Annotated in this window: 48 protein-coding genes (2 of these 48 running past the window's edge); 21 read left to right on the top strand and 27 right to left on the bottom strand. The window is 67.4% G+C overall.

The window, feature by feature from the left end; translation table 11 throughout:
• The 15 genes from KGD87_RS22440 to KGD87_RS22370 form a co-directional block, all read right to left on the bottom strand.
• On the bottom strand, nucleotides 1-544 hold the 5' portion of the coding sequence (locus tag KGD87_RS22440; protein WP_284662447.1) for a VOC family protein. It extends 245 nt beyond the left edge of the window; 544 of the gene's 789 nt are visible here — the first part of the coding sequence; the start codon lies at nucleotides 542-544; the stop codon falls past the left edge of the window.
• 111 nt (nucleotides 545-655) lie between these two features.
• Complete coding sequence (locus tag KGD87_RS22435; protein WP_284662446.1) at nucleotides 656-2044, bottom strand: ATP-binding protein; 1389 nt, start codon at nucleotides 2042-2044, stop codon at nucleotides 656-658.
• A 58-nt stretch (nucleotides 2045-2102) separates the two neighbouring features.
• Nucleotides 2103-3845, bottom strand: coding sequence for a DUF6311 domain-containing protein (locus KGD87_RS22430; RefSeq protein WP_284662444.1), 1743 nt, complete (start codon nucleotides 3843-3845; stop codon nucleotides 2103-2105).
• 84 nt (nucleotides 3846-3929) lie between these two features.
• A complete protein-coding gene (locus KGD87_RS22425; RefSeq protein WP_284662442.1) occupies nucleotides 3930-5801 on the bottom strand; it encodes a DUF7151 family protein in 1872 nt (623 codons plus the stop codon).
• A 37-nt stretch (nucleotides 5802-5838) separates the two neighbouring features.
• Nucleotides 5839-7254, bottom strand: coding sequence for a DUF7151 family protein (locus KGD87_RS22420; protein WP_284662441.1), 1416 nt, complete (start codon nucleotides 7252-7254; stop codon nucleotides 5839-5841).
• 46 nt (nucleotides 7255-7300) lie between these two features.
• Entirely contained in the window at nucleotides 7301-9163 is a 1863-nt protein-coding gene (locus KGD87_RS22415; RefSeq protein ID WP_284662439.1) for a DUF7151 family protein, read from the bottom strand.
• 11 nt (nucleotides 9164-9174) lie between these two features.
• A complete protein-coding gene (locus KGD87_RS22410; protein WP_284662438.1) occupies nucleotides 9175-10908 on the bottom strand; it encodes a caspase family protein in 1734 nt (577 codons plus the stop codon).
• The gene (locus KGD87_RS22405) at nucleotides 10905-11663 is read right to left on the bottom strand and encodes a hypothetical protein (protein ID WP_284662436.1); all 759 of its coding nucleotides are present in this window, start codon (nucleotides 11661-11663) and stop codon (nucleotides 10905-10907) included. The genes KGD87_RS22410 and KGD87_RS22405 overlap by 4 nt, the downstream gene beginning before the upstream one ends.
• Nucleotides 11660-12352: an RNA polymerase sigma factor gene (locus KGD87_RS22400; protein WP_284662435.1), complete on the bottom strand. Its 693-nt coding sequence runs from the start codon at nucleotides 12350-12352 to the stop codon at nucleotides 11660-11662. Before KGD87_RS22400 ends, KGD87_RS22405 begins: the two co-directional genes overlap by 4 nt.
• 654 nt (nucleotides 12353-13006) lie before the next feature.
• On the bottom strand, nucleotides 13007-14254 hold the full coding sequence (locus KGD87_RS22395) for an ISAs1 family transposase (RefSeq protein WP_284662434.1): 1248 nt from the start codon (nucleotides 14252-14254) through the stop codon (nucleotides 13007-13009).
• Nucleotides 14255-14572: 318 nt separating this feature from the next.
• Nucleotides 14573-16363, bottom strand: a complete 1791-nt coding sequence (locus KGD87_RS22390) for an AIPR family protein (RefSeq protein ID WP_284662433.1) — start codon at nucleotides 16361-16363, stop codon at nucleotides 14573-14575.
• The gene (locus tag KGD87_RS22385; RefSeq protein WP_284662432.1) at nucleotides 16364-17383 is read right to left on the bottom strand and encodes a PD-(D/E)XK motif protein; all 1020 of its coding nucleotides are present in this window, start codon (nucleotides 17381-17383) and stop codon (nucleotides 16364-16366) included. It abuts the gene before it with no gap.
• The gene (locus KGD87_RS22380; protein ID WP_284662431.1) at nucleotides 17367-20228 is read right to left on the bottom strand and encodes a Z1 domain-containing protein; all 2862 of its coding nucleotides are present in this window, start codon (nucleotides 20226-20228) and stop codon (nucleotides 17367-17369) included. The genes KGD87_RS22385 and KGD87_RS22380 overlap by 17 nt, the downstream gene beginning before the upstream one ends.
• Complete coding sequence (locus KGD87_RS22375; RefSeq protein WP_502887955.1) at nucleotides 20225-21754, bottom strand: ATP-binding protein; 1530 nt, start codon at nucleotides 21752-21754, stop codon at nucleotides 20225-20227. The genes KGD87_RS22380 and KGD87_RS22375 overlap by 4 nt, the downstream gene beginning before the upstream one ends.
• Complete coding sequence (locus KGD87_RS22370) at nucleotides 21754-23934, bottom strand: sigma-70 family RNA polymerase sigma factor (RefSeq protein WP_284662428.1); 2181 nt, start codon at nucleotides 23932-23934, stop codon at nucleotides 21754-21756. Before KGD87_RS22370 ends, KGD87_RS22375 begins: the two co-directional genes overlap by 1 nt.
• A 338-nt stretch (nucleotides 23935-24272) precedes the next feature.
• Between KGD87_RS22370 and KGD87_RS22365 the strand changes: the two genes are divergently transcribed.
• On the top strand, nucleotides 24273-25325 hold the full coding sequence (locus tag KGD87_RS22365) for a DNA cytosine methyltransferase (protein WP_350099509.1): 1053 nt from the start codon (nucleotides 24273-24275) through the stop codon (nucleotides 25323-25325).
• A 51-nt stretch (nucleotides 25326-25376) separates the two neighbouring features.
• Here the strand turns inward: KGD87_RS22365 and KGD87_RS22360 are convergent, their stop codons facing one another.
• From KGD87_RS22360 to KGD87_RS22350, 3 genes are all read right to left on the bottom strand, one after another.
• On the bottom strand, nucleotides 25377-26804 hold the full coding sequence (locus tag KGD87_RS22360) for an ISKra4 family transposase (RefSeq protein WP_284662426.1): 1428 nt from the start codon (nucleotides 26802-26804) through the stop codon (nucleotides 25377-25379).
• Nucleotides 26805-26891: 87 nt separating this feature from the next.
• Entirely contained in the window at nucleotides 26892-27467 is a 576-nt protein-coding gene (locus KGD87_RS22355) for a very short patch repair endonuclease (RefSeq protein WP_284668680.1), read from the bottom strand.
• A gap of 176 nt (nucleotides 27468-27643) precedes the next feature.
• Nucleotides 27644-29665, bottom strand: a complete 2022-nt coding sequence (locus KGD87_RS22350) for a lamin tail domain-containing protein (RefSeq protein WP_284662425.1) — start codon at nucleotides 29663-29665, stop codon at nucleotides 27644-27646.
• 218 nt (nucleotides 29666-29883) lie between these two features.
• Here KGD87_RS22350 and KGD87_RS22345 point away from each other — a divergent pair, with 218 nt between their 5' ends.
• The 5 genes from KGD87_RS22345 (at nucleotide 29884) to KGD87_RS22325 (ending at nucleotide 35120) form a co-directional block, all read left to right on the top strand.
• Complete coding sequence (locus tag KGD87_RS22345) at nucleotides 29884-30384, top strand: transcriptional regulator (protein WP_284662424.1); 501 nt, start codon at nucleotides 29884-29886, stop codon at nucleotides 30382-30384.
• Between the two features lie 101 nt (nucleotides 30385-30485).
• Nucleotides 30486-31358: a nucleotide exchange factor GrpE gene (grpE, locus tag KGD87_RS22340; RefSeq protein WP_284662423.1), complete on the top strand. Its 873-nt coding sequence runs from the start codon at nucleotides 30486-30488 to the stop codon at nucleotides 31356-31358.
• Nucleotides 31359-31363: 5 nt separating this feature from the next.
• Nucleotides 31364-33187, top strand: a complete 1824-nt coding sequence (gene dnaK, locus KGD87_RS22335) for a molecular chaperone DnaK (RefSeq protein WP_284662422.1) — start codon at nucleotides 31364-31366, stop codon at nucleotides 33185-33187.
• A gap of 70 nt (nucleotides 33188-33257) precedes the next feature.
• Nucleotides 33258-33554 (top strand): hypothetical protein, encoded by a 297-nt coding sequence (locus KGD87_RS22330; protein ID WP_284662421.1) that lies wholly within the window; start codon nucleotides 33258-33260, stop codon nucleotides 33552-33554.
• 120 nt (nucleotides 33555-33674) lie between these two features.
• On the top strand, nucleotides 33675-35120 hold the full coding sequence (locus KGD87_RS22325; RefSeq protein ID WP_284662419.1) for a serine/threonine-protein kinase: 1446 nt from the start codon (nucleotides 33675-33677) through the stop codon (nucleotides 35118-35120).
• A 57-nt stretch (nucleotides 35121-35177) separates the two neighbouring features.
• On the opposite strand, the gene KGD87_RS22320 is transcribed toward KGD87_RS22325, so the two are convergent.
• Nucleotides 35178-36011 carry a YsnF/AvaK domain-containing protein gene (locus KGD87_RS22320; protein WP_284662418.1) on the bottom strand — a complete coding sequence of 278 codons (834 nt, stop codon included), beginning with the start codon at nucleotides 36009-36011 and terminating at the stop codon, nucleotides 35178-35180.
• Nucleotides 36012-36349: 338 nt separating this feature from the next.
• Between KGD87_RS22320 and KGD87_RS22315 the strand changes: the two genes are divergently transcribed.
• The 9 genes from KGD87_RS22315 to KGD87_RS22275 all read left to right on the top strand — a co-directional run bounded on the left by KGD87_RS22315 (nucleotide 36350) and on the right by KGD87_RS22275 (nucleotide 44194).
• Entirely contained in the window at nucleotides 36350-36721 is a 372-nt protein-coding gene (locus tag KGD87_RS22315) for a hypothetical protein (protein WP_284662417.1), read from the top strand.
• A gap of 35 nt (nucleotides 36722-36756) precedes the next feature.
• Nucleotides 36757-37476 (top strand): YsnF/AvaK domain-containing protein, encoded by a 720-nt coding sequence (locus KGD87_RS22310; protein WP_284662415.1) that lies wholly within the window; start codon nucleotides 36757-36759, stop codon nucleotides 37474-37476.
• Between the two features lie 123 nt (nucleotides 37477-37599).
• Nucleotides 37600-38805 carry an ABC transporter substrate-binding protein gene (locus KGD87_RS22305; protein ID WP_284662413.1) on the top strand — a complete coding sequence of 402 codons (1206 nt, stop codon included), beginning with the start codon at nucleotides 37600-37602 and terminating at the stop codon, nucleotides 38803-38805.
• On the top strand, nucleotides 38805-39725 hold the full coding sequence (locus tag KGD87_RS22300; protein WP_284662412.1) for a branched-chain amino acid ABC transporter permease: 921 nt from the start codon (nucleotides 38805-38807) through the stop codon (nucleotides 39723-39725). Before KGD87_RS22305 ends, KGD87_RS22300 begins: the two co-directional genes overlap by 1 nt.
• Complete coding sequence (locus tag KGD87_RS22295) at nucleotides 39725-40789, top strand: branched-chain amino acid ABC transporter permease (RefSeq protein ID WP_284662411.1); 1065 nt, start codon at nucleotides 39725-39727, stop codon at nucleotides 40787-40789. The genes KGD87_RS22300 and KGD87_RS22295 overlap by 1 nt, the downstream gene beginning before the upstream one ends.
• Entirely contained in the window at nucleotides 40786-41670 is an 885-nt protein-coding gene (locus tag KGD87_RS22290) for an ABC transporter ATP-binding protein (RefSeq protein ID WP_284662409.1), read from the top strand. The genes KGD87_RS22295 and KGD87_RS22290 overlap by 4 nt, the downstream gene beginning before the upstream one ends.
• The gene (locus KGD87_RS22285; protein WP_176415681.1) at nucleotides 41667-42422 is read left to right on the top strand and encodes an ABC transporter ATP-binding protein; all 756 of its coding nucleotides are present in this window, start codon (nucleotides 41667-41669) and stop codon (nucleotides 42420-42422) included. The genes KGD87_RS22290 and KGD87_RS22285 overlap by 4 nt, the downstream gene beginning before the upstream one ends.
• Before the next feature lie 151 nt (nucleotides 42423-42573).
• Nucleotides 42574-43326 carry a hypothetical protein gene (locus tag KGD87_RS22280; protein ID WP_284662407.1) on the top strand — a complete coding sequence of 251 codons (753 nt, stop codon included), beginning with the start codon at nucleotides 42574-42576 and terminating at the stop codon, nucleotides 43324-43326.
• 100 nt (nucleotides 43327-43426) lie between these two features.
• Nucleotides 43427-44194 (top strand): methyltransferase domain-containing protein, encoded by a 768-nt coding sequence (locus KGD87_RS22275; protein ID WP_284662405.1) that lies wholly within the window; start codon nucleotides 43427-43429, stop codon nucleotides 44192-44194.
• Between the two features lie 6 nt (nucleotides 44195-44200).
• On the opposite strand, the gene KGD87_RS22270 is transcribed toward KGD87_RS22275, so the two are convergent.
• The 3 genes from KGD87_RS22270 to thpR form a co-directional block, all read right to left on the bottom strand.
• Nucleotides 44201-46264: a putative metal-binding motif-containing protein gene (locus KGD87_RS22270; protein ID WP_284662404.1), complete on the bottom strand. Its 2064-nt coding sequence runs from the start codon at nucleotides 46262-46264 to the stop codon at nucleotides 44201-44203.
• 53 nt (nucleotides 46265-46317) lie between these two features.
• A complete protein-coding gene (locus tag KGD87_RS22265) occupies nucleotides 46318-46935 on the bottom strand; it encodes a YiiX family permuted papain-like enzyme (protein ID WP_284662402.1) in 618 nt (205 codons plus the stop codon).
• A gap of 76 nt (nucleotides 46936-47011) precedes the next feature.
• Entirely contained in the window at nucleotides 47012-47569 is a 558-nt protein-coding gene (gene thpR / locus KGD87_RS22260) for an RNA 2',3'-cyclic phosphodiesterase (protein WP_284662400.1), read from the bottom strand.
• 121 nt (nucleotides 47570-47690) lie between these two features.
• Here thpR and KGD87_RS22255 point away from each other — a divergent pair, with 121 nt between their 5' ends.
• On the top strand, nucleotides 47691-48923 hold the full coding sequence (locus tag KGD87_RS22255; protein WP_284662398.1) for an adenylate/guanylate cyclase domain-containing protein: 1233 nt from the start codon (nucleotides 47691-47693) through the stop codon (nucleotides 48921-48923).
• Nucleotides 48924-48926: 3 nt separating this feature from the next.
• On the opposite strand, the gene proS is transcribed toward KGD87_RS22255, so the two are convergent.
• Nucleotides 48927-50378, bottom strand: a complete 1452-nt coding sequence (gene proS, locus KGD87_RS22250; RefSeq protein ID WP_284662397.1) for a proline--tRNA ligase — start codon at nucleotides 50376-50378, stop codon at nucleotides 48927-48929.
• 155 nt (nucleotides 50379-50533) lie between these two features.
• Between proS and KGD87_RS22245 the strand changes: the two genes are divergently transcribed.
• The 3 genes from KGD87_RS22245 (at nucleotide 50534) to KGD87_RS22235 (ending at nucleotide 52618) form a co-directional block, all read left to right on the top strand.
• Nucleotides 50534-51208 carry a DUF4336 domain-containing protein gene (locus KGD87_RS22245; RefSeq protein ID WP_284662395.1) on the top strand — a complete coding sequence of 225 codons (675 nt, stop codon included), beginning with the start codon at nucleotides 50534-50536 and terminating at the stop codon, nucleotides 51206-51208.
• Nucleotides 51189-51923: a TetR/AcrR family transcriptional regulator gene (locus KGD87_RS22240; RefSeq protein WP_284662394.1), complete on the top strand. Its 735-nt coding sequence runs from the start codon at nucleotides 51189-51191 to the stop codon at nucleotides 51921-51923. The genes KGD87_RS22245 and KGD87_RS22240 overlap by 20 nt, the downstream gene beginning before the upstream one ends.
• Before the next feature lie 71 nt (nucleotides 51924-51994).
• Nucleotides 51995-52618, top strand: a complete 624-nt coding sequence (locus KGD87_RS22235; RefSeq protein WP_350099496.1) for an MXAN_6652 family MXYO-CTERM-anchored protein — start codon at nucleotides 51995-51997, stop codon at nucleotides 52616-52618.
• Nucleotides 52619-52656: 38 nt separating this feature from the next.
• Here the strand turns inward: KGD87_RS22235 and KGD87_RS22230 are convergent, their stop codons facing one another.
• Nucleotides 52657-52938, bottom strand: coding sequence for a hypothetical protein (locus KGD87_RS22230; RefSeq protein ID WP_284662392.1), 282 nt, complete (start codon nucleotides 52936-52938; stop codon nucleotides 52657-52659).
• Between the two features lie 215 nt (nucleotides 52939-53153).
• On the opposite strand from KGD87_RS22230, the gene KGD87_RS22225 reads away from it, so the two are divergent.
• On the top strand, nucleotides 53154-54008 hold the full coding sequence (locus tag KGD87_RS22225) for an endonuclease/exonuclease/phosphatase family protein (RefSeq protein ID WP_284662390.1): 855 nt from the start codon (nucleotides 53154-53156) through the stop codon (nucleotides 54006-54008).
• A gap of 24 nt (nucleotides 54009-54032) precedes the next feature.
• On the opposite strand, the gene KGD87_RS22220 is transcribed toward KGD87_RS22225, so the two are convergent.
• On the bottom strand, nucleotides 54033-54584 hold the full coding sequence (locus tag KGD87_RS22220) for a hypothetical protein (RefSeq protein WP_284662389.1): 552 nt from the start codon (nucleotides 54582-54584) through the stop codon (nucleotides 54033-54035).
• 117 nt (nucleotides 54585-54701) lie between these two features.
• On the bottom strand, nucleotides 54702-55088 hold the full coding sequence (locus KGD87_RS22215; protein ID WP_284668679.1) for a hypothetical protein: 387 nt from the start codon (nucleotides 55086-55088) through the stop codon (nucleotides 54702-54704).
• A gap of 107 nt (nucleotides 55089-55195) precedes the next feature.
• Between KGD87_RS22215 and KGD87_RS22210 the strand changes: the two genes are divergently transcribed.
• Nucleotides 55196-55837, top strand: a complete 642-nt coding sequence (locus KGD87_RS22210) for a YdcF family protein (RefSeq protein ID WP_284662388.1) — start codon at nucleotides 55196-55198, stop codon at nucleotides 55835-55837.
• Here the strand turns inward: KGD87_RS22210 and KGD87_RS22205 are convergent.
• Nucleotides 55818-56760, bottom strand: partial view of a trypsin-like peptidase domain-containing protein gene (locus KGD87_RS22205; RefSeq protein WP_284662387.1) — the 3' portion only. 596 nt of this gene lie beyond the right edge of the window; the window shows 943 of its 1539 coding nt (coding positions 597-1539); the start codon falls outside the window, past its right edge — the gene reads right to left on this strand; it ends in the stop codon at nucleotides 55818-55820. The genes KGD87_RS22210 and KGD87_RS22205 overlap by 20 nt on opposite strands.

Genomic DNA, 56760 nt, shown 5'->3' with positions numbered 1-56760 from the left:
CCTTGTGCAGGGTCCAGTACTGCATGTCGCCCATGCCCTCGAGCTTCTTCGCCTCGAAGCCGAAGAGGGCGGAGTAGAAGGCGATGGCCTTGGCGGCGTCGCGCGTGTTCACCTCGCGCCACGTCATGGCGCCGGGCTCGTGTTCGAGCTGCGCGCCCCGGTGCGCCAGGGGCTGCCACAGCCCGAAGTGCGCGCCGGTGGGGTCCGTGCAGATGGCGAGCCGTCCCTGGTCGAACACGTCCATGGGGCCCATGCCCACCTGGCCGCCATGCTTCTGGACGAGCGCGGCCGTGGCGTCGATGTCCTCCACGCCGAAGTAGAGCGTCCACGCCGAGGGCGCGGCCAGGTCAGGCGGCTGCTGGCCCATGCCAGCGGCGTTGAGGCCGTTCACCTGGCACATCGTGTAGAAGTGCGTGTCCTGGGTGCCAACGACGAACGACCAGCCCAGCAGCGGGCCATAGAAGGCGCGGGCCTTCTCCAGGTCCGGCGTCATCAGGTCCATCCAGACAGGCGTTCCCATCTCCGGTGTCTTGACCTCGGGCATCGTGCGTTCCTCATTCGTGGGGTGTGGGCCCGATGAACATCGGGCGCATGCACCCTAGCCACGATTCGCGTCAGGGGGGCGTGACATCCACCGCGACCCAGCGTGTGCTGGCTACACCGGCAAGCGCACCTGGAGGCGGGTGCCGCCCTGTTCGGCGCGCACGCACAGGTCGCCGCCATGGCGCTCGACGATGCGCCGGCAGACATCCAGGCCGATGCCCGCCGCATGGGGCTTCGTGCTGAAGAAGGGCTCGAAGATGCGCGGCTGCAGGTCCTTGGGGATGCCCGGCCCGTCGTCGGAGACCTCGACGAGCACGTGCGCGCCCTCCTTCCAGGTGCGCAGCCGCACGCGGCCTCCGCGCTCGCCCAGGGCCTCCAGCGCGTTGAGCACCAGCTGCGTCCACAGCTCATCGAGCGCGACGCCTTCCGCCTTCAGCCGGGGCAGGCTCGGGTCGTACTCGCGCTCCACCGTGAGGTGCTCTCCACGCAGCCGGTGGCCCAGCGCCGCCAGCGCGTGCTCCAGTCCTTCGTGGACATCCACGTCCTCACGCGGCACCGGGTCCATGAAGGCATAGGCCTTCACGCCGTCGACCAGCGCGGACACGCGCGCCGTTCCGCGGGCCACCTCCGCCATGAGCACGTCGCAGCTCACCGCCACCACCAGCCACGCGAGCACGTCGCCCAGCAGCGCCCCGCCCACGCGCGTCGCCACCGACTCCAGCCACGCGACGTCCAGCCCGGAGGCCACCAGCGCGGGCGCCGCCTCCCACGCGTCCGCCACGCCGCGCGCCTCCAGCCAGGAGCCCAGCGCTTCCTCGCGCTGCGCGCGGGCCAGGGGCTCCAGCGGCGGAGAGCTCCGCCCGCGCTCCGCCGCTTCCCGGGGCAGGGCCAGCAGGACGCCGCGCTGGGCCAGGGACAGGCCGTGCTCACCCAGGGCCATGGCGCGCGCGGATACCGTGGCCATCAGCTCGCCCAGCCGCGCCGCGCTTCTCCGAGCCGCGGCGGCGGGGCTGCCCAGCTCGGCGGCCAGCTCGGCCGCCATGCGTCCCACGGGGAGCAGCTCCACCTGGGGACGGACATCCTGGGCCTGCTGCTCGGTGCGCTGCGAGGCCAGCTCCATCAGTCCCCGGCTGAGTCCGGGCGCCAGCCGCAGCAGCTCCCAGAAGGTGGCCGGCTCCATCCGGAACAGGCGCACGTTCGTCACCGCGTCGCCGCTGTGGGGGTAGGGCGCGTTCAGGAAGAGGATGAGCTCGCCGAAGAGGTTACCGGCCTCCAGCGTGAAGGTGGGCGCGCTCTCCGTGCTGGTGTGGCGGCTCCACTGCGTGCGGCCCTCCAGGATGACGGACAGGCCATCCGCGGAGGCGCCTTGTTCGGCGATGCGCGTGCCGGCGGGGAAGTGGAGTTGACGGCCATGGTCCGCCATCCAGCGGAGCTGCTCTCCGGTGAGCCGGGCGAACAGCGGAACCTGGCGCAACGCCGCGACGATGTCGTCACTTCCCATACGCCGGGATGCTGCCTGTCCCCGCCAGGGAGTCCATTGGATTCGGCGGGGCCCCGCGCTATCGCAACGGTTGCCGCGTCAACGCCTGAGCAAAGGCGTCGCTCCGCTGCCCGGCCACGCACACCGGCAACCCCTCCAGCATCCCGCAGCGGGCGCCCGCCCGGAGGAAGGCGCCCACCTGCTGGCGCACCACGACGTACACTGTGTCCCCGTCCACGCCGCCAGGGCGCATGGTGGCGTTGCACGCCTCCGCAATCGACGGCGGGGTCCGGGTGACGTAGCCGCTGTTGAAGGTGAGGCCCAGCCGGTAGGCCAGGTACCCCGCCGCGTTGACCAGCGGTTCGTTGTAGGGGCACACCCACTGCACCTGCGGCGGGAAGAGGGCCAGGTGCTGGTAGTGGCCCTTCAGCTCCGCCCACTCCGGAGCTTGAAGCCGCCGGAAGCCGTCTGGACGCCGGCGCAGCTCGCTCTTGTCCTGGCGCACGTCGTAGGCCTGCACCGCGACGGCCAGCGCGAGCACCGCCGTCCCCACCCAGGCGCGCTCGCGCCACTGCCGCAGCCACAGGAGGACGGCGCCGCCCATCACCGCGTAGCACAGCGGCCAGATGAAGCGCCCGGACGCGCGGAACGCGGAGGTCAGCCGCGAGAAGGGCTCGTACAGCCCGCCCAGGTCCACCACCAGCCGGCCCGTCCACGTCACCCGGGAGGACAGCGCGTAGAGGGCCAGCAGCAGCACCGCCACCGCGAAGGGCAGGCCCCGCCGCCAGGGCACGTCCCGCACGGCGCGGAAGCGAAGCGCCGCGCCCACGACGGAGAGCCCCACGAGCAGCAGCGCCCCCGCGCCCACATAGCCGAAGCCTTCGCCTTGCCGCCGGGCCACGGGCAGGGAGGGCAGCAGCCGTGACCAGTCCGTGGGATTGAACAGCGTGGTCAGGTCGGCGGAGAACTGGCCGAAGCCCTCCGCGCCCAGGTTGCTGCCGAGGAAGTAGCCGAAGAGGGCGAAGACGAGCACGTCCAGCACGACGATGCCCGCCGAGGCCAGCAGCGCGCGTCCCCAGGTGATGACGCGGGCCAGGGCCAGCCTCACGGCCAGGGCCATGGCGAGGGGGACGAGCATGGCCACGAGGTAGGGGTGGATGCCCGAGCCCAAGGCACACAAGGCCGCGGCCAACCAGAGGCTCCGCTTCGCCGCGCGCGCATCCGGCGCGTCGCGCAGGTGGAGCCACATCATGGCCACCAGCATCCAGTGCGCGCACAGCGCGATGTGGCCCAGGCGGGCCGCCATGGGAGGGGCGAGCGCCAGCAGCAGGCCCCCCAGGACCTGGTGTGTGGGCCGGGAGGAGGCGACGGACACGAGCTTCGCGCCGAACCACCCCATCAGCGCGAAGCACAGCGCCAGCCAGAGGCCGTGGTACTGGAAGTCAGCGGGCAGCAGCGCGTCGAAGGGCTTGAACAGCACCGCCAACAGGGGGTTGCCGTCCGTGAGCGCGACGGAGGTCCCATGGGGGTAGAGCTGGTTGGGCGAGCTCGTGAGGGGCAGTCGCCAAGGCGCGTTGCGATAGAAGAGCCAGCCCATGGTGGCGCAGGCCCAGTCCTCGCGCATCAGCCAGTCGAGGCGCGTGGGCGGAATCGCCTTTCCACCGCCGAGCCAGAGGAACCACGCCAGTCCGCCCAGCGCGGCGCCCCAGGGCGCCCACCGGCTCGCGGGTGAAGGAGACGGCGCGGCGGTGGGGGCGGGCGGAGTCGGGGCGAGCGCCGGTGAAGCGGACTCCCTCGACGCCGGTGGACTCGGGGTCGTCATGGCGGCCTTGGTGAAGGCCGGCACTGTAGGACCGCGCTTCCCACACGGGCAAGCACCGCCCCGGGCCGCGCGCTTCCGGCCAGCCTAGAGGTGGCAAGGCGTGACGCTGTCGTTGTTTCCGATGAGGCGCTCCTCCGCCGGCCCGGTGTAGACGTCGTCCGCGAGCATCGTGGCCCAGCACGACGGAAGCCGGGCGTTGTCCGTGACGATGAACGCGTCGCGCACGCGCGCGAGTGCGTCCAGGTTCAGCGCCGTCATCGCCGGATTCTCCCGCACCTCCAGGGTGCCCACGCTGTGGAGCGAGCCCAGGCTCCCCAGGTGCTCCAGCGCGCCGTTGCCCGTGACATACAGGCCGTGCAGCCACGTCACCTGCTGGAAGCCAGACAGGTCCGTCAGCAGCGGGTTGCGGGTGACGAGCAGGGAGCCTCCCATGCTCTGGAGCTCTGGCAGGTCCGTCGCGCGCAGCAGCCGGGGGTTCTCCTCCAGGGCGACGTCCCCGTGCACCCGGCGCAGCGACGGCATCGGGCCCACCTGCTCCAGCACCGCGTTGCCCGCCACGGCGAGCGCGCCGGTTTCGGAGAGGGCATCGAAGCGGACCTCCTGAAGCCGGGCGTTGTTCGCCACGGTGACGCGGTCTTTCACGACCGCCAGGTGCTCCAGGCCGGAGAGCTGCGTGAGGGCGTTGTTGCTGGAGATTTCGAGCACGCCGCCAATCCGCGTCAGCAGGCTCAGGCCCTCCAGGGACTGGAGCATCGGGTTGGCCGAAATCATGAAGCTCCCATCCACCTGGGCCAGTTGGGACAGCGGCAGCTTCTCCAGCGCGGCGTTCTGGTGGACGGTGAGCGTGCCCGCCAGCACCTGGACGTGGGGGAACATGCCAGGGCTCCACAGCACACCGGTGTTCCACAAGGTGAGGTCGAAGCGGGGCGCCACGGCGGCCAGGCCGCTCAGGGTCGACACGCCAGGGAGCGAGTTGAGCGACAGGCTGTGGACGCGAACGGGCGGAAGCGCCTCCGGCGTCTGCGGTCCGATGCGCAGCTCGCTGAGCTGAACGCCGCCCCTGATGCTCAATGTCCCCCCGACGTAGCGAAGCCCCGACAGGTCCACCTGCATCAGCCCCGGGTTGCCGTGGATGTTCAGCGAGCCCTCCACCGAGGCGAGGCCGGGCAGCACCACCGCCGTGACGTCCGTGTGCTCGATGTTGAGGTCGCCGCGGATGCTGGTGAGGGACTTCAGCGCCTCCAGGTCGGCCACGTCCTCCACCGCATACGTCCCGTCATGGGTCGCCGACAGCTGGCACACGTAGGCAGCCGCGCGGACTTCGGCGTCGTCGAGCACCGTGTTCCGGTTGTCGTCCACGCCGGCCTCCACCCAGGTGCCGCCGGTGGTGCAGTTCGGGCCCGCGGGCTCTGGCCGCTGGCGCAGCAGCGTCACCACGGGGTCTGCGCAGAAGCGGGCCGCCGCCCGGAGCTCGTCCTCATCGAGCACGCCGTTCCCATTGAGGTCCACGCCGGCCTCCATGAGCGCGTTGTCGTACCGGCAGACGAAGGGGTGGGTCATCAGGGGGCGGACGCGGGCGACGACGGGCGCCGGCTCCATGCAGCCGTGGACCTCGCGCGTCACCTCGTCATCCGAGAGGAGGCCGTCCTCATCCAGGTCCGTGCCCGCCAGGGTGAGCTGCCCGCCCAGCGCACAGGGCTCGCCGGGAGGAAGCTGCCGGGTGCGCACCAGGACGCCCGGCGAGAGCGTGGCGCAGATGTACTCGGTGCCCGTCACCTCGTCGTCGTCGAGCATGCCGTCGTCGTCCAGGTCCAGCCCCGAGCGCACGGCCTTCCCGCCGTGCTCGCAGTTCGGGCCCGAGGGCTCGTTGGCCACGCGGGTGCGCGCCTCGTGCTGCTCGACGAGCCGACGCAGGTCGATGCCGTCACACCCCGCGGCCAGGATTAGCGTCCACATCCACATCCATCGCATCGCTCATGAACCTTTCGGCGCGTCACTCACCGCAGGTGGCGGTGTCGTCATTGCCGCTGATGTGGAGTTGCCCGGCGTCGCCCGTGTACACGGAGGCCGCGAGGGACGTCGCGAGGCATGACGGGAGTTCGGGGTTGCCCGTGACCTCGAAGGCCTGGCCGACCTGGTGCAACGCGGTCAGGCCGAGCTGGACGAGGCTCGCGTTGTCCGTCACTCGAAGTGACTGGACATGGAAGAGATTGGAGAGCGGGAGCGCCTGCAGCGCGTCGTTTCCAGCGACGGTGAGCGAGCCCATGAGGTTGTCGACGCCGAGGAGCGGTGACTCCTCTCCGGGTATGAACTCCAGGGCATCATTGTCCATCAACACCAGGTTCACCCGGGGGGACACGCTCAGCAGGCCGCTCAGGCTGCGGAGCTGGTCGTTGTTGTTCACGACGAGCCCCCGTCCCACGAACAACCGTTGGTGGTCGGCGCCGCCGGCGTGCAGCGTGCTCAGCGCGGGGTTGGAAAACACCTCGAAGTCGTCGCCCACGAAGCGCAGGCCTGTCAGCTCCGCCTGGGTCAGCAGTTGGTTGTTCAAGAGGCGCACCGAGCGGTCCACCACCGCGAGCCCTGGCAGGCGCAGCTCGGTGAGGGACGTGTCACTGAGCACGAGCGAGCCCTGGATGCGGGAGATGCGCTGGAGCGCCGCGAGGTCCGCGGGGGTCCGCACGGTGTAGTCGCCGTAGAACGTGTGCAGGGCCTCACAGACGAAGGCCGTCATGTGAAGCTCAGGGCCTCCGAGCACGCCATCGCCATTCTCATCCACGCCAGCCTGGACGCGAGCGCCTCCCTGGGGACAGGTCGTGCCGGCGGACTCGGGAGCCTGTGTGACCATGAGCCGGGCCGGCTCGACGCAGACGCTCTCCATGGCGCGGACCTCGTCGTCGTCCAGCAGCCCATCCCCGTCCGCGTCAGGGCCGGCCTCCACCCAGGTGCGGCCCCAACTGCATAGCCACGGAGGGACGTGGCCCCCCGGAGGCTGATGCCGGGTGCGGTGAATCACCTGGCTGGAAGCGGGTTCGGCGCAGCCGTACACCTCCCGGGTGATTTCGCTGTCCTCCAGGAGGGCGTTGCCATTGACGTCCTGGCCCGCCCGCGACACGAGTCCGCCGTGGGGGCACTGCTCGCCGGGGGGCACGTCCTGCAGGTGCACCAGCACCCCGGGCGTGGGCGTGGTGCAGACGTACTCGGTGCTCGTCACTTCGCCGTCGTCGAGCACGCCGTTGTCGTTCAGGTCCAGGCCCGCCAGAAAGGCCCTCCCGCCGAGCGGGCAGTGGTCGCCAGCCGACTCCGGGTCCACCCGCGCGCGTGCCTCGTGCTGGGTGACGAGCTTGCGCAGGTCGATGCCGTCACAGCCCGCCGCCAGCAGCACCACCGCCATCCAGGTCCATCGCATGGGTGCTCCTCTCTTCCTCGTGACGGGAGGTGCCGCCGGGAGGCCTTCAGTCGCAGGAGGCCGAGCTGTCGTTGCCGCGAATCTCCGGCGCGCCGCCCATGTTGACCCGCGCGGCGAGCGACACGGCCAGGCAGTTGGGGAGCCGGGGGTTCTCCGTGACGGTGAAGATGTGGGTGACGCTCTCCAGGGCATTCAGGTCCAGGCGCAGCAGGTTCTCATGGGAGAGCACATACAGCTCCTCCACCGATTGGAGCAGGACGAGGTCCGACAAGTCCGTGAGGCTCGCGTTGTTCTCCAACGTCAGCACCTTCAGCGAGAGCAGCCGGTCGAAGCCCATCAGCCGGAAGAGCTGTGGGTTGTTGCCGATGAACAGGAACCCGCTGTTCTGCACCCGCTCGAGTCCCCACAAGTCCTTCAACACGGCGTTGTCATTGAACCGCATCCCGGAGGTGACACGCGCCAGCTTGGGGAACGCCCCCGCGGCTTCCAGCGTGGGGTTGCGCTCGAACTCGAGCGTCCCCACCTGGGTGAGCTCATTCAGGCCTTCGACCGAGCGCAGGTTGGCGTTGTCCCGCACGCGGAGGCCACCGCCAATGGACGTCAGCGCTGGCATGCCAGACAACGAGGTCAGGATTGGATTGTCCCCGATGACCAGGTCTCCCACGACCTGCTGCAACACCGTTCCGCTCAGGTTGCTCAAGGAGGAACTCCCGATGATGTTCAGGGAGCCGCCCACCCACTCGAGGTTCCGGAAGGGAAGGGTGGAGAGCTTCGCGTTGCCTTCCAGGGTGATGGAGCCGAGGTGCCTGGAGACGAACGTGAAGGAACCCTCTTCGAGGGCAGCGTTGTCTCGCAGGAGGATGCTGCTGCTGGGAAGGACCGCGCTCACCCCCACGAGCGTGGGGAGCAACGGATTGGACACCAGGCTGAACTCTCCCCAGACCCAGAGCGGGGCGCGGCTGCCGCTGCCCAGAATGAGCGTGGTCAACGCGGGGTTTCTGGCGACGGTGAGCGGGCCACCCACGAGGCGCAGCGAGGGCAGCTCCAATCGCTCGAGCGACGTGTCGAATATTTCCAGCGCGCCTTCGACCTGCATCAGGTCGGGGAGGACGGCCGCCGTGGCGGACCCGGCGTCGAAGGAGAGGTTTCCGCGGACGCGGGAGATACCCTCCAGCGCCACGAGGTCCACCGCGTTGCGCACGAAGTAGTCGCCGTCCAGCGTGTGCAGGGGCTGGCACACGAACAGGGAGGACATCACCTCTTCGTCCTCGAACAGGCCGTCCGCGTCCGCGTCGGTGCCCACGTCCACCCGCGTGCTGGGCGTGGGGCACGCATCGCCCGCGGGAGCAGGGGACTGGCGCAGCCGGACCTCGGAGGGGAGCACGCAGAGGGTGGACGTCGCGCGGACCTCCGAGTCATCCAGCACGCCGTTGCCATTCGGGTCCTGCCCTGCCTCCACCACGGCGCCGCTCTCCCCGCAGGGGTAGACGAACGGCTCCCGAGCCCGCACGCGGGTGACCACGGCCTCCGAGCTGGCGCAGCCGTAGACCTGGCGGCTGACCTCGCTGTCCTCCAGCTCGGCGTTGCCATTCGTGTCCTGGCCCGCGCGGTACACCTTGCCGCCCTGGGTGCAGTTCTCCCCGGGGGGCTCGTCCTGCACGCGCACCAGCACGCCTGGGATGGAGGTGACACACGCGTACTCGGTGCGCGTCACCTCGTCGTCGTCGAGCACGCCGTTGTCATCGCGGTCCAGCCCCGTGCGGACGAAATGGCCACCATGGGCGCAGTTGGCGCCCACGGGCTCGGGTTCAAGCCGCGTGAGCGGCGGGTGCTGCCGGACGAGCCGGTCCAACTCGATGCCGTCACACCCCGTGACGAGCACGAGCATCGCCATCCACATGCGTTTCATGAGCAGGTCCCTCAGCGTCGCAGCGCCAGCTCGAAGCCGAAGGCGCGGTCCCAGTAATTTCGCTGGTCCAACGTGACGCGGTCATAGGTGAGCGTGGCCGCCAGTCGCAGCCGCACCCCCGCCAGCGCCCCCGTCACCCCCGCGGCGGTGTACGTGGAGAGCACGGTGGGGTCGCCCATGCGCACCGCTCCGCGCGAGATTCCCAGGAAGCCCCAGCCCGCGCCCGCCTCCAGGAACAGCGGCATGCGAAGGCGCTCCGGGGCCCGCGCGCCGAGGAGCCCCAGCAGCGCGCCCCGGTGGGTGCGGATGCCGTCGGTGGCCAGGGGCGTCAGGCCATAGGCGGCGCGCGCGCCGTAGTAGAGCGACGGCAGGGGTGCCTCTCGCCGCCACGTCACCGTGGGGCCGGTGGCCAGCGTGCTCAAGCCGAGCGGTGCCTGCTGCCCCGTCCAGCCCAACTCCCAGCCCGTGGTGGTGGCGGGCCGCCGCGCCATGAACCGTGGGAAGGCGCCGCCCGCGCCGGGGGGAAACGCCTGGGCCACGCCCACGGGCGCGAGCCCGGAGCGCGCCACGTAGTGCTCGTAGAAGTCCTTGTCGAGCGGCACCGCGAACAAGCCCTTGCGCAGGGCCTCCTCGGCGGGGCCGCGCTCCTGGAGCTCCCGGTCGCCCAGGTCGATGATGCCGTGGGTGGACAGCTCGGCCAGGGTGATGCGGGCCTCCTGCGTGGGCGTGCGAATCCAATACACGTCGCGCTCGGGCAGGCGCAGCAGCACGTACTGTTCCTGGGAGCGGCGCACGTCGGCCAGCCGCCGTCCGTCCGAGTCCTCGACGGAGATGCGCGAGTGCTCGAGCCCGGCGGGCAGCGGGAGGCTGGGACCTTTTGGCGCGGGGCCCACCAGCGGACGCCGGGGCTCGCGGGTGGGGGCGAAGGCGTGGAGCGACAGGCGCGCGGGGAGGCCCTTCACGCCCTGGAGCGACGCGGTGACGAAGGCGCCCAGCTCGCTGTACTCCACCTTGCCGTCGCCGTTGATGTCCGCCGCCCCCATGAGGCCGGAGCGGGCCACGTGGCTGAAGACACCCGCGCGGATGCGGGACCACTCGTGTGTCTCGCCGTCCTCGCTCTCGGCGAACACGGCGCCCACCGTGGGGCGGGTGGCGAGCTGCTCACGGGCCAGCATGCCGCGCAGCTCCGCGAGCACCGCCGCGTCCGTCTGCCCGCCGCGGCTGCCCACGACGCCAGACGCGCGGCACGCGTCCACGATGAGGTGGACGTAGTTGGCGCCAAGCGGGTCCACCACATCCGCGTAGAGGCTTGCTTTGTCCAGACGTCCGCCCGCGAGGGTGAAGTACGCGCGTCCGGCTTCGTCCGTGTTGCCGTGGCCCACGTAGACGAGCAGCACGTCTGTCTGGCGTCCCAATTCATGGTCCACCAGGTTGGCCGCGCGCAGGCGGGCCACCTCGCGCTTCACCTCGTCTGGCGTTGGAGGCCGGGCGCCCGCGAGCACCGGCCGGGCCGTGGCGCGGGTCGCCTCGTCCGGGTCCACCAGCAGCGTCGTCTCCACGCCCAGGCGTTGAAGCGTCTCCGCCCACAGCACGCCGTCATCGTCCGCGAAACGCAGCGACGGGAGCGACGGGTCGTCGCTCCCGTTATGGGCAATGACCAGGGCGCGGCGGACCACGGCTTCGGCCGAGGCACCACGGGCCAGCAGCAGTGCCGCGGCGCCGAGGAGCACTCCCAGCTTTTTCATGGAGCTTCCTCTACCCTCACTGACTGCTTGAGCACCACCGTGCCCTCTGTCTGTTCACCGCGCAGGGTCGCCAGGGACTCGGCCGGGCTGCCTGCGAAGACGGCGACGACTTCGACGGTGCCCGCCGTCGCCGGCATGGGCACGGTCAGCTCGAGGGGGGCTTCCTTGCCCAGTCCTCCGGACAGGGCGAAGGGACCGGCCGTCACCTCCGCTTTCCTGGCGCCGCGGACCTGGACGGCGACGTGGGTGAAGGGCGCGTGGCCACCGGCGGCGAAGGCCAGCATGGCGCCGGCGCGGCAGGCGTCTCCGGCGTGCAGCTCGCGCAGGGCCTGGCCCGGGGTGGCGCAGAAGATTCGCAGGGCGACGCCGGGGGGCGCGGTGCCTTCGCCGCGGGCAACGAACTCGCCGGGCGTCGTCGTGGCGGTGGGGACGAGCACCACCGCGAGGAAGACCGCGGCCAGCGCGCCGCCGAGCAGGGCCAGGGAGGGCCACCGGGACGAAGTCTGCTCTGGCGCGGCGGCGGCGAGGGCGGCCTCCAGGCCTCCGAGTGACAGGGATTGGAGCTCCACGGAGGAGGGGGCGTGGAGGTCATTTCCCTCCAGGGCGCGGTGGGCCTGGGCCCAGCGCTCGTAGCGGGAGCCGCAGCGCTGGCAGGCGTGGGCGTGGCGCAGCAGGCGCGCGGACTGGTGGGAGGACAGGTCTCCCAGCGACCACCGGGTCAGGCTGGCGTCGATATGTCTCTCGTACCACCTCATGAGGGCATGCTCCCTATTGCGCACAGGGCGAGCGAGGCCAGGAGGACTCCCAGCTCCATCCGCCCGGGCTCGGCCGATGCGTCCAGCCAGCCCGAGTCCTTCAAATGCTCGGTGAACTGCGTCCGCATCCGCCGCTCGCGCACCCGGACTTCGCCTCGGGAGAGCTGGAGCTGCTGGGCGGCGGACTCCTGCGAAAGTCCTTCCACGAAGCGCAGCTGCGCCAGGGCGCGGCCTTCGTCCGTGAGGGTGTCGAGGAAGGCGCGGACCAGGTCGCGCACCTCCGTGCTGAGGGCCTCTTCTTCCGGCGTCCGGCTCTCGGTGGGCAGGTGCGTCAGCTCGGGCGAGTCGTCCATGGAGACGGCCTCGCGGGACACGCGTCCCGACGCGCGCATGAGGTCGATGGCCGTCGAGCGCGCCACCGTGAGGAGGAAGCCCAGGTAGGGGCGAACCCCGTCATAGGCCTGCCGCATGTTGGGCCGGAAGGCCCGGACGAACGTCTCTTGATGGGCGGCGTCCAAATCCAACGCGGACAACGCGGCGGTCCGCGTCCCCCCGTCCGTGCCCACCGCGAACTTTCGCGAGAGGTAGCGGAGCACCTCCGGCGAATAGGTCCGGTACACCTGCGTGAGGACGGACGTCTCCCCCCGGCGGAAGGACTCCAAGACGGACCGGTCGGTTCCAGGCAGCACGGTAGCTCCGTCCCTCATCGCGAGCCGGCTCGAGCCCAATGCCCGGCCGTCCGTCATCCCTTCAAAATGGGATACGGAGCGGGGTCGCAAAATGGGTCGCGCCTATAACGCATGGGGCGCGTTTTCATTGTGTGCCCGTTTGGCGATTCGCGCCCGGGGTGGGGAGGGGCCATGTGGGGTGCAGGGTTACCCAGGTTTGGCGGAGGCGGCCGAGCAGGCGGAGGTGGTTGGGGGCCGCTCCGAAATTGCTTGACCGACTTCTGCGCCTGGAGGCCTATCTGGTGGGGGGAACGCCTCTCAGGGCTAAGTAAATTGTGAGCGGGCCCTCGGCGCACAATGTAGTCATTGGGGGTAGTGCACGCGGTGTCTTTGGCGGAACGCAGGCTTTCGTCCACGAGCTGGCGCGGCTACGAGGAGGCGGGGGCTCGGCACCAAGTCAATGGAACCAATGGACCGAGTGCTGTCTGATTAACGCATGATTGTCTTGATGTCGGTCCATTGAGGGCAGGCCTGATGCGTTCTCGGGTGTCTGCGATTTCGTGAGGAGGCCGCGTGAGAGTGAGGCGCGGTGCGGCAAAGCTTCGCCGTTCGGCCGGGGCGCCGTGCGCATGGAGGAGAGTGGCGGCCAGAAGCGGAGGGAGGGCCGGCGAGCCCTCAGTCCGGTGTGGCAAATGCCGTCTGTCGTCGTCCATGGACGAGGCTGTCGCGCAGGAGCTCGCACGCGCGTGTCCACTCCACGAGGTGACGGCCTTGCGGAGGCAGACGCGTTCTGAAGCAGGAGAGCAGATTGAATGCCATCGCCCGCAGCCAGGCCACTACCTCCAGGGCCGTGCGCGTTGGGCGGCAGGGCTGGCGCGCGTCCTCGCCCAGGACGACGTCCAGCGTCCAGTTGTGGCGATTCTCAATGCCCCAGTGCACCCGCACCAGCCGCAGCAGTTGGTGGAAGTTGAAGACGGTGGTGTCCAGCGAGGTGACGAAGTAGCGGTAGTCCTCCGCCCGGAGGTTGTCCTCGTCGTCCCAGTGCTGCTGACGCACCAGCAGCAACGTGCGCGCTCCAGGGAAGTCCACCTCGTCGGGCGTCAGCGCGTGCGTCCACAACTCGCGCACCACTGTCTGCCCATGCGCCCGCTCCTCGGTGCGCGAGCGGGCTGGGCACTGCTTGGAGGCGATGGCCCGCATGGCGTACTCGTGAAGGGTGGGCTGGTTGGCCTTCAACCCGAAACAGTAGTGCTTGCCCAGCTCTCGCACCAAGGCTGCATTCTGCGCGGCCGTCAGCCCCGCGTCGGCTGTCACCACCCCAAAGTGCTTGCCAAAGGCTTCCACCACCCGCGGCAGCAACTGCCGGAAGGCGGGAGACTCACCCTCCTTGGCGCCGATGAATTCCAAGTCCAGGCAGGGCGCCGCCAGCGCGCTGGTGTGCACGGCCCGCAGCGCGCCCAGTCGCCACAACTCGCGGCCCACCTCGTCGTTGGCGACGGCCTCCAGGCCCTCCACCTCGCCCTGGTGCGTCGTCCACAGGCTCTTGCCGTCCACGCTCACCACGCCCAAGGGGAATGGCAGGCGGGGGGCGCTCGAATCCTCCAGCACCTCGCACGCCTGGGCCCTCAACGTCTCCCGCAGGCCGTCCGTCTGCTGCTTGCGCAGCAGACGCCAGAGCGTCGAGCCCTTCACCGAGCGCGGCAACTCCAGTCGCTTGCGCGTCCGCGCTCCCACATCCCCCGCCAGCTGCGCGGCCTGCTTCAACCCTTTCTTGCCCACCGCGAAGCCAGCCACCACCAGCCCCAACAGGCCCAGGTGCTCATGGCGGGTGCCACGCGCGTCTCGCGGGTCCCTCACCGCGTCATCCCACGGCAGGCGCGCCTGCCGCAGCACGCGCCGCTGTTGTCCTCGAAGTCCACCCATGCTCGACTCCTTCTCGCCCCGGTCCACGCGTCTCGCGGAGCGGGGCATAGGGGGGATGGGGCTCGCCGGCCCCGTCCCTCCGCCTCCGGCTGCCGCGCTCAGTTTCGAGCACAGCCCACCCGCCAGGGGGCGATCATCCAGGGCGCCCGTCAGGTGGTGTACGAATCCGCTCACCCCTCCCGCGCGCAACCCCGCGACCCGACGACCCTTCTTCAAATCCGACCCCGAGAAAACGCATCAGGCCTGCCATTGAGGGCGGGTCTCCTCCTGGTGAAATTCTGGAACTGCCCCTGTCCAAAATGCCTCCATGATCACGTCTCACTTCAGCTCGGCAATGTTGGGCAGCACCGAAGAAAATGTTGCGTTCAACACTGCATCCCTGCATTCCGGCTTTTTGGCCCATTCGGAGATCATCCTCCCGCCAGAGGAACGATGAAGAACGTCGTTGACTTCCCTGGACCACACCTGGATCTGCTCCTGGAGCCGTTGTGAGCATCCCTGCGTGAGCCAGATCGTGCTGAGGTCAAGCCTGTCACCAAGCTGCCTTGCAATCAGTGCAACCACGTAGGCGGTTACGTTGGCTTGGAATGCCTGGAACATAGGGCGTACCAGTCTCTGGGCCGTTCTGAAAATAATCGCTTTGGAGATCATCTGCTTGTATGACGAGATATTTGGGAGAGAGTAGGTCGGTTCGCCCTCAGTCTCCGTGAATGTCTTCATGAGTTCGATGAAGTTTTTTTGAGCTCCGAGGCTGACAAGATGAGGCTTCTGTTCCCATGCGTTCAAATACTTGGCAAGGTCGGTTTTCGTTAGCTTACGGGCGGGTGGTATGGCTTCTCTCAGCATCCTGAGTTTTGCAGGAGTCGTTCCCTCCCGTGACAGCATGACGTTGTAGCTCCCCGCTGCGCGCTCATAGAACCAACGCCCTACGCCGTCAGGGCAATATGTAGACATAGCCAACTTTTCCATTTCAACATGGAATGGTTTGTTCGCCGACATATCCGACTGCCTGACTGAGTTCTGGCTATTGGCGTATTTTGATATGTCGGAAATCAGCGCTTCTTCCTTGGCAGGTTCGTGCGCCTTGAGAACGATGATTTTCGCGGGTACTCGGACCCGCTGCAAATCAACCTCAGGGATTTTCTTCTTGGTGAAATAAAGGGAGGCGGTGGTCTGCCCTCCATTCACAATTTGCATGCCCTTGAGCCAGCGGATTCCAGGACCGCCATCCATCGTCTTCCCAAGATGAAGTTCGTCGGCGACAAGAACGATGCCATTGTTGTAGGCCATGAAGCGCTCCGGAGCGGCCCGAAGTGTGTCGCGGATGCCTCGGTTCACCTTGCCGGTAACGCTAAGAAACGATCGGACGTTCGCCTCAAGTAGGCGCGCACCATACTTCTCGTAGACAAACCTCAATGCCTCGCCAGGAATGACGGCCATTGCATAGTCGTAATCCGCCACCTCACCAGGCACGTATACACATGGCAGGGCACCGCCAGACACCTCTTCGAAATTGACCACCAGTTCGTCGCGAGGTTTGCCTGCTGACCAGTGGCGGAACAAGCGCTCAATGTCCATGACTTCGAGCTTGATTGTCTTGTTCTTTATTTCTCGCGGCTTGAAGTTCTTGGATTTTGCTTGCCTGTCGGTCAGGACATATACGCGAATTTGATCGAGGTTTGCATAGCAGTCCTGAATCGTCAGAGCCAGGGCGTAGGCATCGTTGGATTCGTCCATAGTTGACGCCAATCGGCCGTCTGCGCATCTGGACAGGAAGCGAATGCATTGTTCGGCAGCAGCCTTTGTTTCTGCATCTGGAACGGGGGTGATTGTATCCACGTTTGAGTACAGGCTTACAAACAAGTCAATCTGGTCTGCCTCCTCCGAGATAGCATATCCGCTTAGGCGCAAGCGGGCATTGCCTACGGTGGCTGCGTAGTGGCAGATGACTGGTTCGAAAGTCATGCCCACCTCCGCCATGTGCTGCATGACTATCTCGGCGAAGATTGATTCTGGATACGGATATCCATTGCCCGGGATATCAAGCCGCTCGCCAATCTCAGAGCGGACTTCGGCCTGGGTTTGCCTGAGGAAATCGTCCAGTTCCATCTAAATTGCTCCTAATCGCTGAAGTGCGTGGACCAGTCCCACGTCAACCTGCATCACGGAGGCCAAGTCCAACTCGTAGCGGGCACTCTTGATGCTAATATTGACATTCTGGCGGGTCAGTCTGGGAAACTGCGCTGCGACCGGTAAGAGGGCCGTGCTAGAGTGTGTGAATCGCCGCAGATACCTGTGAGACATCACTTCGAGATATCCGGCATGCACCAGACAGCGCTCGAACGCCGTAAGAGCAACAGAATTGGCCCCTAGTAATCCCCTGATGTCCAGTGTCAGTTCCGGAAGCGTCTTGCCGGACCCGCTAAGCGCAAGTCGGACGGCTGCAAGGAATAGGGGATGCCTCAGCGTTTCATCCAATTGTTCCAGTGAGCCGATGTTGGCAAGAAATGCGCTCGGTGCCACCGTCGTCTTCACCTCAATGGCGCCCGAGCCGATCATGTAGTCCTGGAGGCTGCCAAGTGGCCCCTGCCAAGCTTCAAGCGCGACTCCTTGAGGCACTCCGGCTTGGATGATCTGCTGTAGGACGACCATTTCTCCGAATAGGCCGACCTCGGCTTCCTGGCTAAGGAAGTTGTCTTGACTCCGCCCCATGAAATTCTGCCAAGCCATGATTCTCGAAAGAAACAACTGGAGCAACTGCGCTTCCCCTGAGGAAGAGCAGTTTTCGAGCAATGCCACCACATCGCCCGCCATCATGACAAATAGGTCCAGGCTGCCGGCTGCTTTTCGAGAGAGTGCCAACCAGGTTTGGGAATTGCCTAAAATGCCAGTGGCGAGTTTCGCGACTCGGAATCCGTGGCCCTGGGGGAGTTGAGAGTCAGGCGGAATGTTGCCCTCTCGAAACCCAACAAGAACGACCTCCTCATCGCCGGGAAAGTGACGCCCCGCCAGCAGGCGACAAGGTGCAGCCACCTCAATAGGAATCGTGCGCCAGCCTTCGCCTTCGGCGCTCCCCGATAGGGCACGCCAAGCGGTTATCAACCGAGCAGCATCAATCGGCGGCGCCATATTCTTGCTCCCAAAGTACATTGTTGACCTTATACTCGACCTTGACACCCGATGCGCTACTAGGGAAGCTGATCGCAAATGCAATGACAGGGGGGCTGTCTTTAGGCAGGTTTGCCCGTTGAGGGTCCAGGGCATACAGGAACAAGACTCCGTGGTCCGGACGCGGAGGTACTCCTTCGGCACCAAAACCGCGGATTCGTCTGATCGCGGGGCCGTTGGGGATTTCTGGGGCATCAGGCTCCTTTCCTGACGTGTTCCTTGCAGGATCTGCAGGAAAGGCGGAGCGCGTAGTCGCCAGTGCGGCATTCCATGCCGCCTCGTCGAGGTCGATCGCCTCGTCTCGAGGAGACATCAGGCGGCCAATGGAATATCGGTCAGGATGGCCGCCATGATCGCTTCGATGGAGCATTTCAATCGAGACTCCCTCCGCCAGATCCAGTCGCGTGCCATCTCCTCCGCCGATCAATGCGATCGTCCAGTTCTTCAGTTCGTTCTCGGTCACGAGAGACTGGATGAACTCGGCAATGAGTAGGCTGTTGACTTTGTAGGCTGCGGGATGCGTTCTGTATGCTTGCAGGAATCCAACGACCTCCGAGACAGGAATGCCACTCCATAGATAGCCTTGCCAGACCTGCTTCGAGCCATTGCGGGTCCGCTCCGGATTGATCTCCGGCTTACCGAGTACAGCAATTAGCCTTCTAACGACATCGAAGTTTCGGGTAAGCACGTCTGGATCCCGATAGAAAGCTACCGTCTCTAGCAATTGGCCGCTGAAAGACAGCATAAGATTCTTGGCGGACCTCATCTTGAGACGAGACGTGACCATGAGGACAGGGTGGGCTTGTACCTTGAGTCCATACTCACGAGGCGTGGCGCCGCTGGACGCCATTAAATCAAACTCTTCTCGCAACTCCTCCGAGGCGTCTGCGATATGTCCGAACCACTCATTGAGTTCGGAGGTCGTGTAGAGGCGGCAGAGATCCAGATAACCAGGCCGATAACCAAACCAACGCCCCATTTGCATGAGCGTGTCGTACATCTTTGATGCGCGGAGGAAGTAGCTGACAGTCAGTCCTTCTAATGTAAGGCCTCGTGCCAACTTGTCGCCGCCAATAGCAATGACCTTCAGTCCTGCCCCTTTGCGATCGGCATAATCCAGAGCATCCTTGGCCGTACCATTGATGATGCGGACCTCGATGTCCGAAACTACCTCGGGCAGCATAGCCTCAATTTTCTCCCACCGGAGATGGTCATTGCGCACGAGTTCCGGGTGACTTGCCGCCATGCGCGCGGTAGTCAGCACGAAGTCACCCTCCCAAAGGGCCTTCAGCGACGCGAGGTCTTGCGTATGCTCTATGCGGCGGTTTAGCCTCTGCCGGAGGCGGTGGATGCGTTCCGCTACTTGAACATGCACCGCCTTTTGGACAGACGTTAGCCTCGTAACATGCACAAGCATCGAGCAGTGTTCGTGCTCTTGTCCTCGTGCTCTGCGAGCAGCGCATGATAGCACAAAGGCGTCGATGGCCTTGATCAACGATGGAGGAAGTTCATCCTTTCCTTCGTAGAGAGGCCGGTGACCATTCTTGTGATTCGCGGGCATCCACCCCCCGTGCCCATCCTTTTCACGGTAGTCATTCACTTCCCGCACAAGCGGAATCCCGCCAGTGCGCCCATCCTCAGTTTTGAGTCCAAAGACCTTAGCGGGGCCGAGATAATTGGAAGGAGCAGCTAGGTTGATGATGAACCCAGCGGGGAAGAGATCAGGTCCCTCCTCGCGCGTCTCAGCCTTCTCATGGATGAAGATGTTGGCAAATGGAGTTGCGGTATAGCCCACATAGGCTGAGCGTGAGAATGTATGCAGAATACGTCGGATCAGCCTGTTGATTGCTGTGGGTTGGTGCTCCTCGTCGGGCTTTCCGTCAGCATCGAATAGGATTTCACCTGTGTCGACGCTTGCGTGGTCAGCCTCATCATCAATCAAAAGCAGGGGTAGGTGAGTGACGATGCGACGACCCTTTTCTGTATCGTGAACATTTGTAACGTGGATACGAATCCATTGGAGCAGTCGCTCCAAGACGGTCTTGTTTTTCTTGACAACGAACAGCCAGGGGCGCTGCTCCGGGGTGATCCCCAGTTTCTGCGCGATGCCCGCGTTGAAGTCGCCAGTGTTGGTCCGGTTAGTGGCGTAGTTGGGGCGTATCGATGGGTCGCCATCTATTTCGCCGACTCCGATTGGAACCATGTCTTCAGGGACGGGCTGTGTCTCAAATCCCAGGAAGGCTTCGTCCAGGCGCATCTGGGTCTGAGAACGCAGATTGTTGTGCAGTCCTGCGAGGACAATGATGATCTTGTATCCTGCATCGGCACCCTTGCAGATCAATCCACTGTAGTGTCCTGTCTTTCCTGACTGGACATGACCGACCACCAGCCCACGGCGATTCCAGGACCCATTACGCCGGGGATCCTCCAGCAGGGCCAGGACTGTGTCGGTAGATTTGTCCAGAGCCTCAATGGCTCTATAGGAGAGCTTGCGTTCCATCCATTCCCGGTAACGCTGCCAATAGCGCCAGTCCCGCTTGCGGGACGCCACCAACCAAGCTTCATGGCCGATGTCGCTCTTGAGGCTGACGTCTTTCCCGATCCAGAGACTGAAGCGGCGGATGAGCTCATCTATAACCGCATCTCTATCCAGGCCGTTACCCCACTGGGGTTTCATGGCGAGGACCATTCCTATCTTTTCAGCGATCAATTCCGGCGTGATGGATGTTTTGTCAGCTTCGTCGAGCAATAACTCCTGAACGAACTTGACGATCTTTTGGCGGGTCTCTTCGGCTGTTGCAGTCATTGATTTCCTGAATCCAGTGTGTCTGGTAGCGCCGCGACGAGTTCCTGGTAGTTGTTGAAAGGTTCAGTGTGAAGAAGTTGCTCGCGGGCAATCTCTGGAGACATTCCTTTCTTGAGCACGAGATTCCGGTACATCACCGAAAGCACAGCCTGGACTTCGGAGGAATGCGTGCCGGAGAACCCGGTTCTTGGTGTTTCTTGCCCATCAGTTGTGTCCAACCAGATGCGCTGTACCGGTAGGGTTTCTTCAAGAACCCTTAGCATTGCCCTGACCTGATGCGCGAAGGAGCCGGCCTCACTCAGGACGGCGCTGACGGCCGGGTGCGAATCTTCGATCCGGTAACGCATGCCTCCCTTGAAGTGCTCGGCTCGCCAGGCCTGCGCGACAGGCTTGGCTCCGCTTTGTCGGATCGGCTGTCCACGATGCGCAAAAACCCTGCGGGCCCGCGCTCGGGTGTCCTCTGCGAGCCGAATCAGTTCCGCGCGAACTGAGACAGGAGGCCTGGCGGTCGATTTTCGAATATCGATTTTCCAATCGATGTCCGCGGTGTTTGAGATGTCAAGTCTAATTCGGGCAAGCCTGTGCGCCTCCTCTTTCGTCCACGAGCGCGCGGAGCCAAGACTGAGCCAGCTGCCCGCAAGCAACAGGCGTTCGTTTCGGTAGACGTAGAATCCCTGCTGCGCCGTCCATCCATCGGGCCCGCCCGCCGACTGTACTTCGTGGGGGGCGAGGCGATCTTTGTGCGGTAGTACGTGGCACTGCACCTCCGTGCCTCCTCCTGCGAGGAGTCGGACGACGGGGGAACTCCAGGTCGCGGGGTGCTTGGCCAGGAACGGATCCCACGGGGCTACCGCCTTTCCGTTCATGAACAGCCTCAGCCTGGGGCGCGGCCCATCCAAATAGCGATGGAAGACCATGGCGAGATGATATTCGACTGTGTCCATTAGGTTTAGGAAGTCCTGGGCGGTGAATCCAGGTGTGACAATCCGGTCCAGCCGTTCCCAGACAACAATGGTTCCCTTGTCTATCTCCTTCAGCGATTGAAGCAGTTCCTCGGATCCTTCTGCTGGTCCTTCAAGGAGATGCCAACCATCGTCTGAACTGGCAGCGAGCACATCCAGGTCCCATCGAAGGCAGTTCAGTTGACCGCTTTTGAGGCTGGCTACAGTCAACCTGCGGCACTGGGAAAATGATGCAGTCTTGAGTCCCAGTCCGAACCGTCCGAGATCGCCCGCCCTACGCTGGTCTAACGGGCTTTTTTCGCCAAGCCGCATCGCGAGATCGAGTTCCTGGGCATTCATGCCCTGGCCGTCATCCAGGATTGCAACATGACTGTGTGTGCCGTCCCATCTGAAGGTGAGTTCGACACGCCCGGCTCTGGCTGACATGCTGTTGTCGATGATGTCGGCCAACGCTGTGGCTGCAGAATAGCCCAACCCACGGAGTGCCTCCAACATGGCCGACGCTCGTGGCGGAGCGGAGCGGGACCTTGGAGGAGGCCGCGAGTGTGTGGCATCCTTTTCCATCACAATAACCCCTCGACGATCTTGATTCGGCTGGGGTGCGCCAATTTTTCAAGTCCCTTTCCCTCTATTTGTCGGGCGCGCTCCCGGGTAAAATTGAAGTGCGTCCCAACCTCTTCAAGGGTATGCTCGTTGACCCCAATTCCGAAGCGCATGCGAATGACGGTCGCCTCCTTTGGTGAAAGTTGCTCAAGGAGCTTTCTGACTGCCACCTGCATGGTCGAACTTGCGATGCTTTCCTCCTGAGGAGGAGTACGCTGTACGATGTATTCATCGAGCGCCCTCAACCCATCCTCTGTTTCCATCGACAGCGGTTCCTGCTGTGTTGCGAGGATCTGCCAAGTCTTTTCCAGGGGTAGCCCCAGCAGTCCGGAGAGTTCCTCTGGGGTCGCATCACGCCCTGACAAGTTGAAGATATTGACTTGCTCTTTCAATGCCTTTCTGAGTTGATCCAGTCGATGGACTGGTAGGCGAATGAGTCGAGATGTGTCAGCAGTAGCGCGACTGATTGACTGCCGTATCCACCAGGTCGCATAGGTTGAGAGTCTTGCGCCTCGGCGGTAGTCAAAGCGCTCAATTGCCTTTATCAGGCCCAGGTTGCCTTCTTGGATGCGATCCATTAGTGATAGGCCGCCGTATTTCTTGGCGATGAATATCACTAGTTTTAGATTTGCTTCAATCAGGCGCTGTCTTGCATTGTGCGCTTTCGCGAGCCCGGCATTCATCCGCAGCCTGGCTGTGCTTCCGCGCAGGTCAGACTCGACAGCACGGCGAAGCCTCGCCACGAGGCTTTGAGAAGGCCTGATCGCAGCCAACTGCTCCCCCAGCGTCTTGGCAAGCTTCGAGCCCTGCATGTCGGGACCGAGCGTAGCTAGCTCCCGACATACGGTTCGAACTATCTCGATGTGCGACTGTAGTTCCAGAGGGATATGTGGCGCCGAGCCGAATGACTGAAGGGCGTCACCGCCATGGTCCACATCATTCTCTATAGGCAATCGCTCTTCGGAGGACGTCTCCCCTGCTTCGTCAAACTCGACGAGCACCCCTAATGGGAGGTCGCCACATGCTACTTCATCCATAATGACGAGGAGTTCGGAGATTGCTGCCGGTGAGTTGGTGATGGCCACTAACGCTTCTTTCATCCCATCTTCCATCGCCATTCTCAATGCGACCTCGCCCTCGCGATCCAGGCGGTCCTTGGGAAGACTGCGAACGTAAAGCGCGAGTGGGTCCGTATCGTTCGAGTTCAGTGTCTGCAGGAAGCTGAGCGCCTCGCTTGCCACCTCGTCGTATTGCTCATCGTATTCGTCGTCTTTTGTATTCTCATCAGGATCGAGCACGTCTGGAACTAGAGGAGTGTCATCTATGGTGACACCCAAGTCGCCCAGCATGATGCGAAGGTTGGCCTCAAATCGCGAATCCCGCTCTTCCCAGTCATCGTCGTTCCCAGGTGATGCGTCAGCGATGCACCAAGCTGGGAGTCGCCCCTCACGAAGGGCCTTTACGATGAGAGACCTGAGCGCCCAATCCGTTTCTCGTCCCCGCTTTGCCCTGTGTCCCAGAGCACTGAGCGCATTAGGCAGGCTGAGCTCGATGTCGTCCCAGTTTTTGTCGGTGTCGAACGGTGCATGCCGGGATAACTGCCATTGTAATCCACCAGCCGCCACTAGACACGCAGGATCGGATGGCGGTGGTGGTGCCTCAATCTCCTCCTCCCACGCGGCAAGATCCACAGCGTCGCTGAGGTCCAGCTCCTTGGAGGGGGCAAGAGTCAGGTGTTTCGAGTCCTCTCTTGGATCTTCAAACGTGCGGATGGGCAGTAGCTGCCTGGGCTGCTCAACAGGCGGCTCAGAAGTCGGGACAGGAGCGCCGCAAGGGGAGGGAGCCTTCCGTAGCAACTCCACAACAGCTGATTGTCCCTTGGCGCCTGCGACGGAGAGTGCATCGTTCCCGTCGCAATCTCTGAGGGATGGGTCCGCTCCCGCCTCCAGTAACAGCCTGCAGATTTCGACATGGCCCCTGGATGCGGCAAGAATCAGCGGCGACCTACCTTTCTCGTCGGTCGCGTTGACGTTCACACCGCGTCGAATGTGCAATTCTACAGATGGTTTGCCCCCGGCGAGCACAGCCATTCTGAAAACTGGGAGCAAAGGTTTTCGCTGGACGCGTACCGGCTCATTCATGGCATCCCCATGGGCCTCGTCAGGTCAGCTTTTCGTCGTGCTCGACTGCCTTCAGCTGTGCCTCCACGAGTACGGAATGGTGCACCATGTCCGGGGAGTCTGTCGAGTAACGCGAACCGGTTTTCCTATGTGCGCTTGTTCTCGTGGGGCATTGATTGGGGGCATGCTGACCCGTGAGTACAACCGCACCCTTCCTCGTGGAGTATGTAGCGTAGTGATACGCACTCATGGTGTGAGGACGGGTTGAGGCTGGGGGCTCCTCAACCGCAACTGTGCGGTGCGCGGGGTGAACAGGAGGGGGGACGAGGCTTAGTCCCCCTCCTGCTTCGGAGTAGCCAGTGAGGCTGCCGCTTGGTAGGGTCACGAGCGTGAGCGGAGTCCGGGTACTCGATCTCTTTTGTGGTGGCGGCGGTAGCAGCTACGGCGCCCTATTGGCGGGCTGTGAAGTCGTGGCAGGGGTAGATGCGTGGGACGTCGCATCAAACACCTGGAGAGCCAACTTTCCGCGCGGAAAAGCCATCTGCGCCAAACTCGAAGGTGAAGGGGTCCTTCCTGATGTTCAGTCCCTAGGGCGTATTGATCTGCTTCTCGCATCGCCTGAGTGTACGAACCATACGTGTGCCAAGGGGGCAAAGCCCCGGTCTGAGGATAGCAAGGCCACTGCGATGCAAGTGCTCAACTACGCTGGGAGCCTGCGGCCAACGTGGATCGTTGTGGAAAATGTCGTGCACATGCGCTCGTGGGCTCGGTATCCGGAGTTCATTGAGGGGCTTGAGTCTCTTGGCTACGGCGTGACGCCGCTCGTGGTGGATGCTGCGGACGTCGGCGTGCCTCAATCCAGGAGGAGACTCTTTTTGGTTTGCCGCCTTGGAGAAGAGCCGCGCATCCAACTTCCCATCAGGGATGACCAAGCGCGAGTGCCCGTCCGGCGGATCCTCGATAGGAAGGGTACTTGGGATGCTCAGTTGCTCTACAAACCGGGTCGAGCAAAGGCCACTTTGGAGCGGGCAGAACGCGCCATGGCCGCGCTCGGGAAAAACGAGAGGTTCCTTATTGTTTACTATGGTACAGATGGATCAGGTGGATGGCAGTCTCTTGATGTTCCTCTGCGAACCATTACTACGCTAGATCGCTTTGGGCTGGTCGAGCCAGGGACGGCGGGACCTACATTGCGAATGCTGCAAGTCCCCGAACTCCGAAGGGCTATGGGCTTCGACGAGAAATTTCATATGAATCAGGGCAGCCGCCGGGACCGCATCAAGATTCTTGGAAATGGCGTGTGTCCCCCTGTGATGAGAGAGATTGTGCATGCCCTTCTGCGCGAGTCACACAGGGCGTGGCGACCATCACAACTAGCTCCAGGAAAGCTCAACAGCGCAGTGCTTGGATAGACGTCATTCAGACTTGGGAGTCCGTTGCCACGGGTGTGGCTCCCATCCTGATCATGCTGCGCGCCGCACCTCGGCCCTCTGCGGCGCAAGCGTGAGGTGCATGGCAGCGTCCCACCGTTCCGAGAGCACCAGGGCGCGCAAGTCCAGGATGTGCTGGCCAGACGCCTCCTTCCAGCGGGCGCCAGGGCGCTTCATGCGCAGGGTGACGAGAGACTTGCAGGTGGCCTCCACGTTGCCGCTGCCAATGGGGAGTCCCCGTGCTCGGGCCTCGGCATAGTGCATTCGCTCGCCATGGTTCTCCAGGTAGGTGAGGGCCTCGTGCACCGGCTGGCAGTCACCGAGGACGACATGCCGCTTGCCGCTTGCGTGCAACGCCATGGCAATCGTCCACGACGCTCCGGGCGTGTTGAGCAAAGACAGCTTCCACTTCTCACGCAGCGCGGAGGCCTTCTCTCCCCCAGCCACCACGCGAGCCGCACGCCCGAGCTTCTCCATGAGGTGCCAGAAGTCCACCAGGCGCACCGGCTTCTTGGCCGAGGGGGCATGGGTGGCGAGCGCCTCGTCCAGCAAGGCGTGCAACTCGGGAGCGCCATCGGTGAGGACGGCGACGTACAGGCCGCGCCGTCTGGAAACCAGGGCCTGGACGTCGAGGGCCAGGCGCTCGGCCAACCCGCGGGCCTCGCCCCGCGGCATCCGCCCGTAGCGCAGGGTGCCCAGCGCTTCGCCGTGGGCGTCATGGAAGGTGAGGCAGGCCGCGTAGGCCATGCGCCAGACGACGTCCACCGGGCGCGTGGGGGCGCCCTTGCGAGGACGGCCCACTGGCCGCCGCTTCGGCTCCTCCATCGGCACGGCCACCCTGTCCATGCTGACGCTCACGCCGCGAGTGCCTCGGGGCACTCTCAGCTCCCGGGCCAGCGCCGCCTCCACCCGAGGCCGCTGGCCGCCATACAGCGCTCCCACCGCATGCCCCACCCGCTCGAAGGAGGCTCGGCAATAGGGCAGCACACCCACCTGACGCGCCGTCGCCTCTGCCTCTCGCGACGTGCCTCGCGCCAGCAGGTACGCCATGGGCACCGCCGCCTCCGGTAACCAGCCGTCAGCCACGCACCCGGCTTGGACGCTGACGGTGTCCACCGTGGGGCCATTGCGCTCGCCCACCCGCCGATAGAGGCTTCTCTCTATTTCGACGGGCCCTTGCCGCGTCTTGTACGTCGCCGGGTACCGTCCGACTCGGACGTAGGGCTGGCCTTCGATGAGGACCTGGGCCGTGTCGAGGTCGAGCCCTCGAAGCAACCTCCGCTTCATCAACCGCTCCGTCTTCTCCGCTCCGGCATTCACCTCCTGCCACGCGGCGTCGAACGCGGCCAGGTCCCCTCTGCTCGCACCCTCCACCCCTTGGTGGGCGCGCTTCAGCGTCTCCTCCAGCGCCTTGACGCTGTCCTCGAACCCTTCCGGCACTTCGATGGTGACCTTCGGCATCGTCTGATGTCCTCCGGTGGCACAACCCGCCAGAAGCCTCTCATTCTACCGACCACCAGGCACCCGGCGAGCCCCCTGCCTGGTCGCTCACTCGTTGCTCAGTTCCAGAGCCACACCCGTCCGTTGCCACTTGGCTGTTACTCTACGTCCAACGGTTTGCCGAAGTGGTTGCTCGGCCCGTAATGGCACAAGGCTGCGACGCTCCCATTTTGTTGCTTCATCGACAGACTCAACTAGGATGACGCGCCAGTCCATCTGCGGTTTCCAGTGCGGGGTGATTAGCGCCGATTGCACGCGTGAGACCATGTGCGCGGTTGCCTCAATCGCTTCGTGTTCCCAGATTCGGACGACCCTCCACCCCAAAGATTCTAGCTCCAGGGTTTGGCGCCGATCTCGTTCGATGTTCTCTCGGAGTTTCTGCCTCCAGAAAAATTCATGCGAGCGTGGTCGGACATAGTGGTCTGGGCAGCCATGCCAGAAGCAGCCATCAATGAATACGGCAACGCGCTTCGTCGCAAAAACCACATCGGGTTTCCCGACAGGCGTCCTCGTGTGCAACCTGTAGCGCAATCCAGCACGCCAGAGCGCGGATCGAAGCTTGCGCTCTGGCGTGGTGTTCTTGCCCTTGATGCGGGCCATTTGCTCGGATCTTGAAAGCGCCATAGCTCTTCGATAGCCATAGAACTGGAGCGGACTTGAAGACAGCGCGCCGAACGTTTTAGGCAATGTTTTCGTGGACAAAGACGATGTCCGAAGCTGGACTGCATTGAGGGGGGATGTTTGGAAACCAGGACATGGCCCATCCATGTGATAGCTATAGCGTTCCTGACACGCCCTTATCAGAACCCCGCACCGTTCACCCGCCGCCCAGGCGAAGCCTCAACACCGGCTGACAGCTGCGTATGCGGCACCCAGCTCCCCGTGGCGCTCCCATCCGGGTTCCGGTTGTAGGAGACACCCACCGTCGTGTCCTGATACCCCGCGCTGTCCTGCACGGTGTTGTCCGGACGCACCAGGTACACGGTGTCGCCGCTGCTGCCCACGTTGACGCCCCGGTTGAAGTACAGCCCGCCTCCCGAGGCCGCCGTGGCGTTCGTCACGCCCCCGGGCACCGCCGTCGGGCCCGAGTACACGACATACGACTTGCCCGGCTGAATCATCGTCCCCGCGGGGAACACGTGCCGCGTGTCATCCTCGCCCGCGTAGGAGCTGGCGTCGTGAACCTTCCATCCGCCCAGGTCCACCGCAGTGGTGCCCGCGTTCACCAGCTCGACGAACTGCTGGTCATAATCCGGCGTGCTCGTCCCCGGGATGTTGTGCGACTGCGGCAGGTACTCATTGATGAACACCTTGTACTGCGTCCCGCCGGTCCCCGTTCCACCGCCTCCCGCATTGCCGAGGTTGAAGCGGCTGATGATGGGGTAGTGGTCGGACGTGTTGTTCCGGTAGCCCGTGATGTTCGGCCGCAGCACCTGGGTCGAGTTGGGGACATATCCGGCCCACAGCTCATTGGTGACGAGCTGATGGTCGATGAACGTGCTGCGGCTCGCCGTGCTGCCAATGCCCGCCTCGGACAGGGCCTGGGTGGTGAACTTGTAATTGGCCGAGTCGTTCACGAAGTTGCGGAACGGCGATTCAAACTTCAGCCCGGTGTTGGGATTGGTCGCGATGGACGCATCCACGTCGTCATTCCAGTCACCCACCACCATGGCCCGCTGCGTGGGCAGGCGGACGTCCAGGTAGTCCTTGATCGCCATGGAGGCAGACAGGCGCCGCGCGTAGTCGTCGGGACCGGCGAGCGCCTTCATGTGGATGACCAACGCCGTCACGTCCACGCTGGCGCCGCCGCGCTGGATGCGCAGGTCCACGCGCAGCGGCGGACGCCCGCCGAAGTCGTAGTCGTGGTTCAGCAGCACCACGTCCGCCCGCAGCACCTGCACCACGTCCGACTTGAACAGCACGCCCACCTTCTGCTCGTTGGCCGCGTAGTAGCTCGACCCCGACGACACCCGCGAGCCGTCGTCCGCCAGGAAGCCGTCGTAGCCCGGCAGCCGCGCCTTCAGCGCGTTGAACTGCGCCGTGCTGACAATCTCCGCCAGCCCCCAGAAGTCCACGCCCGCGTCGGCGAGGACGGCCTGCGCATTGGCCAACTGCAGCGGCTCGTCGTTGGGCCCATAGTCCGGGTCCCCGAACCACTCGATGTTCCAGTTCCCCACCGACAGCGGAAAGCTCCCATCCGGCGCGCCCCCGTCCGGCGTCTGCCCGGGACCCACCACCTCCAGCCCCAGCTGGACCTCGGCCTCGGCGCCGTGGGCGTCATGGACCCGCAGGGTGATGGGATGGTTCCCCTCGCCCTGGGCCTGACCCGTCAGCACGCCCGCGGCGCTCAACGCGATGCCCGTGGGCAGCGACCCCTCCACCAGCTCCCACTGAAGGGGAGGGCGCCCGCCCGTGGCGACCAGGACGTGCTCGTAGCTGTCCCCCGCCGTGGCGGCGGGGAGCCCGTCGGTGGTGACCTCCGGGCGTGGATAGATTCTCAGCGCGTACGTCCGCACGTTCTCCAGGCCGTCCGCGTCCCGCACCGTCACGGTGACGGCGAAGTCACCGGCCTCGTTGCCCGGCCCCTGCAGCCGCCCCTCTCCCGTATAGAAGGAGAAGCCCTGCGGCGGCGGCGACACCGTGTAGCGCAGGGGTGGCTCGCCCCCGGACGCGGTGAACATGGCTTCGTAGGCAAGGCCCACCGTCGTCGGAGACAGCTCGACCGCGGGCAGACGGGGTCCCCCCGAGGTTCCACGTCCCTCGGAGCAGGCGCACAGCAAGGTGAGGACGGCGAGCATCCCCGCCATTCGGCAAAACGGCATGTCGGCGGGCTCCAGCGCGGGCCTCGAGGAGTGGGGCCCGCGACGCGCCCACTCTAGCCCCGACGGACACCCGTATGCACGAAGCGCGTCGCGCGAAAGGCAATGGCCGCCGTCATCGTTCGTATTTCAAGCAAGCGCTGGAAGGTTTTGCGCTCCGGGCAGCCGTGGAGTGGAATGGTTTTTTCGGGGGGATGTCCGCCCCATGGAGGACACAGCACATGGCCAACAAGTGGGACAAGCAGCTGATGGACTTCCTCAAGCGCACCGGTGACGAGCTCAAGCGCACCACCGATGACCTGCGCGGAGAGGCAGAGCGCCTCCTCAAGGAAGTGAAGGACCCCCAGAACCAGGCCAAGGTGAAGGAGGGCCTGGAGCAGCTGCGCACCTGGGCCGCCAGCACCAGCAAGGTGGCCGCGGAGAAGATTGAAGTCGCGGTGCGTCAGGTCGAGGGCGCCGTCGAGCGCGCCTTCACGAACGAGGAGGGCGGCGAGCAGGCCACCTCCTCACGTCCCGCCCAGGCGCCGGCCGAGCCCACGGCCGAGCCCAAGACCCCCAAGGCCAGCGCCTCCCGCCCCGCCGCGAAGAAGGCCGGGGGCAAGTCCATTGGCCGCAAGAAGACCGCCGCTGCCAAGAGCCCCGCCACCAAGCCGGCGAAGAAGGCTGTTTCAGGTTCCAAGAAGACGATTGGCCGGCCCAAGAAGCCCACCGCCGGAGCGTGAAGTTCCGCTGAACGTGAAGCCCGCCTGCTCGGGGGCAGGCCGGTTTCCTTCGTCCTTCTCGACATTTGGAAGGTCCCGCGGCGCGTGAGATAGTACGCGCCGTGGCCGGCTCGAACGACAAGAGCAGAATCCAGACAGATATCGGGCAGGACGTCATCGACGCGGCGGTCCGCAGCGTCGAGCGTCACATGGACGAAGAGGACGAAGTCACCGTCATCGAGGTGGGGGCTTCCAGCCCGTCCACCCCGGTGGAGGCCGAAGCGTCCCCGTCCCCCGAAGACACCGCTTCTCCGCCCCCCGACGCAGAGGCGCCCCCGTCCGAGGACGTGGCCGCGCTCCGCCAGGAGGTGGAGTCCCTCAAGGCCCAGCTCGAGTTCAGCCAGGCCAAGGGGCGCGAGACGATGGAGCGCCTGCGCGAGGCCCACGAGCGTGCGAAGGAGGCGCAGGAGCGCACCGTGCGTCACGCCGCGGACCTGGAGAACTACCGCAAGCGCGCGCAGAAGGAGAAGGAGGAGGTCCAGCGCTTCGGCTCGGAGAAGCTGCTCAAGGACCTGCTCCCGGTGATGGACAACCTGGACCGCGCGCTCGACGCCGCGGCCAAGACGCCGGACCTGGACAGCTTCGAGAAGGGCGTGGCCATGACGCGCAAGTCCTTCGAGGACGCGCTGGGCCGCCACGGCGTGAAGGGCTTCAGCGCCAAGGGACAGCCCTTCGACCCGCGCCTCCATGAGGCCATCCAGCAGGTGGAGACGGCGGACGTCCCCGCCGGCCACGTGGCCCACGAGGTCGTGCGCGGCTTCTATCTGAATGAACGGCTGGTGCGTCCGGCCATGGTCGTCGTCGCGCGCGCGCCGGCTGAGCCGGTCGCCGCCGCGGAGCCGCCGGCCACCGCCGAACCCGCCACCGCCACGACCGACACCGAGGCGCCCGCCGCGCCCGCGCAGTCCGAGAACTCTTCCGGGGGGAGTCAGTAACCAACATGGGCAAGGTGATTGGAATCGACCTTGGGACGACCAACTCGTGCGTCGCCGTCATGGAGGGCGGCGAGCCGGTGGTCATCCCCAACAGCGAAGGCAGCCGGACCACGCCTTCCATGGTGGGCTTCACCGACTCCGGCGAGCGCCTGGTGGGGCAGATCGCCAAGCGGCAGGCCATCACCAACCCGGAGAACACCGTCTTCGCGGCGAAGCGGCTCATCGGCCGCAAGCTCGACTCGCCCGAGGCCAAGAAGGCCATTGGCGTGTCGCCTTTCAAGGTGGCCTCCAGCCCCAACGGCGACGCGTGGGTGGAGATTCGCGGCAAGGGCTACAGCCCGCCGGAGGTCTCCGCCATCGTCCTGATGAAGATGAAGCAGACGGCGGAGGACTACCTCGGTGAGCAGGTCTCCGAGGCGGTCATCACCGTCCCCGCCTACTTCAACGACAGCCAGCGTCAGGCCACCAAGGACGCCGGCCGCATCGCCGGGCTCAACGTCCTGCGCATCATCAACGAGCCCACCGCCGCGGCCCTGGCCTACGGCCTGGACAAGGTGCAGGAGGGTGGCACCGAGCGCATCGCCGTCTACGACCTGGGCGGCGGCACCTTCGATATCTCCATCCTGGAGCTCAACGCTGGCGTGTTCGAGGTGAAGAGCACCAACGGCGACACGTTCCTGGGCGGCGAGGACTTCGACCAGCGCCTCATCGACTACCTGGCCAAGCGCTTCGCGGAGGCCAACAACGGGCTGGACCTGCGCAAGGACCGCATGGCGCTCCAGCGCCTGAAGGAAGCCGCCGAGCGCGCCAAGCACGAGCTGTCCAGTGCGCCGGAGACGGAGGTGAACCTGCCGTTCATCACCGCCGATGCCTCCGGTCCCAAGCACCTGACGGAGACGGTGGACCGCGCCACCTTCGAGGCGCTGGTGACGGACCTCATCGACCGCACCATCGAGCCGTGCCGGATTGCCCTGAAGGACGCGGGCATTCCCGCGCAGCAGATCAACCAGGTGCTGCTGGTGGGCGGCATGACGCGCATGCCGCGCGTGCAGGCGAAGGTGAAGGAGTTCTTCGGCCGGGAGCCGCACAAGGGCATCAACCCGGACGAGGTCGTCGCCGTGGGCGCGGCCATCCAGGGCGGCGTGCTCAAGGGCGAGGTGAAGGACGTCCTCCTGCTGGACGTGACGCCGCTGTCGCTCGGCGTCGAGACGGCGGGCGGCGTGTTCACCAAAATCATCGACAAGAACACCACCATCCCCTGCAAGAAGAGCCAGGTGTTCTCCACCGCCGTGGACAACCAGCCCCTGGTGAGCGTGCACGTGCTCCAGGGCGAGCGTGAGATGGCGGCGGACAACAAGACGCTGGCGCGCTTCGAACTGGTGGGCATCCCCCCGGCGCCGCGCGGCGTGCCGCAAATCGAGGTGTCGTTCGACATCGACGCCAACGGCATCGTCCACGTCAGCGCCAAGGACCTGGGCACCGGCAAGGTCCAGCAGGTGCGCGTGGTGAGCAACTCCGGCCTGTCCGAGGCGGAGATCCAGGGGATGATCTCCGACGCGCAGGCGCACGCCTCCGACGACAAGAAGAAGAAGGAGCTGGCGGAGCTGCGCAACAACGCCGACGGGCTCATCTACACGACGGAGAAGAGCCTGGAGGAGTACGCCAGCCTCCTGTCGGAGACGGACCGCGAGGAAATCAAGGTGGACCTGGAGCGCCTCAGGGAGGTGCTCAACACCTCCGACGTGGCGGTGCTCAAGGAGTCCTTCCAGCGCCTGGAGGGCAGCGCCTACCGCATCGCGGACGCCATCTACACGGGGCAGGCGAGCTGAGCGCTCGCAATCGCCTCCGCGCTCCAGCGTAGACCGTCTGCCGCGCAGTCAGGCCCCCTGGAGCGCATCAATGGACGTCACCGAAGGCATTGTCATGTTCCTCATCACCGCCATGGTGGTGGGGGTGCCCCTGTTCGGGCTCACGCTTCGCTTCTCCCTCAAGCCCCTGGTGGAGGCCTTCATCCGGCTGAAGGAGGCCCAGCACGGTGGCATGGAGGTCCGGCTGCTCCGCGAGCGCGTGGCGCACCTGGAGCGCGTGCTGGAGGTGCACGGGCTGATGGATGACCCCCTGCCCCGCGCGCTCCGCTCCAGCGCGCCCGAGCACCTCCCCGCCGTGGCGTCGTTGAAGGGCCGGGAGCGCGTGTAGCCGCCTGGGCTGGCTTCGGGTTTCCTGAAAAGGACGTCCCGGGTGTTGAATGGGCCCGTGGAATTTCCCTCACTCGAGGAAGAGGTCGTTTTTCTCCGCGGGCTGGTCTCCGTGCATCGGATGGCCGACGTCATCCTGGAGGACTGCCTGGAGCGGGGCCTGGACCTGGACTCCGGGCTGGACGTGTTTCTCACGCAGTGTGCCCGGCTGGTGCATGCGCGCGCGGGCTTCGTGTCCCTGCGGGGGACGCGGGGCCCGGTGCTGACGCGGGTGCTGGGCGAGCCCGGCGTGGACGTCCTGGAGGCGGCCCACTGGCAGGGGGTCCGCAAGCTGGAGGACGGCCGGACGCTCTTCTGCGCGCGGCTGGCCCTGGGCAGCCTGGTGCTGGGGGGCCTGGGGCTGGTGGTGGAGGGCACCTTCGACGGCGGCGGCGGCCTGGTGATGAAGCTGGTGGAGGCCATTGGCGAGCAGCTCGACACCGCCGTGCTGGGCTTCCTCGCGCTGACGGACGGCAAGGGCGCGCTGGAGCGGCTGGACGCGCTCACCACGGCGCCTCCGCCGGCGTCGCGCGGGCACATCGGCCGCTACGAGGTGGTGACGCCGCTGGGCACCGGGGGCATGGCGCAGGTGCTGGTGGCGCGGACCCGGGGCCCGGAGGGCCTGGGCCGGCTGGTGGCCCTCAAGCGCATCCTCCCGCACCTGTCCGCGGACCCCTCCGTCGTCCAGCAGTTCCTGGACGAGGCGCGCATCGGCCTGCGGCTCTCCCACCCCAACCTGGTGCACGTCTACGACTTCGGCGAGGCCGAGGGCGCATACTACATCGCCATGGAGCTGGTGCGCGGCGTGGACCTGGAGCGGCTCCTCCACGCGGCCAAGGGCCCGCTGGAGACGGCGCACGCGGTGGGCGTGGTGTGCCAGGGGCTGGCGGGGCTGCATGCGGCGCACGTGCTGCAGGGCGAGGACGGCGCGCCGCTCGAGCTGGTGCACCGGGACTTGTCCCCGCACAACCTCATGGTGGGGTTCGACGGACGGGTGAAGGTGCTGGACTTCGGCGTGGCCAAGGCCCGCGCCCAGCGCACGGTGACGCTGCCGGGCATCGTGAAGGGCAAGCCGCTGTACATGTCCCCCGAGCAGGCGCGCGGCATGAAGCTGGACGCGCGCAGCGACCTGTTCGCCATGGGGCTCGTCCTCTATCAGGCGCTCACCGGCGCGCGGGCCTTCGAGAAGCCTGACGAGCTGGCCACCATGCACGCCATCTGCGACGAGCCCCTTCCTCCGCGCCCTTCGCACATCTCCCGGGCGCTGTGGAGCGTGCTGGAGACGTCGCTGGCCAGGCGCCCCGAGGCCCGCTTTGGCAGCGCGCGGGAGATGGCGGACCGGCTGGCGGATGCCTGCCGTCCGGCGAGCGACTCGGAGCTGGCGCGGCTCATGGAGCGGCGCTTCCCCGACCGGGCTCGCGAGTTCCAGCAACTGGGCCGCTCGCCCGCCACGGGCAACCCCATGGGAGGGCTGGCCGTGGACGAGACGCCCCTCATGCGCCCGCCGCTCGTGAAGTCCTCGCCCTGACGGTGAGCGGGGAAGCCGGGCCCCCCTCGGGAGGAGAGCGGGGCCCGGGCGGCGCGCTCAGTATCCGCGCTTGAGCGGGTCGTCGGAGGGCGCGTTCAACGTGCGCGCGCGCTCCTCGCCCTCGGTGCGGATGTCCACCTCTTCCCGCCGCACGTGCTCGGAGATGTGGCGTTGCTCGTCGACCTCGTCCTTGTGGATGACGACCTCCTCGTCGACGACGGCGCGCTTCTGGACCTCGACCTCCTCGGCGCGCAGCGGGACGACGACGGTCTCCTCCTGGAACGAGGCGTTCATCGCCGGGCGTCCCGGGCTCACGTCCCGGCGCTCCACGCGGACGCGCTCGCGGCGCACCGGGACGTCCACCTCCCGGTCCTCCTCCACTACGTCCTTGTGGACGCGGACCTCACCGGCCTGCACGTCCCGCTTGAGCACGTCCATCTCTTCCCTGTGCAGGGGGATGGTGACGTCCTCCTCGCGGCCGTGGAGGCCCCGCGCGCCCACCGCGGTGTCCGCGCCGGTGCCGTAGCGGGCATCCGGGCCCAGGCGTGTGTCGTAGCCCGCGTCGTAGGTGCCCTTGCGGCCCGCCGTGTCCGTGGTGGCTCCCATGCCCACCGCGCCCGGGCCCACGCCCGCGCCGCCCCCCGTGCCGGCGATGGCGCCCGTGCGGTCCTCATCCGTCAGCCGGCTCAGCGCCTCCTTGCCGTGGCTGAGGATGATCTCCGAGCCGTCGATGCGACTGACTTCCGAGTACCGGACCAGGTAGTCCTTCGGGAAGAAGAGGCCCTTCTCGATGTGGAACTCGCTCTCACCGACGGCGAAGACCTTGCCGAGCTTCTCGCCGTCGATGCTGCGGACGACCATTCCTTCCTTGATGTCGCTGCGTTGGTACATGTCTGGCTCCTCGTGACCGGGGCGGGTGGACCTGCTGGCCACACCCTGAGCCCCGGCGCTGGTGGAGGCCTCGCGTGCGAGCGCGAGGCCCTGGGGTTTCCACCCCGGTCATCATGGAAGGTGTGAGCGCCTCGTCCTGGCGACAGGGGCCGAGGACGCAGTGCCAGTTGGCCTGCCACCGCGCCTGCCCGCCCGAACGCCCGCCTGTCCTTTCGCCTGCCCGGGTGTCACCGCGCCGGCGGCGGGGGCCCGGGGCTTCTCAGGGCGCGGCGGTCCACCCCATCTTCAGGCGAGGTGCGTCCGGGCCGCGTGCCGTGAGCACCCAACGGGAGACCGTCATGAGGAGCAGGCAGGGGACCTGGGTGCCGTGGCGCTGGAGTGACTCGTGGGTGGGAGGCGCCGCCGCGGGCGTGGGGGCGCACCTGGTGGTGCGTGGCCTCCACCGGCTGCTCCGCCCGGACCTGCGAGGCCCCGTGGTGGGCGCGGCCTGCGCCTCCGGGGTGCTGGGCGCCCTGGTGGCGGGCCGGCGCGCGCGCGGCCGACTCCGGCCGCCGCCCGCCCTGGCCCTGGTGCCCGGCCCGCCGGCCGCTGCCTGCGTGCCCGCGGCGCTGGAGACGGACCCGGCGCGTCCCCGCGCGCCCCTGGAGCGGGTGCTCCGCCGCGGGCCGAATGGCCGGGAGCATCCCTGGAGCGAGCCCAGGCTGTCATGAGCCCGCGGACCACATCACACGAGAGGAGTCCTTCGATGCGCACGGACGTACGGGAAGGGATGCGGGTCTTCACCGCGGATGGGACCCGGTTGGGCACCGTGGTGGGGTGTGGCGGGGAGACCTTCGCCATCGAAGGGGGGCTGCTGCGGCTGAAGTCCTTCGCCGCGCGCTACGGCGACGTGGTGGACGTGCGCGGAGAAGACGTGCACCTGGGGCTGACGCGGGACGAGGTGGCGACGACGGAAGAGGCGTCGGAGCAGGCGCGGTCAGGTCACCCCGAAGCCGTGCTCTCCGCCGAGTTCGCGACGCCCGGCGAGCTCGTGGTGCCCCTGGCCCACGAGGAGGCCCATCCGCACGTGGTGGTGCGCGAGGCGGGGCAGGTGCGCATCCACAAGGTGGTGCGGACGGAGGTGCGGCACTTCTCCGTGCCCGTGCGCCGCGAGGAGCTGGTGGTGGAGCGGGTGTCCGAACAGGCGGTGGACGGCGAGCGCCCGCCGGCGCCGGAGGCCGTGGCGTCCGCCCGGCCGGTGCTGGAGGGGCTGGTGCCCTTCGAGGCGGGCACCTTCGTCATCCCCCTGCGCGAGGAGCGGGTGGAGGTCGCCAGGTCGGTTCATGTCTGGCAGGAGGTCGCGGTTTCCCGGTACACCGACGAGGTGCTCCGGCAGGTCCACGCCACCGTTCGGAAAGAGACGGCGGAAGTGGAGGAGCAGGGCGAGGTGCTCCACGACGGCCCGTTGGACGGGCTGCACTCCTGACTGACGCGCCGCACAGGGGGTGTGTGACGGGGGCACGGGACGGCTGCGAGCTTGACCCATGGAGAGGTGTCCCCTAGAAAACCAGGGCTTTGCCGTGTCTGTTTCCGCGAAGGGAAGCCCTGCATGCGACGACTTGCCCCGATGCTCCTCGCCGCGCTCGCCGTCATGGCGGCCGCTTGCGAGAAGAAGACGCAGCCTGCTCCTTCAGGTGAAGGAGGGACTCAGGCCGCGCAGGGGCAGGGGGCGGCGCCCGGGGGCGCTCCGGCGGACGCGGACAGCATCCTGCTGGGGCAGGTGGGCTCGCTCACCGGTGGCCAGGCCACCTTCGGCATCTCCACGCGCAACGGCATCGAGCTGGCCCTCAAGGAGGCCAACGCCGCGGGCGGGGTGAAGGGCAAGAAGCTGTCCATCCGCGTCTACGACAACCAGAGCAAGCCCGAGGAGGCCGCCCAGGCCGCCACGCGCCTGATTACCCAGGACAAGGTCGTGCTCATCCTCGGTGACGTGGCGTCGTCCAACTCGCTGGCCATGGCGGAGAAGGCGCAGGCGGCGGGCGTGCCGATGATTACGCCGTCCTCCACCAACCCCACCGTCACCGAGAAGGGTGACTACATCTTCCGCGTCTGCTTCATCGACCCGTTCCAGGGCTTCGTGATGGCGAAGTTCGCGCGGGAGAACCTGAAGCTGAACCAGGTGGCGGTGCTCCAGGACAACAAGAGCGCGTACTCCATTGGCCTGGCGGACGTCTTCAGGCGCAAGTTCACGGAGCTGGGCGGCAAGGTGACGGCCGTGGAGAGCTACAGCCAGGGCGACACCGACTACCGCGCCCAGCTCACCGCCATCCGCAAGTCGCAGCCGGAGGGCATCTACGTGCCGGGCTACTACAGCGAGGTGGGCATCGTCGCCCGCCAGGCGCGCGAGGTGGGCCTGAAGGTGCCGCTGATGGGCGGCGACGGCTGGGACTCCGAGAAGCTCTTCGAGCTGGGCGGCAGCGCCATTGAAGGCAGCTACTTCTCCAACCACTACTCGCCGGACAACCCGGACCCCCGCGTGCAGAAGTTCATCGCGGACTACAAGGCCGCGTACGGCGCGGTGCCGGACGCCCTGGCCGCGCTGGGCTACGACTCCGCCCGGGTGGCGGTGGCCGCCCTGGAGCGCGCCAAGGACCTGAGCGGCCCGGCCGTGCGGGACGCCATTGCCCAGACGAAGGACTTCCCGGGCGTGGCGGGCACGGTGACACTGGATGCCCAGCGCAACGCCGTGAAGTCCGCCGTCGTCCTCAAGGTCGAGGACGGCAAGACGCAGTACGTCACCACCATCAATCCCTAATGGCGCAGCTCCTCCAACACCTCATCAACGGTCTGGCCGCCGGCACCATCTACGCGCTCGTCGCGCTGGGCTACACGATGGTGTACGGCGTCCTGAAGCTCATCAACTTCGCCCACGGCGACGTCATGATGGTCGGCGTCTACATGGGCTACGCGACCGCGTTCGCGCTCGGGCGCGACATGCGCAGCTCCCTTGTGGGCGTGGCCGTCGTGTTCGCGGTGGCCATGCTGGGCTGCGCGCTGCTCGGGTTCTTCATCGAGCGCTTCGCGTACCGCCCCCTGCGGGAGAAGCCGCGCCTCACCGCGCTCATCACCGCCATCGGTATCTCCTTCGCGCTGTCCTACGGCTTCCAGTTGGACATTGGCTTCCTGCCGGGCGCGGCGCCGCGGGCCTTCCCGGAGGTCATCGCGCCGGTGGAGTGGCTCGTCATTGGCGACCGGGACGTGGTGGTGTGGAACTGGCAGGTCATCAGCTTCGGCATCGCCGTGGCGCTGATGGTGGGCCTGCAGTACCTGGTGTTCCGCACGCGCTTCGGCCAGGCCATGCGCGCGGTGTCCTGGGACCACCGCGTGGCGGCGCTGATGGGCATCCCCACCGACCGCGTCATCGCGCTGACGTTCATGCTGAGCAGCGCGCTGGCGGCGGGCGCGGGCCTGCTCTACGCCATCAAGGACACGTCGGTGAGCCCGCTGATGGGCCTGTACGTGGGCCTCAAGGCCTTCGTGGCGGCGGTGATTGGTGGCATCGGCCACGTGCAGGGCGCCGTGGTGGGCGGGCTGGTGCTGGGCCTGGTGGAGGAGTTCGTGGTGGGCTACGCGGCCAGCACCTGGCGTGACGCGGTGGCCTTCGGCTTCCTCATCCTGGTGTTGCTGGTGAAGCCGGGCGGCCTCTTCGGCCGCGTCGCCGCGGAGAAGGTCTGATGGAGACGCCGGCGATTCCCGTCCCCGAGGCCCGCTCCGTCGTCCCCGCGTCGCTGCGCGGCCTGCTGCCCGTGCTGCTGGCGCTGCCGGTGCTGGCGCTGTTCCAGTGGCTGATGAGTGATGCGCCCTTCGCCTCCTACCTGCTGTCGGTGGTGGGGGTGAACATCATCCTCGCGGTCAGCCTCAACATCGTGAACGGGATGACGGGGCAGTTCTCCATTGGCCATGCGGGCTTCATGGCGGTGGGGGCCTACATCTCCGGCGTCCTGTCGCTGAACCTCAAGGACATCGCGCTCTCCTTCCTGCCGGTGGCGGTCAGCGACCAGGTGTTCTTCGTCGTGTCGCTGCTGGTGGGCGGCCTGGCCGCGGCGCTGTGCGGCTTCCTGGTGGGCCTGCCCTCGCTGCGGCTGCGCGGGGACTACCTGGCCATCGTCACGCTGGGCTTCGGCGAAATCATCCGCGTGGTGGTGCAGAACACGGACGCGTTCGGCCGGGCGCTGGGCCTGTCCGGCATCCCGCAGACGTCGTCGCCGGCCATGGTGTACTTCTTCGTGTTCCTCACGGTGCTGGTGGCCCGGCGCATCACCGGCTCCAGCCACGGCCGCAGCCTGTGGGCCATCCGCGAGGACGAGGTCGCCGCCGAGGCCATGGGCGTGGACACCACGGGCTACAAGGTGCGCGCGTTCGTCATCTCGTCGTTCTTCGCGGGCATCGCCGGCGCGCTGTTCGCGCACTTCGTGCCCATCATCAACCCCGGCTCCTTCACCTTCGTGAAGTCGATGGAAATCGTCGTCATGGTGGTGCTGGGCGGCCTGGGCTCCACGACGGGCGCCATCGTCGCGGCCACGTTCCTCACGCTGCTGCCCGAAGGCATGCGCTCGCTGTTCACCCTGCTGGGGGCTGAAGGCAGCCTGGCGCAGAAGGTGGACCAGATTCGCATGCCCGTGTACGGCCTGCTGCTGGTGGTGCTGATGCTGGCGCGGCCCCAGGGCCTGTTCGGGACGAAGGAAATCTGGGACGTGCTGCCGCGGTGGATTCCGCGCAAGCGCAGGGGGCTGGCGTGAGCGCGGCCGTGCAGGAGACGAAGGCGGAGGCCGGAGCGCCGTTGCTCCAGGCGGATGGGGTGAGCATCCAGTTCGGCGGCCTCAAGGCGCTGACGGACTTCAACCTCTCCGTGCGGCAGGGCGATTTGCAGGGCCTCATTGGCCCCAACGGCGCCGGCAAGTCCACGGCGTTCAACGTGCTGACGGGCGTGTACCAGCCCACCCAGGGCGAGGTCCGCGTGGGCGGGCAGCGGGTGAACGGGTGGCTGCCGCATCAAATCAACCACCTGGGATTGGCGCGCACCTTCCAGAACATCCGCCTGTTCCGCGCGCTCACCGCGCTGGACAACGTGAAGGTGGCGTGCCGGGCGCAGGGCGCGCTGCACCCCGAAGGCGTGGGGCTGGGCGCGAAGATGAAGGGCGCCTTCATCAACTACCGCGACTGGTGGCGCGCGCTGCTGCTGACGCCGCGCTTCCAGCAGGAGGAGCGGGAGTTGACGCAGCAGGCGGAGCGCCTGCTGGAGGTCATGGGCCTGTCGCACCGCCGCGACGAGGAGGCGCGCAACCTGCCTTACGGCGAGCAGCGCCGGCTGGAAATCGCGCGCGCGCTGGGCACGCAGCCCAAGGTGCTGCTGCTGGATGAGCCCGCGGCGGGCATGAACACCCGTGAGAAGGCGGACCTGATGGTGCTCATCCGCAAGCTGCGGGACGACTTCCAGCTGGGGGTGCTCGTCATCGAGCACGACATGAAGCTGGTCATGGGCATCTGCGAATCCATCACCGTGCTGGACCACGGCGAGACGATTGCCCGGGGCGCGCCGGCGCAGGTGCGCAGCGACCGGAAGGTCATCGAGGCGTACCTGGGCGACAGCTATCTGGAGAGCCACGGAGGGGCGGCGTGAGCGACGCGCAGGTGAAGACGCTGGGCGAGCGCCAGGCCTTCCCGCCGCTGTTGTCGGTGGACGGCATCAAGGTGCACTACGGCGCCATCCAGGCGCTCAAGGGTGTGTCGCTGACGGTGGGCAAGGGCGAGGTGGTGGCCCTCATCGGCGCAAACGGCGCGGGCAAGACGAGCACCCTGCGCGCGGTGAGCGGCATGCTCAAGCCCAGCGGCGGACGCATCCAGTTCAACGGGCACGACACCACGGCCCTGAAGGCGCACCAGCTGGTGCCGCGCGGCATGGCGCACGCGCCGGAGGGGCGGGGCGTGTTCCCCAACATGACCGTCCAGGAGAACCTGGAGCTGGGCGCGTACCTGCGCACGGACACCTCCGGCATCCAGGCGGATTTGGAGAAGAGCTTCACGCTCTTCCCGGTGCTCAAGGAGCGCCGCAAGCAGCTGGCCGGGACGCTGTCGGGCGGCGAGCAGCAGATGCTGGCCATTGCCCGCGCGCTCTTGAGCAAGCCGCAGCTGCTGCTGTTGGATGAGCCTTCGCTGGGGCTGGCGCCGCAGGTGACGGAGGCCATCTTCCGCACCCTGCGCGAGGTGAACGCCACGGGCGTGAGCGTGCTGTTGGTGGAGCAGAATGCCCACCTGGCGCTCAATGCGGCGCACTACGGCTATGTGTTGGAGACGGGCGAGGTCGTGATGGCGGGGCCGGGCAAGGCGCTCCTGGAGAGCGCGGAGGTCCGGCGAGCGTATCTCGGCGAGTGATGGGGGGCACTACGTCCTCCCGCCGACGCTCCGGTAGAGTCCGGCGCGCAATGAAACTGGCTCCCCTCCCAAAGTCGGGTAGTCAGCAACCAGGAAGTTCGTCTAGCGTCCTTCGACGCGCTGCGTTCAACCACACTCAGGAAGTGTGCCCATGTCCCCGTTGTCCCGCCTTGTCGCCAGCCTCGCCACCCTGTCGCTGTTTGCCGCCGCGTGCGCCGGTCAGCAGAAGACCGGGCCCCAGGAAGCCACCTCCACCATCGAGGAGGTCGCCAACGAGGGTGGAGACGCGCCCCCCGCCGTCGCGTTCAACATGCTGGACGCTCCGGAGGGCTTCACCGTGAAGCTCCCGGGCCCTCCGCCGCAGGCGCAGCGCAGCGAGGCCGCCCTGCCGAAGCGGACGGACAAGGCCATGCTCGTGACGTACGCGGCCAATGAGGAGGGTGTCAGCTACATCGTCAACGCGGTGGACTACCCGGAGGCCTTCGTGGCCACCGTCCCCGCCGAGGCGCTCATCAACGGTGGCATCCAGGGCATCGCCGGGCAGGTGGGCGGCGAGCTGAAGAGCTCCGAGGACATCACCCTGGATGGCTACCCGGGCAAGGCGTACGTGCTGGCGTCGCCCAGCGGCGAGGTGAAGGGCCGCAGCTTCCTGGTGGGGCCGCGCGTCTACAACCTCATCACCGTCTACAACGCGGCCATCGGCGCGCCGGGCGCGGACGAGTTCCTCACCTCGCTCACGCTGTTGAACCCGCCGCCGCAGATTGAGCGCGCGACCGCCGACGCGGATGGTGGCACGGACGCCGGAACGGCGGACGTGGGCGACGGCACTGGCGCCGCCATGGAAGGTGCCGAGGACGCCGGCAGCGCGCCGGACGCGGGCGCTCCCCGCCGCCGCGCCAGGTAGTCCGTTGTCCCGGGGACACGCTTCCTTCCGGGGGAGCGTGTCCCGCGATACCGCGCTGAAGGACCCTGGGCGTTAGGCTCTCCGGTGACTGGAGGCCGCCATGTGGGACCCGGCGCAGTACTCACGCTTCCGCGACGAGCGAAAGCGTCCCTTCTTCGATTTGTTGGCCCGGGTGGACGCGGCGTCGCCCTCGCAGGTCGCGGACCTGGGCTGTGGCACCGGGGACCTCACGCGCCTGTTGGCCGAGCGCTGGCCGTCCGCCCGGGTGTCTGGCGTGGATGCGTCCTCGGAGATGATTGAGGCGGCCCGTCGCGGTGCGCCCGTGGGCGCGGTGCGCTTCGAGGTGGCGGACCTCGCGGACTGGGCGCCTCCCGCGCCGCTGGACGTGCTCGTGTCCAATGCGGCGCTGCACTGGCTGCCGGACCCTGAGGCGTTGCTCGGGCGGTTGGTGGCGAAACTGGCCCCTGGCGGGGTGCTGGCCTTCCAGGTGCCGGCCAACTTCGATGCGCCTTCGCACCGGCGCGTCGACGCGGTGCGGGCCTTGCCGCGCTTCGCTGCTGCCCTGGCGCCGGTGCGGCGCGGGCTGGTGGCGTCCCTGCCCGTGTATGCGTCCTGGCTGTTTGGCCTGGGGCTGACGGTGGAGGCCTGGGAGACGACGTACCTGCACATCCTCCCGGGCGAGGACGCGGTGCTGGAGTGGCTGCTGGGGACGACGCTGCGGCCCGTGCTCGCGGCGCTGGGGGACGAGGAGGCGCGCGCGTTCGTGGAGGCGCTGCGCCCGTTGCTGCGCGAGTCCTATCCCGCGCAGCCGTACGGGACGCCGTTCCCGTTCACCCGCCGCTTCGTGGTGGCGCGGCGTGTGAGGTGAGCCGGGTTACTGGGGCCAGTGGAGAATCTTGCCGTTATCGCCCGCGACCCAGAGGTCCGCGGGGCTGGTGCCAGCGATGTCGTTGAAGGCGAAGCCGTCGTTGTCGAAGACGATTTGCCATTGCTGGCCGTCATACCGGTAGATACGGCCGCTCCGCGCGGTGACGTAGATGGACCTGGCACCGAAGGCGATGACGGAAGTCAGGCTTTCGTTGTGCGTGTTGGGGAAGGCCATCCTGCTCCACTCGCTTCCGTTCCAATGGAGGACCGTATTCTCGCCGCCCATTCTTTCGCCCACGGCGAAGGCGAGCTGATTGTTCACCACCCAGACTCCGCGGAGGCGGCCCATGCCTGGGATTGCGGCCTCCACGTTCTCAGACGCCCACTGGCCGGAGGGCGGGTTGAACCGATAGACGCGCCCTCTGTTGCTTCCAGTCTCGTGGCCGCCTACCGCGAACAGCGCTGCTCGGGAACGGCCGTGGATGTCGAATAGCGGCGCGACTGGGGTGGTGCCGAAGGTCAACGAGCCGGATTCGTCACCTCCAGTCCATTTGAACGTCAGCCCCTGACCCACCGTGCCTGAGTTCTCGGTGATGCCACGAAGCTCCAGGATTCCTTCGTGCCGGAGGCCGACGAGTCCACTCACCCACCGGCCCATGGCGTGCGTTTGGGTGCAGGCATTCTCAGCCCTATTGAAGAAGCGGAGGTTTCCAGACGGGGAGGAGCCGATGTATCCGCGGCCCTCGTTCGCCATGTCCACCCAGACTGTGTTCCACTGCATCGTGCCGTCGCTGCATTGGCTCGGACTGGTTGCGAAGGTGCCACTGGCTGGAGTGCGCACGGCAAATCCTCCCTGAGTGCCCACGACAGTCACATCACCGGGGACCTCGGTGAAGATGGAGCGCCACTGCTGGTCAGTCGCGCCAACGTCTCGTGACACCCATGCGCCACCGTCGCCCGGGCACACCCCGGGGCCTTCCGGATTCCCATCACAGTTGTTGTCCAGGCTGTCGCACAGCTCCGGCGCGCCAGGGTACGTGAACGGGTTGCCGTCGTTGCAGTCGCCACCGGTGCTGACGTAGCCCTCTCCGGGCGAGACGCAGGACGACACGGCCGTGCCATCACCGAAGTTGTCTCCGTCGCCGTCCAGGAACCAGTCGCTGGGCGTCGTCGTGGCCTGGCAGGTGGTGGCGATGCCGGAGGCGTCGCAGATGTAGGCACCGGCGCACTGGTCCGCGGCGGTGCACGCCGTGCCAAGGTCGGTGAACGTCTCGTCGACCTCGTCGTCACAGTCGTCGTCGACGCCGTTGCAGCGCTCCGTCGCGCCCGGCCGGATGCTGGCGTTGTTGTCGTTGCAGTCGTCCGCGGGACCCGTGACATAGCCCGGCGCGATGCCGGCGCAGAAGGCGACGGGTGCGGCGTTCCGGTCACCGTGTCCGTCCTCGTCCACGTCGGGGTAGGCATACACGGCCAGCGGCGTGTTGCAGAGCACCTCTCCGTTCCCACCGCACGCGCGGACGCCCGTGCAGCCCTCGCTCTCCGTGCAGCTCCCGCCCAGGCTCAGCTCCACCGTGTCCGACTGACCGTTGCAGTTGTCGTCGACGTCGTTGCAGCGCTCCGTCGCACCCGGGTGGATGTTCGAGTTGGCGTCATTGCAGTCCGTGCCACCCGTGAGCACGGAGACGTACCCGTCGCCGTCCCCATCCGTCGCCTGGAGGGACAGGGCCACCGGAACGGGGGTTCCTGGCGTCAGCGTCACGGACGCCGACCGCGTCACCACGGGGTTTGCCGCTTCACAGGTCTGCTCGAAGGCGCGCGCCTCCACCTGGATGGCAGTGCCCCAGCCGGCGGGGGCAATCACCGCGACCGTCAGCGAGCCCCCCGTGCGCTCACCCTTGCCGGCGACGGTGGTGGTGAGCTCCTTGCCGCTGCTCTCGTCGCGTGCGTTCACCTGCACGCAGCCAGGCAGAAACCCGGAGTAGCCCACCGTGACTTTGGCCGCGCCAGGGCTTTCGTCCTTCTTACAGCCGGCCAGCGCGAGGAGAGGGAGGAGCACCAGAACGCGTCGCATGCGGGCACTCTATCGCGTCCGTGCCCCGCCGCTGCATCCTCGCGAGCCTGTGCCTACCTCACGGACGGGAAGTCGGAGTGGACCACTTCCAGGCGTACATCCACGGCGATGCTGGCGGGCGTCACCAGCTCCAAATCCAGGGGAACCCGCTTCCCGTAACGTTCGCGGAGCTGCCGCTCCAGGCCCTTTACGCGGAGAGAGTCCAGCCGTTCCATTTTCCCATACTCCACGCCCGCCCCCTGGGCGTAGGCCTTGCGCACCAGCTCCGAGCAGTACATCGCGTCGTCCCCCCAGCCGAAGTGCCAGTCATATGGCTTGCCCAGGTGCGCCTTGGCCGCCGTCACCGCCTGCTGGCGCTGCGCGGCGCTCAGCTCCCGAGGCCGCAGGACGAGGATGCCGCCCTTCACGCCTCGGGCCTTCCACTTCGAGAATGGGATTCGCTGCACCGGCTGCACGGCCTCCACGACCCACGCGCCCCGGTCGGTCACCTCCACCATGCCCACATGGGACAGGGGGCTCTGCGTGGCCTTCTGGATGGCCTGCGACTGCGAGGAGCGCGAGGTGTGCAGGACGATGTCTCCCGTCTGCAACCGGGCCTCCAGGCCCTCCTGTGGCGCCGCGACCGCGTTGTGGGCCCCGAACCACACCAGCAGCATGACGCTCCACCGCATCGCCCCGTCCTTTCAGGTGCCTGGCTGTTCCTGGACTCCAGAATGCAGCCTGGGTGCCAGCCGCCACGGGGCGCCGCTACCCCAGCGCGCGGGTGAGGGGCACCTCCAGCCGGGGCAGGTAATGGCCGCCCTGGCTCTCGAAGAGCACCAGGCGGTCCACGCGCCCCTCGCCCAGGGACGTGTCCTTCAGCGTCTGGACGCATTCGAGGAGGGCGGCGTCTCCACGCGGGTGCTTCGCGCGGGCCAGCGTGAGGTGCGCGGTGTACTCACGGTGCTCGGGTTCGAAGCCGAGCGGCTGGAGCACCTGCGCGGTGTCCGCCTGCAAGGCCTTCAACGCGTCGGTGGCGCCGCACACATCCGCCCAGAGCACGCGCGGGTGGGCGGGCGCGCCAAAAGCGCCGCCGCCGGTGACAGACAGCACGAAGGGCGCATGCCGCGCGCCCACCGGCGCCAGGGCTTCGCGAAGGGCGGGCAGGCGTGCGTCCTCCACGTCCCCCAGGAACACGAGCGTGAGGTGGAGACCCTCCCGCTTCACCCAGCGGGCCTGGGGGGCCAGGGGTCGCAGCCGGTGCAGCTCCTGGGCGGTGCGCGCTTCGATGTCGGCCCCCAGGGTGACGGCGGTGAACAGGCGCATGGCGCACGGCTCCTGACTGCGAATGGGACGACAGGCCGTCCCAAGTGTCACTTCAGCATACGGGTGAAGGGCACGGCTCGGAGTGGAGGCGGCGTGGCGGCTGGGCTACCGTCCCCGTCCGATGCCGACGCGCCTCCCCGTCGATGAGACCCTCCAGAAGCGACTGAACGGCTGGCGCACACAGGTGGGCGAGTGGCTCAACCGGGTCCGCGTGGCGGCAACGGCGAGCTGGCTGCTGGTGGCCTGGCTGGACGACTGGCGCGTGCCGCCCCGGGCGCTGGCGGCGTACCTGCTGCTGGCCTTCGGGCTGTGGCTGGGCGCGCGGCGCCTGCCCGCGCTGGGGCGGAGACCCGCGCTGGGCGTGACGCTCATCGACATGCCCGCTGTGTGTCTGCTCCAGTGGCTGTCCATCCAGGGCTCGGCGTCGCCAGGAACCACGGCGCTGTTGACGCTGGGCGTGTTCATCACCCTGGTGGTCATCGTGGCGCTGCTGACGCTGTCGCGCCGCTACGTGGTGCTGGCCACGCTGGTGGCCATCGGGCTGGAGGGCTGGCTCCTGTTCCAGGCCCGGTTGCCCCCGGACACGTTCCTCTCCGGCATGGTGCTGGTGCTGACGCTGGCGGCGCTCGCGGCGTCCTTCATCGGCCGGCAGGTGATGGGGCTGGTGAAGGAGGTGGCGCAGGAGGAGGTGCAGCGCGAGCGGCTGGGCCGCTACTTCTCCCCGGAGGTGGCGCGTCAAATCGCCGAGCGTGGCACCGAGGCGGGCAGCGGCGAGCACCGCGAGGTGACGCTCCTCTTCTCCGACATCCGCGGCTTCACCTCCATGTCCGAGCGCATGGACAGCCCGCACGTGGTGGCGCTGCTCAACGAGTACCTGTCCCGCATGGTGGAGGTGGTGTTCCGCCATGGAGGGACGCTCGACAAGTTCATCGGCGACGGCATCCTCGCGTACTTCGGCGCGCCGCTGGATTTGCCCGGACATCCCCAGGCCGCCGTGGCCTGTGGACTGGCCATGCTGGAGGCGCTGGAGTCCCTCAACGCCGAGCGCGCCCGCCGGGGCGAGGAGCCGCTGCGCATCGGCATTGGCATCCACACCGGGCGCGTGGTGGTGGGGGACGTGGGCAGCGCGCAGCGGCGCGAGTACACCGTGATTGGCGACGCGGTGAACCTGGCCAGCCGCATCGAAGGGCTCACCAAGAAGGTGGGCGTCGCCATGCTCGTGTCCGGCGCCACCCAGGAGCGCTGCGGGGGCGCCTTCCAGTTCGAGCCGGCGGCGCCCCTGCCGGTGGCGGGGAAGGCGGAGCCCGTCGCCACCTTCCTGCCTGGCAAGCCGGGCCTGCGCGTAACAGGCTGAGGCTCAGTACGACTTGGAGAAGACGATGCGGCCCGGCGAAGGCTCGCCGGTGACGACGCACTTGCCCGGCTCCTGCTTGAGGTCGAAGGGACGGCAGCGCGTCGTCAGGCCCGTCTCCTCCTTGATGCGCGCCTCCACCTTGGGGTCCAGGTTCCAGTGCGCCAGCAGGAAGCCCTGGTCCGCCTTCTCCTTCAGCTCCTCGTAGGAGTTGACCTCGAAGGTGTGCGAGTCGCGGAAGTCCCTGGCCTTGGTGAACAGGTCCTTCTGCATCGCGTCCAGCATGGCCTGGGCCTTGGACACGGCCTCGTCCAGGGACACGAACTCCTTCTGGCGCACGTCGCGGCGGACCATGACGCAGGAGTTCTTCGCCAGGTCCTTGGGCCCCAGCTCGATGCGCAGACACGTGCCGATGAGCTCGTGCTCGTTGTACTTGAAGCCCGGGCTCTTGGTGTCGTCGTCGTCCAGCACCACGCCCAGGCCCGCCTTGCGCAGGTCCGCGGCCAGCGCGTTCGTCTTCTCCAGCACCTGCGCCTTCTCCGCGTCGGAGGCCTTGCCGAAGATGGGGATGATGACCACGTGCGTGGCCGCCAGCTTCGGCGGGACGATGAGGCCGGCGTCATCCGAGTGGGTCATGATGAGGCCGCCGATGAGGCGCGTGGACACGCCCCAGGACGTCTGCCACACGTGGTGCATCTTTCCGTCGCGGCCCTGGAACTGGGTGTCGAAGGCCTTGGCGAAGTTCTGGCCCAGGTTGTGGCTGGTGCCCGCCTGCAGCGCCTTCTTGTCCTGCATCATCGCTTCGATGCTGTAGGTGCGCAGCGCGCCGGCGAAGCGCTCGGACTCCGACTTCTGGCCGGTCAGCACCGGCATCGCCATGTAGTCCTCGGCGAAGGTCCGGTAGACCTCCAGCATCTGCCGGGTCTCCTTCTCCGCGTCCTCCTCCGTCTCGTGACAGGTGTGGCCTTCCTGCCAGAGGAACTCGGTGGTGCGCAGGAACAGGCGCGTGCGCATCTCCCAGCGCATCACGTTCGCCCACTGGTTCAGCAGCATCGGGAGGTCCCGGTAGCTCTGAATCCACTTGGAGAAGCTGCGGTTGATGATGGTCTCACTGGTGGGCCGGATGACGTAGGGCTCCTCCAGCTTGGAGCCACCCGCGTGGGTGACGACGGCCAGCTGCGGGTTGAAGCCCTCCACGTGCTCGGCTTCCTTCTTCAGGTAGCTCTCGGGGATGAGCAGCGGGAAGTAGGCGTTCTTGTGGCCCAGGTCCTTGAACTTCTTGTCCAGCACGCGCTGCATGTTCTCCCACAGCGCATAGCCATTGGGCCGGATGACCATGCAGCCCTTCACGTCCGAGTAGTCGGCGAGCTTCGCCTTCTGGACCAGGTCGACGTACCACTCGGAAAAGCCCTTCTCGCGGGGCGTGAGCTTCTCGGCCATGTGCGGAGCACCCTTCAAAAGTCGTGGAAAGAGGACGGTTGCCTACGCCGGGCCCACCCGGAAATCAACGGCCCCGTCACCCGGACGCCGGGGCCCTTCCTGGACGGGATTGCGTTTTTCGACCAATGGTCAGAATAATGAGCGGCGGTTGAATGTGCATCCCGGAGGCAGTCATGTTTCGCCAGGTGGCCGACGACGTGCATGTGCTCGCGGTGGAGTTCCGCATCGGGGGAATGGACCTGGGAGGCCGGATGACGGCCGTCCGCCTGCCGGATGGAGGGCTGTGGCTCCACTCGCCCGTCCGCTGCAGCCCAGAGGCGCGGGCGGCGGTGGACGCGCTCGGGCCGGTGCGCTTCCTGGTGGCGCCCAACCTGATGCATCACCTCTACGTGCGGGACTGGGCGGCGGCCTACCCGGACGCGAAGGTGGCCGCGCCCGCGGCGCTGCGGCGCAAGCGGCCGGACCTGCGCATCGACCTGGAGCTGGGGGACACGGCCGAGGCCGGCTGGGCGGGCGTCCTGGACCAGGTGCGCGTCCAGGGGATGCCCAGGGTGGACGAGCTGCTCTTCTTCCACCGCCCCAGCAAGACGTTGTTCGTCACCGACCTGGCGTTCAACGTGCACCGGACGCCTTCGTGGTTCACCCGCCTGTACCTGAAGCTGAGCGGCGCGTGGCAGCGGCTGGCGCCGTCCCTGCTGGTTCGCGCCGTCATCAAGGACCGGGAGGCCGTGCGCGCGTCGCTGGCGCGGGCCCAGGCCTGGGACGTGGAGCGCGTGGTGGTGTGCCACGGCGACGTGGTGGAGCAGGGCGGCCGGGAGGCGGTACGGAATGCCTTCGCCCGGCTCTAGCGGCGGTGGCCGCAAGTCCGCGCCGGGCCGCCGTCGCGCGGCCGCGCCCGCCCCCGCATCGGCTCCCACCTCCAAATCCTCCGAGCCCTCCGAGCGCGAGGCGCGCAAGGCGCGGCGTCAGGAGGGACGCCGTCAGGCCATCCTCGTCGCCGCGCGGGCGGTGCTGGTGCGGGGCGGGGTGTTGGGGTTGACGCTGGAGGCCGTGGCGGCGGAGGCGGACCTGAGCAAGCCTTCACTCTTCTACTACTTCCGCTCCAAGGAGGACCTCGTCGGGGCGCTGGCGGTGGAGGGGTTGGAGCGCGAGGTGAAGGTGCTGGAGGCGGCGGTGGCGGCCGCGGCCAGCGGCGTGGAGGCCCTGGCCGCGCTGGTGCGGGCCCGGGTGGATTTATACGCGGAGGACCTGGACGGCTTTCGCGTCGTCTACCTGTGGCCACAGTTGATGGGGCGGCAATCCGAGGCGCACCAGGCGCGGGTGCTGGCGCTGAGTGGACAGTTGAATGACGTGCTGGAGGCGCGGCTCCAGGCGGATGCGCGCGCGGGCCGGCTGGCCCCGGGGCTCCAGCCGCGTCGGCTGGCCAACGTGGCCTGGACCGTGGCGCAGGGGGTGCTTTCCCTGGGGGCCGGACTGGAGCACTCCGGTGTGGGGACGCGCTTCACCTTGTCTCAGCTTCGTGACGAGGCCTGTGCGGTATTGCTGCGCAGTTCCGGCCGTTAGGGTGGCTGTGAAGGATGGGTGAGGCGCGATATGTAGAGGGCCTCCTTCCCGTCGTTCCTTTTGGAGGCTTCATGCGGTCGTACCTTGCATCTCTCGGGGCTGCCGGCGTTGTGTCGGCGTGCCTCGTCTCTGGTTCTGCGTTCGCCAGTGCTGGAGGAATGAGTGGGCATAGTGGCAAGCAGGGTTCGAGCCTCACCTGTGCGTCGTGCCACACCGGTGGCGGTGGGTCGCCCACGGTGACCATCCAGGGGCCCACCACGCTGGCGCCGGGCGCCACCGGCAACTACACGTTCATCGTCCGGGGCGGTCCGGCCTCCGGCGCGGGCTTCAACGTCGCGGTGAGCGACAATGGCGGCACGCTCAACCCGGGGCAGGGGTCCACCAAGCTGAGCGGAGAGCTCACGCACAACGGCGTCCGGGACTTCTCCAACGGCGAGGCCCGCTTCGACTTCACCCTGGTGGCGCCGTCCACCCCCGGCAGCGTCACCCTGTACGGCGCGGGCAACTCGGTGAACGACAACGGCACCGAGCAGGGTGACGCCTCCGCGGTCACCACGCTCAATGTCACCGTGGCGGCTGGCGGCGGCGACGACGGCGGTGGTGACGACGAGGGCGGCTGCGCCGCAGCGGGCGGTGCTCCGCTGCTGGGCGCGGCCCTGGTGTTGCTCGGCACGCGCCTGCGCCGTCGCCGCTAGGCCTCGTTGAAAGGAGGCCTCCGGGCGTGACAGCGCCGTCAGTGACCGGAGGCCACCGAGGCGGTGAACTCGTCGGGCAGGAAGGCGACGAAGGACGGCACCCGCCGAAGCTTCCGCCGGGAGTTGCCCGCCAGCCGCAGGATGACCACGGACACCAGCCCCAGGCCCACGGCGCTGCGCAAGGGCGCTGGACGGCGTGCGCGGCGCCGGGCCCGGTAGCGCAGGAGGCCCACGGGCAGCAGGGCGGCGGGAATGGCCGTCAGCGCCCAGGCGCGCCAGCGGGACCGGCCAGTCGAATCGGATGCCAGTGTCGTTTTCATGAAGAAACAGGTTGGGCGCGGGGTGGAGCAGGGGGAAGGGTGGCCCGGACCGGACGCAGGCGGGCTCCCGGGTCGGGACCCTCCGGTGGAGGGCGGACACGGCCTCGCCCCCCTGCTTGCTGAGGGCCCGTCAGGCCGGCTGCCTCCCGGACGAGCCTGGGTGGGCGAGGCGACAAGACCGCGTGGGGGGACTTAACATCGCGCCCCTTCCAACCATGTGCCTTCGCCGCCTCCTCCCCATCCTGTTCCTGATGGGGCCGCTCGCGTGTGCGACCGGCCCTGGCCACCTCGCCTCCACCGAGTCCGTCGCCGCCGTGCGGCGCGCTCCGGGAGCGCTGCGGGTGATGACCTTCAACATCCAGTCCGGCGCCCATGGGTTGGAGCGCGTGGCGCGCGTGATTCGCGCCGCGGTGCCGGACGTCGTCGCCCTGCAGGAGGTGGACGTGGGGTCCACCCGCGCGCGGGGCCTGGACCAGACGGAGGAGCTGTCCCGCCTCACCGGCCTGCAGCACCGCGCCCACTTCCGCACCACGGACTTGTACGGCGGGGCCTACGGCATCGCCGTGCTGTCGCGCTTCCCGCTGGAGGCGCTGGCGCAGTACCCGCTGCCGGGGCCGCGCGGCGCGGAGCCTCGCACGGTGGCGCACGCGGTGGTGGGGGTGGACGGGCGCGAGGTGAGCGTCTACCTCACGCACCTCATCCGCCGGCCCTTCAACAGCGACACCCGCGTGCGGCAGAGCGCGTACGTGGCGGGGTTGATGGCGCGGGACTCGCGGCCCAAGGTGTTGATGGGGGACCTCAACGACGGGCCGGATTCCCGCTCCACGCGGCTGCTGCGGCGGGCCTTGCATGACGTCGCCGCCGCGACCGGAGGCACGTATCCGCTGCCGCTCTTCCTGCCCACGCTGCGCATCGACTACGTGCTGGCGTGTGATGCCTTCACGTCCGTGGCCAGCCGGGTGCTGCGCGTGGACGTGTCCGACCACTACCCCGTGGTGGCGGACCTGCGGTTGAAGGCGGAAGCCGAGCCCGTGGTCGCCGAGCGCGCGGCCACCGGCACCGCGCCTTGACCGAGGCGCGGGCCGGCGCGGGCATCAGCCGACGTTGAAGCGGTACAGCACTTCGTTGTCGTTGCGCGTGAAGCCCTTGAGCACCTGGTGCTCGAGGTTCTGCGCGCCCAGGTACGCCAGTCCGCCGGCGGCGAAGCCCATGACGGACAGCTCGAAGTAGGGGTGCGGCCGGGGAACGTGGGTGATGTGCAGGTCGGTGTGGCCCTGACCTGGGAGCACGGTGAGGTCGCCCTCGGTGAAGTAGCCCTTCCAGATGCCGGGGGTGAACAGCAGGAAGCGCCGGAAGTCACCCTGGCTGAACATCGCCTTGAGCTGACCCTGGCCCAGCGCGTACTCGGCCGACTTCACGCCGAACCGCCACCAGGCGCTCGGGTCGTTGTTGTAGAAGCGCGCCAGCAGCTCGTCGTTGAGCCGGAGGAACGCGTCCGCCGGCATGCGCGACACCGGCATCACGGGCTTGGAAAAGAAGGGCTCCTTCTTCGCGAAGTCGGTGAGGAACGCCTTCCAGGCCGCCTCCCCGTGGGTCTGCACCATCAACTGCTGCCGGGCCAGGAAGGCGACGCCTTTGACTTCCATTCACGCTCCTTCACGGGGGCGCGGACGCCCCACGTCTGGGTTTGCGGGGCACATTGTGCTGCGAATGTTTCATGAGACGAAGCGGTGAGGTGACAGCCGCTCGCGTCTGCTCGCCCCTCAGTCGAGCTGGAGCCCGCAGTCGCTACAGGCGCCTTCCAGCAGCGGCGCGGCGGTGCCACACGCCGGGCAGGGAGGCTCGCCGTCCTCGGGGAGGGGGGTGGCCGGGGCGGCGGTGCGTCCCACGGGCACCAGGCCCTCGCGCGCGATGCTGTCCATCCACCGCTGCTGGAGCAGGGCGGCCACGCGAGGGCCGTCCTCGGGGCGCACCAGCACCTGGAACTTCGGGCTGCAGCCCGGCTTGCTGCAGGCCTCGCGATGCACGAGCGCCGGCACCTCCGCGCCCAGGCAGGCGTCCACCAGCCGCCGCGCGTCCATCAGCGCCATCTCCGCGCAGGGCACCAGCTCCACATCCGACAGGGCCTTCGTCGCGTCTTCAGGAGTCATCACCCGAAGGATTGGAGCGCACCTCATGGGGCCACGTCCAGTGCACCTGGGCCCGCGGCTCACCCCCGCACACGCGCCGGGCACGACTTCAGGCTAGCGTGCGGAGGGTGCCGCCCACGTCACTCACCCCGCACACCGCGCGCCTCTCCCGGCTGCTGCTGGTGGGCGCGGGCGTGCTGACGGGTGGCGTCTTCGGTCTCGCCTGGGTGGTGGACCGTTTCGGTCAGCGGGAGCAGGCCACGCCCGCGGACGTGCTGGTGGTGCTGGGCGCGCGCGTGTTGCCCGGGGGCGTGCCTTCCGGGGCGCTGCGCGCGCGCACCGAGCACGCGGTGGCGCTGTACCACCGCGGCGTGGCCCCGCGGCTCGTCTTCTCCGGCGGCGTGGGCGTGAATCCCCCCTCCGAGGCGCGCGCCATGCTGGCGCTGGCGACGCGGCTGGGCGTCCCGGCGGAGGCGTGCGTCCTGGAGGAGGGCAGTCACTCCACCGACGACAACGCCCGGCTCACGGCCGAGGTGCTGCGCGGGCTGGGCGCTCGGCGCGTGGTGGTGGTGTCGGACCCGTATCACCTGCTGCGCGCGCGCAATTCCTTCCGGCTGTATGGCTGGGAGGTGGCCACCAGCCCGGCGCTGGAGACCGCGCGCCACCTGGACACGTTCGACCGCATCTATTGGACGGTGCGCGAGGCCGTCGCGCTGCTCCTGCGGCCCCGCGTGCTATTGGCGCGCGCGCCTACTCCTCCGGCATCGTGAGCGCGCGCAGCTCCAGCGCGCCACCCGGCAGGGCCACGCGGAGCAGCACGGCCTCGCCAGGCTTCGTCTTCCGCAGCGCCGTCACCACGTCCCGCGCGTTGTGCACGGGCGTGTTCGCGGCCTCCACCACCACCATGCCCGGCAGCATGCCGGCGTGTTCGGCCATGGACGCGGGGGCCACCTCCGTCACCAATGCGCCGGAGGGCGGCAGCTCCTGGGACTCCGCCAGCGCCGGGTCCATGTCCATCAGGCTCAGCCCCACGCGATGCTCGGCGGGGCGCTGCGAGCCTCCGACGGCCGGCGCCTTCACGGCGACGCCTTCCAGGTCGGGCCGCGTGCCCAGCGTCGCCTTCACGTCGCGCTTCTTCGCGTCCCGGTAGAGGGCGAGCGTGAGCTCCGCGCCCGGTGGTTTCATCGCCACCAGCCGCGTGAGCGCGCCCGCCGAGTCGATGGGCTGCCCATCCGCGGCGACGATGACGTCGTCTGGCCGCAGCCCGGCCTGGGCCGCCGCTGTCTCCGCGGTGACGTCGGTGACGACCGCGCCCGCCTGCACCGGCGCGCCCAGCGCCTCGCCCAGGTCGGGCGTCAGGTCCTGCACCATCAGCCCCAGCCAGCCCCGGGTGATGCTGCCCGTCCTCTCCAACTGGGGCAGCAGCGACTTGACGAGGTTGCTGGGCACCGCGAAGCCAATGCCCGAGCCCTGGCCGGCGATGGCGGTGTTGATGCCCACCACCTCGCCGCGCAGGTTGAACAACGGACCGCCGGAGTTGCCCGGGTTGATGGCGGCGTCCGTCTGGAGGAAGTCGTCGAAGGGGCCCGCCGCGATGTCGCGCGCCTTCGCGGCGAGGATGCCCAGGCTGGTGCTGGACGTCAGGCCGAAGGGATTGCCAATGGCCAGCACCCAGTCCCCCACGCGCAGCGCA

It is taken from the genome of Myxococcus sp. SDU36 (genome assembly GCF_030168875.1).
Classification (GTDB): Bacteria; Myxococcota; Myxococcia; order Myxococcales; family Myxococcaceae; genus Myxococcus; species Myxococcus vastator.
Note: the sequence above shows the minus strand (reverse complement) of the source record. Positions and strands in the feature narration are given on the sequence as shown.

What these genes read in the sequence shown, in the direction of transcription:
- KGD87_RS22435 (WP_284662446.1), bottom strand. Translation starts at nt 2,044, where the DNA reads ATGGGAAGTGACGACATCGTCGCGGCGTTGCGCCAGGTTCCGCTGTTC.
- thpR (WP_284662400.1), bottom strand. Translation starts at nt 47,569, where the DNA reads ATGCGCCTGTTCACCGCCGTCACCCTGGGGGCCGACATCGAAGCGCGC.
- KGD87_RS22410 (WP_284662438.1), bottom strand. Translation starts at nt 10,908, where the DNA reads ATGAAAAAGCTGGGAGTGCTCCTCGGCGCCGCGGCACTGCTGCTGGCC.
- KGD87_RS22360 (WP_284662426.1), bottom strand. Translation starts at nt 26,804, where the DNA reads ATGCCGAAGGTCACCATCGAAGTGCCGGAAGGGTTCGAGGACAGCGTC.
- dnaK (WP_284662422.1), top strand. Translation starts at nt 31,364, where the DNA reads ATGGGCAAGGTGATTGGAATCGACCTTGGGACGACCAACTCGTGCGTC.
- KGD87_RS22240 (WP_284662394.1), top strand. Translation starts at nt 51,189, where the DNA reads ATGCCTTCGCCCGGCTCTAGCGGCGGTGGCCGCAAGTCCGCGCCGGGC.
- KGD87_RS22385 (WP_284662432.1), bottom strand. Translation starts at nt 17,383, where the DNA reads ATGGCGCCGCCGATTGATGCTGCTCGGTTGATAACCGCTTGGCGTGCC.
- KGD87_RS22405 (WP_284662436.1), bottom strand. Translation starts at nt 11,663, where the DNA reads ATGAGGTGGTACGAGAGACATATCGACGCCAGCCTGACCCGGTGGTCG.
- KGD87_RS22350 (WP_284662425.1), bottom strand. Translation starts at nt 29,665, where the DNA reads ATGCCGTTTTGCCGAATGGCGGGGATGCTCGCCGTCCTCACCTTGCTG.
- KGD87_RS22305 (WP_284662413.1), top strand. Translation starts at nt 37,600, where the DNA reads ATGCGACGACTTGCCCCGATGCTCCTCGCCGCGCTCGCCGTCATGGCG.
- KGD87_RS22370 (WP_284662428.1), bottom strand. Translation starts at nt 23,934, where the DNA reads ATGAATGAGCCGGTACGCGTCCAGCGAAAACCTTTGCTCCCAGTTTTC.
- KGD87_RS22430 (WP_284662444.1), bottom strand. Translation starts at nt 3,845, where the DNA reads ATGACGACCCCGAGTCCACCGGCGTCGAGGGAGTCCGCTTCACCGGCG.
- KGD87_RS22220 (WP_284662389.1), bottom strand. Translation starts at nt 54,584, where the DNA reads ATGGAAGTCAAAGGCGTCGCCTTCCTGGCCCGGCAGCAGTTGATGGTG.
- KGD87_RS22390 (WP_284662433.1), bottom strand. Translation starts at nt 16,363, where the DNA reads ATGGAACTGGACGATTTCCTCAGGCAAACCCAGGCCGAAGTCCGCTCT.
- KGD87_RS22295 (WP_284662411.1), top strand. Translation starts at nt 39,725, where the DNA reads ATGGAGACGCCGGCGATTCCCGTCCCCGAGGCCCGCTCCGTCGTCCCC.
- KGD87_RS22380 (WP_284662431.1), bottom strand. Translation starts at nt 20,228, where the DNA reads ATGACTGCAACAGCCGAAGAGACCCGCCAAAAGATCGTCAAGTTCGTT.
- KGD87_RS22300 (WP_284662412.1), top strand. Translation starts at nt 38,805, where the DNA reads ATGGCGCAGCTCCTCCAACACCTCATCAACGGTCTGGCCGCCGGCACC.
- KGD87_RS22235 (WP_350099496.1), top strand. Translation starts at nt 51,995, where the DNA reads ATGCGGTCGTACCTTGCATCTCTCGGGGCTGCCGGCGTTGTGTCGGCG.
- KGD87_RS22420 (WP_284662441.1), bottom strand. Translation starts at nt 7,254, where the DNA reads ATGCGATGGACCTGGATGGCGGTGGTGCTGCTGGCGGCGGGCTGTGAC.
- KGD87_RS22345 (WP_284662424.1), top strand. Translation starts at nt 29,884, where the DNA reads ATGGCCAACAAGTGGGACAAGCAGCTGATGGACTTCCTCAAGCGCACC.
- KGD87_RS22215 (WP_284668679.1), bottom strand. Translation starts at nt 55,088, where the DNA reads ATGACTCCTGAAGACGCGACGAAGGCCCTGTCGGATGTGGAGCTGGTG.
- KGD87_RS22280 (WP_284662407.1), top strand. Translation starts at nt 42,574, where the DNA reads ATGTCCCCGTTGTCCCGCCTTGTCGCCAGCCTCGCCACCCTGTCGCTG.
- KGD87_RS22425 (WP_284662442.1), bottom strand. Translation starts at nt 5,801, where the DNA reads ATGTGGACGCTAATCCTGGCCGCGGGGTGTGACGGCATCGACCTGCGT.
- KGD87_RS22415 (WP_284662439.1), bottom strand. Translation starts at nt 9,163, where the DNA reads ATGAAACGCATGTGGATGGCGATGCTCGTGCTCGTCACGGGGTGTGAC.
- KGD87_RS22355 (WP_284668680.1), bottom strand. Translation starts at nt 27,467, where the DNA reads ATGGCGCTTTCAAGATCCGAGCAAATGGCCCGCATCAAGGGCAAGAAC.
- KGD87_RS22315 (WP_284662417.1), top strand. Translation starts at nt 36,350, where the DNA reads ATGAGGAGCAGGCAGGGGACCTGGGTGCCGTGGCGCTGGAGTGACTCG.
- KGD87_RS22275 (WP_284662405.1), top strand. Translation starts at nt 43,427, where the DNA reads ATGTGGGACCCGGCGCAGTACTCACGCTTCCGCGACGAGCGAAAGCGT.
- KGD87_RS22265 (WP_284662402.1), bottom strand. Translation starts at nt 46,935, where the DNA reads ATGCGGTGGAGCGTCATGCTGCTGGTGTGGTTCGGGGCCCACAACGCG.
- KGD87_RS22270 (WP_284662404.1), bottom strand. Translation starts at nt 46,264, where the DNA reads ATGCGACGCGTTCTGGTGCTCCTCCCTCTCCTCGCGCTGGCCGGCTGT.
- KGD87_RS22395 (WP_284662434.1), bottom strand. Translation starts at nt 14,254, where the DNA reads ATGGGTGGACTTCGAGGACAACAGCGGCGCGTGCTGCGGCAGGCGCGC.
- KGD87_RS22255 (WP_284662398.1), top strand. Translation starts at nt 47,691, where the DNA reads ATGCCGACGCGCCTCCCCGTCGATGAGACCCTCCAGAAGCGACTGAAC.
- KGD87_RS22310 (WP_284662415.1), top strand. Translation starts at nt 36,757, where the DNA reads ATGCGCACGGACGTACGGGAAGGGATGCGGGTCTTCACCGCGGATGGG.
- KGD87_RS22330 (WP_284662421.1), top strand. Translation starts at nt 33,258, where the DNA reads ATGGACGTCACCGAAGGCATTGTCATGTTCCTCATCACCGCCATGGTG.
- KGD87_RS22320 (WP_284662418.1), bottom strand. Translation starts at nt 36,011, where the DNA reads ATGTACCAACGCAGCGACATCAAGGAAGGAATGGTCGTCCGCAGCATC.
- KGD87_RS22245 (WP_284662395.1), top strand. Translation starts at nt 50,534, where the DNA reads ATGTTTCGCCAGGTGGCCGACGACGTGCATGTGCTCGCGGTGGAGTTC.
- KGD87_RS22225 (WP_284662390.1), top strand. Translation starts at nt 53,154, where the DNA reads ATGTGCCTTCGCCGCCTCCTCCCCATCCTGTTCCTGATGGGGCCGCTC.
- KGD87_RS22230 (WP_284662392.1), bottom strand. Translation starts at nt 52,938, where the DNA reads ATGAAAACGACACTGGCATCCGATTCGACTGGCCGGTCCCGCTGGCGC.
- KGD87_RS22325 (WP_284662419.1), top strand. Translation starts at nt 33,675, where the DNA reads ATGGCCGACGTCATCCTGGAGGACTGCCTGGAGCGGGGCCTGGACCTG.
- KGD87_RS22375 (WP_502887955.1), bottom strand. Translation starts at nt 21,754, where the DNA reads ATGGAAAAGGATGCCACACACTCGCGGCCTCCTCCAAGGTCCCGCTCC.